This window comes from Streptomyces sp. NBC_00829 (genome assembly GCF_045161795.1).
Classification (GTDB): Bacteria; Actinomycetota; Actinomycetes; order Streptomycetales; family Streptomycetaceae; genus Streptomyces.
Window position 1 is genome coordinate 1433309 of sequence record NZ_CP108867.1, and the last position, 55697, is coordinate 1489005.

Genomic DNA, 55697 nt, shown 5'->3' on the forward strand with positions numbered 1-55697 from the left:
CGCTCCCGTTCCGGCCTCGTCGAGCAGCCGGGCCGTGCCCTCCGCGCTCGGCGCGCCTTCCGTGACGCGGCCCCGCGCGTCGCAGACCGTGACGACGACCCGGCTGTCCCGGCGAAGCCGCTTGACCTTCCACGAGTCGGACCGGGTCCAGACGAACAACTCACCGCCGTCCACGGCGAACCAGACAGGCGTGGGAACGGCCGTTCCGTCCTTGCGGAAGGTCGTCAGACTGATGTACCTGGCACGCTCGAAGTCTTCGGGAGTCACGCCGCGAGGCTATCCCGCGGTGGCGCATGTCCGCCCCTCACTCCGGCCCGTACGCCTTTGCCGCCTCGGCGAGCTCCGGCAGACGCGTGGCAGCCCGGCGCAGGCGGCGTGCGGCGGCTGGGGCACACGGTGGCGATCACGGACGACGGACCGCATCCTCACCGCCCAGTAGCGCGCCGTCGGCCATTCCGGGCGATACACCTGGCCAACCACTCAGGGCGATACACCTAGTTGTTCAGCAGAAAGTCCCTGGCCATGAACTCACCGAGGGTGACCGCACCTCTGTGACTCTCGATCGGTGACACACGGGAGTCGGTGAACAGGATGTACGTCACACCCGACGCGACCCCGCCCACCTTCGGGTCCGGATTGATGCCGAGGGCCTGGGCAGTGGCATAGGACGCCTCGCCGATGATCCCGCTCGGACCGGTGTCACCCACGACCGCGTACTGCACCTGGTCCTGGTAGACGACAGCGGCGACCGTCCCGCCCATCACACCGGACGTGCGGTAGTCCCAGATCGCGCTCGGGGTCGGCACCACGATGAAGGGCAGCCTCTCGGCGTCGAGCTGCGATCCGTCGGACTCCTGGAAGGCGGTGGCGCTCTGGAACCACGGGTCCGTCGTGGAGTTGCACTTCGACGTCCGCCTGCCGTCGCAGTCGATGTCCATGTCCGCCTTCCAGAACACCGCCCCCTTCTTCTGGCAGACCTTCACGGTCGCCGCGGCGCCCTGGTCCTTGCGGTACGCGCCCTTGGAGATCTGTGCGCAGCTCCTCACCTTGGCCAGCAGGTCCGCGGCACCGACCGAGCCCTCCCGGACGGCCGGGCGCTGCCGGCCGGAACGGGGCTGGGCGCCGGCGGGCAGCACGGCCCCGGCAAGCAGGGCGAAGCCGACGGTCGCCGCGAAGACCGTATGTCGAATGCGCACGGGGAGCCTCTCTGAGTGTGCCCATCTGGCCGAAAGCGTCAGAAAGGCTCCCTACCCGTTCCCGGGCACCGCGCGTCCGGTCAGCGGCCGGACGGGTTACCCGCGGGGCGGACGACCATGGCGGATCCCCCGCCCCTGCGGACCTTCTCGGCCGCCGCCAGCCACCGCCCGTCGGGCAGTCGCTCGATGCCCGTCGCCGCGCCGATCTCCGGGTTCTGCCGGAACGCGTGGCCGATGGCCTCCAACTCGGCGCGGAGCGGGCTGTTCCACAGCGTCGGTTCCAGCTCCGTCGTCGCCTGGTTGCGCTGACTGGCCCGGGGAGCGGCGATCGCGTCGACCAGGGACAGGCCACGGTCCAGCCGCCCCGTCAGCGTCTGCAGCACGGTGGTGATGATAGTCGCGCCGCCCGGGGAGCCGACCGCGAGCACCGGCCGGCCGTGGTCCAGCACGATCGTCGGCGAGATGGACGAGCGCGGGCGCTTGCCCGGTCCCGGCAGATTCGGATCGTGCACCGCCGGGCTCGCGGGGGCGAAGGAGAAGTCGGTCAGCTCGTTGTTGAGCAGGAAGCCGCGTCCCGGCACGGTGATGCCGCTGCCGCCGGTCGACTCGATGGTCAGGGTGTAGGCGACGACGTTGCCCCACTTGTCGGCGGCGGTCAGATGTGTGGTGTTCTCGCCCTCGTACGTGGTGGGGGCGGCGGTGCCCGAAGCGCCGCAGGCCACGGGTTTCTTCGGGTCGCCCGGGGCGAGCGGGCTGGTGAGCACCGCGTCGTCCTTGATCAGGCAGCCGCGGGAGCGGGCGAACCGCTGCGAGAGCAGTTCCCTGACCGGCACGTCCTCGAAGGCCGGGTCACCGACCCAGCGCCCCCGGTCCGCGAAGGCGATCCGGCTCGCCTCGATGAAGCGGTGCAGATACTGCGCCTGTGTGGCTTTCGACAGGTCGGTCGGCTCCAGGATGTTCAGCGCCTCGCCCACGCTCGTGCCGCCCGAGGAGACGGGCGCCATGCCGTACACGTCGAGCCCCCGGTAGGCGACCTTGGTGGGCGCGCGCCGCACGGTCCCGTACGACCGCAGGTCCCCGGTCGTCAGATCGCCGGGCCGTACGATCCGCTTCGCGCCCGGGGCCACCGGCGGCTTCCGTACGGTACGGACGATGTCCCCGGCGATCTCACCCCGGTACAGGGCGCCGACGCCTTCGCGCCCCAGCTCCTTGTACGTACGTGCCAGATCGGGGTTCTTGAACACCGACCCGACCACCGGCAGCTGCCCGCCCGGCAGGAAGAGCTTCGCCGTGTCCGGGAAGTCCGCGAAGCGGGCCTGGTTGGCCTCCGTCTGGGAACGGAAGGTGGCATCGACGGTGAAGCCGTCCTTCGCGAGGCGTTCGGCGGGCCGCAGCAGTTGCCGCAGCGGACGGCTGCCCCAGGCGTCGAGCGCCGTGTCCCAGGTCGCCGGGGTGCCGGGAGTGCCGACACCGAGGCCGCTCGTGACACCCTCCTCGAAGGGGATCGGTTTGCCGTTCTCCAGGAAGAGGGAGGCGTCGGCGGAGCGGGGCGCGGTCTCGCGGCCGTCGATGGTGTGGACCGTACGGGACCTGGCGTCGTAGTAGACGAAGAACCCACCGCCGCCGATGCCTGCGGAGTACGGTTCGGTGACGCCCAGGGCGGCGGCGGTCGCCACCGCCGCGTCCACGGCGTTGCCCCCGCGCCGCAGGACCTCGATCCCGGCGGCCGAGGCGTCCGCGTCGACACTCGCGACCGCGCCGCCGTACCCGGCGGCGACCGGGGTCTTGACCGGCGTTCTGTCTGCCGTGCCCGCCGGCGGGGACTGGGTGGGCGGTGCCGCGGCCCCGAGCGAGACCACAGCCGCCGCGACAGCCAGAACCGACACATTCCGTGCGCCTAAGCGACGCATGCGTACCTCCAGTCAATGGACGTCCGCGCACTGTAACTTCACCGTGCCCGGCCCGTCAGGACCGCCTCGAACAATATTCCGGCAACACCGCTACCATGCGCGCCCATGACTGACGACGTACGCAACATCCTGCTCGGCCTCGTGGCCGCCGGTATCAGCGCCGCACTCGGCTGGCTCGCACGCACCTATCTCTGGCAGCGCGGTCTCCGCCGCAAACAGTCCTTCTTCGGGCTTCCCGGCAACTCCGAATCGCTGCTCGTCGTCAATCGGGAGGCGGGGCGGGACGGCTCCGTGCACCGTTTCGACGTCTTCGCCCTGCTCGAACTCTCCGCGCTGATCAAGGACTGCGGGGCCAACGCGCAGATCGTCTGGCACGACATAGCCCAGCAGGGCTTCGGCGAGCGCACGGAGTTCTGCGTCGGCGGGCCCGTCTCCAATCGCCGGATGGCCGCCCATCTGTATTCGCTGCTGCCCGGGGTGAGGATCAACACCGATCCGGAGCCGGGGCCCGACCAGGGCGCGTTCCAGATCGGGACGGAGCGCTACCGGATGGAGCCGGGCGTCGCGGAGTACGTTCTGCTGGCGCGGCTCACCGCGGGTCAGGACGCACGGCCCGTCTTCCTCTTCTGCGGGCAGCGCGCCATCACCAACCAGGCTGCCACCCGGTATCTCGCCCGCCACCACGGGAAGCTCGCGCGCAAGCACGGCGGGGCGAGCTTCTGTCTGCTGCTGAAGATCGTGAACTCCCAGGCGTACGGGCCCGATGTGGTCGAACTGGTCGCGGATGTGACCCGCGCGGCGCAAACACCGGTGACCGAACGGTCCTCCCCAGGAGATCAGGACGACCCTGCGAACGAGGAAACGCCCAAGGGGCGTTCCGGCCTACGCCGCCGTCAGCGGCAGTGACTTCACCCGGCCACCCGGTCGGTCCCGTTCCGCGGCGAGCCTGCGATGGGCGGCCCGGACGGCAGGGTGGGCGGCATTCCGGTCAGGCGGCATCGAGCGGGCAGCGCCCCGGACCGATGACTCCGTCGGATCCGGTGACCTTCACCTCGTAGCTCTCGCCCTTCGGTTCAGCGTGGGCGAGCGTGCACAGCACCTGGTTCCGGGCAGTCTCCGACAGGCCGTTCACCGCCATGTCGACGACGACGTCCACCCGGCCTTTTGCCGCCTTCACCTGGACGTCCCCCGTTCTTCCTAGCTGGCTGAACTCGAAGGGCGGCAGTTGGGTGGTGAGACCGGCCGCCCGATCCGCCTCGTCGGGGCCGAGGCGGAGGGCCAAGAGTGCCTGGCCAGCGCCATCCGGGCGGAACTGGTGCAGAACGGGCGTCAGTTCACCGGACGGCGAGACGAAGAACAGCAGCGTGCTGTCGCTGCGGCCCGGGACGGTGACGGCCGCGGGCTCGCCCGCTTCGACGACGTCCGTGCCCGGTATCCCGCAGCCGGTCAGCAGCAGTCCCAGCGCGGCGGCAGCCGAGCACGCCCCGCTTCTTCGGCGCGGCTTCACTCGGTGGCCTCCAGGGGGATTTCCACGGTGAACACCGTTCCGCCGCGGGGCCCGCCCGCGGCTCGGACGGTGCCGTTGTGCAGCCGTACGTTCTCCAGGGTGATGGCGAGTCCGAGGCCGCTGCCGGCGGACCGGCGGCGCGCCGCGTCGGCCTTGTAGAAGCGGTCGAAGATGTGCGGGAGCACCTCGGGGTCGATGCCGGGCCCGCTGTCGCACACCTCGGTCACCAGCCAGGTGTCATCCGGGCGTTGTTCGGTACGCAGCCGCACCAGGACGGGCCGTGCACCGTGCCGCAGCGCATTGCCCACCAGGTTGGCGACGACGACGTCGAAGCGGCGCGGATCGAGGCCTGCCCGTATGCCCTCGGGGAGATCCGTTTCCACCTGGTCCTCCCAGCGGCGCTGCTGGAGGGTCTTGCGGATGGCTTCGGCGGCGTCGACCTCGTCGAGGTTGAGCTCGGCCGCCCGGGCGTCGAACCGCGAGATCTCCATCAGGTCCTCGACGAGCGTGGCCAGTTTGCCGGTCTCGGCGCTGATGAGCCGTACGGCCGCGGCCGTGTCGGGGGCGAGCCCTTCCGCGTCCTCGTCGAGCACTTCGGTGACGGCGAGCATCCCGGCGAGCGGGGTGCGCATCTCGTGCGAGACGTCGGAGGCGAAGCGCCGCGCTCTGGCCTCCGCCTGCTGCAGCTCCTGGACGGAGCGTTCCAGCGCCTGGGCGGAAGCGTTGAAGGTCCGTGCGAGGTCGGCGAGTTCATCGGTGCCCCGCACGTCGATCCGGGTGCTGAGCCTGCCCGCGCCCATACTGGTCGCGGCCCGCCCCAGGTCCCGCACGGGCCGCAGGACGCTGCGGGCGGCGAGCAGCGCGGGCACCAGCGCCACGGCGAGGGCCGGGACCGCGCCGTCGCGGGCCGCGGTGAGCATGGCCTGGACATTGGCCTCCTCGGTGGCCAGGGGCATCACCGCGTAGAAGACGATCCCCGCGGACATCCGGGTGCCCGCGTCGGTGAACACGACGGGCATGCCGATGGTGAGCCATGGACGCCCGTTCTTCACGACCCGCTGGAAGGAGCCGCGCGGGCGCTCGTGGGCGGCGCGCCGCAGTTCGGGTGTGATCACGGTGGACGTGAGCCGGTCGGTGGACGACGCCTTGATCGATCCGTACTCCGCGAAGACCGTCCAGGGATGCGGTGTGCCCTTGCGTGCGAGGACCTTGCAGAGCGCTTCGAGCGCCTGGCGGTCCGGCGGCAGCGACTGCCCGATGGGGCGCAGTTCCTCGCGCAGCTGCGAGACCGCGGCGTCCTGGCTCTGCTCCAGTACGGCGGTGCGTGCCTCGCGGTAGGTCAGGGTCGCGGTGGTGACCGCGCTGATGGCGGCGACCAGCAGGAAGGCGGCGACGAGCCGGGTACTGAGGCCGAACCGCGCGGGAAGTCTCACAGGGGTCCGAAGCGGTAGCCGAACCCGCGGACGGTCTGGATGTAGCGGGGGCTGCCCGAAGGGTCCTCGACCTTGTGGCGCAGTCGGCGGACGCAGGCGTCCACGAGCCGTGCGTCCGCGTGGTAGCTGTGCTCCCAGACGTATTCGAGAAGCTGCTGTCTGCTGAAGACCCGTTCGGGCGACGCGGTGAGATGGAGCAGCAGCTTGAGCTCGCTGGGGGCGAGGGGCACTCGTTCGCCGGCCTTGGTCACGGTGAGTCCGGCGCGGTCGATCGCGAGCTCGCCGTGGAGTTCCAGGCCGGGCCGGGTGGTGCTGTCGGTGTGCCGTCGCAGCACCGCGCGTATCCGGGCCTCGATGACCTCGGTGCGGGCGGGTTTGACGATGTAGTCGTCCGCTCCGGCCTCCAGGCCGACCACCACGTCGAAGTCGTCGCCGCGTGCCGTGAGCATGATGATCGGAAGCTGGCTGGTCTCGCGTATGCGGCAGCAGACCTGAACGCCGTTCATGCCGGGCAGCATCAGGTCGAGGAGGACCAGCTCGGGGTGGAACTCCCGCAGGGCCTCCAGTCCGCCCTCGCCGGTCTCCGCGGTGCGCACCTCGTGTCCGCGGCGGCGCAGCCCCAGCTCGACCCCTTCCCGTACGGACGGGTCGTCCTCGATCAGCAGTACGCGTGGCATGGGTTGAGTATCCCTCGGGGGTTTCGGGGGTCAGCGGCGGAGCCGACGGCGTGCGCCGGTCAGAGTTGCGGTGATCCCGGTGAGGCCCAGCGGGCGCGCAAGCAGCAGGACGGAGGCGGCCAGCACCAGGGTGCCCGCGCATGCGGCTGCGATGTCCCCCGCGCCGTCGGCCGCGCGGGCCGCCGCGTATCCGAGCGCACTCGCGGGCAGGCACGCGAGCAGCAGCCGTCCGTGCATCCGCAGCGCGGGCGAGCGCAGCAGTGACTGGCCGACCGGCGTGAGTCTGCGGTGCAGGGCGTACGCGGTGACGGCGAAGCCCGCGAAGAGGGCGACCGAGTAGGCCCCGGCCATTGCGGTCACCGCCCAGCGCGCGGGCAGCATCAGATAGGCGGCGGCGGAGAGACCCGCGTTGAGCCCGGCGATCACCAGGTTGAGGAAGAAGGGGGTGCGGGTGTCGGAGAGCGCGTAGAAGCCGCGGGAGAGCACATACTGCCCGGAGTAGGCGATCAGTCCGGGCGCGAATGCCATCAGCATCCCGGCCATCACCGCCGTGTCGTCCGGTCCGGTCCTGCCGTACTGGAAGACGCTTCCCATCACCCACGGCGCCAGCGCGAAGAGGGCGCCCGCCGCAGGGACCACGATCGCCGCGCTCGCTCCGAGCGCGGACGAGACATGGCGCCGGACGGCCACGAGATCGCCGTCGGCCGCGGACCGGCTCATCCGGGGCATCAGCGCGGTGACCAGGGAGACCGTGACGACGCCCTGCGGAACGGCCCACAGCAGGAAGGCGTTGCTGTACGCGGTGTACCCGGCGCCGCCCGCGACGCCACTCTCCACCGCGTGCTGCCCGGTCGTCGTGGAGAGCCGGGTGACCACCCAGTACGCGAACTGGTTGGTCAGCACAAGCATCATCAGCCAGCCCGCCGACCGCAGGGGCCGGGTGAGCCCGCTGCCGCGCCAGTCGAACCGCGGTCGCCAGCGGAACCGGGCCGCGCGCAGGGAGGGGATCAGCGCAAGAGCCTGGACGACGATGCCGGCGGTGGTGCCCCAGCCGAGCAGCCGGGACTCCGTCGGGCTGAGCGTGTCCGCTCCCCCGACGGCGAAAGCGAGGTAGAGCCCGAACACCGCGATGACGACGAGGTTGTTGAGGACCGGGGTCCACATCATCGCGCCGAACCGGTCGCGGGCGTTGAGCACCTGGCCGAGGAGGGTGAACAGTCCGTAGAACAGGATCTGCGGCAGACAGTAGCGGGCGAGGGCCAGAGTGAGTTCGGCCTGTGCGCCCGTGTAGTCGGTGTAGACGTCCACGATCCATGGCGCGGTGACGACGGCGACCGCTGTGATCACCAGGAGCGCGAGGAAGCACGCGGTCAGCAGCCGGTCGGTGTAGGCGGCTCCGCCGTCCCGGTGTTCCTTGGCGGCCCGGACCAGTTCGGGGACGAAGACCCCGTTGAGTGCGCCGCCGATGAGCAGGATGTAGAGGATGTTGGGGACGGTGTTGGCGACCGCGTAGCCGTCGGCGAGGAGGCCGGTGCCGAGCGCGGCGACGATGACGGCGGAACGTACGAAGCCGGTGGCCCGTGAGACGACCGATCCTGCGGCCATCACCGCGCCGCCGCGCAGCAGCGATGCGGGCCGTGTCGCGGCCCGGGCCGCCGTCGTGGCCGTCATCGGCGGGCCAGATAGGCCTGGAGGGCCCGGTACAGCGCGTGATTGGCGGTGCCGTCCACCGGGGTCTCCCACTCTCCGAGGGTCTCGACGACCTGCCCTCCGGTGCCGAGCTTCCAGCGCAGCAGTCCGAAAGGACGATCATCGGGGTCGAGGGTGGAGGGTACCCCGCGCATGTCGTACTCGTCGGCGCCCAGTTCGTGGGCGTCGCGCATCATCCGCCACTGCAGGGCGTTGCTGGGGCGGACCTCACGGCGGTGGTCGGCGGACGCGCCGGTCTGGTACCAGACCCGACGGCCGGACACGATCATGGTGTGCGCGGCGAGGACCTCGCCATGGTGGCGGGCGAGGTAGAGGCGCATCCGCCCGGGCTGTTCGGCGTTGAGGGCGGCGTACTGCTTCTCGTAGTACGCCAGTGATCTGCCGAGCCGGAAACCGTCGCGCTCCTCGGTGATCCGCAGCAGCCGGTAGAACTCCGGCAGATCGGCGGGCCCGCCGAGCACGGTCTCGACACCGGCCTTCGCCGCCTTGCGGACATTGCGCCGCCACTCCTGATTGAGGCCCGCCCACAGGTCACCGGGCCCGCGGCCCGCCAGCGGCACCCGCAAGACGAGTCGTGGCTGGGCGTCGCCGTCGCCCTCGTCCCCTCCGCAGCGCTTCCATCCGCGGGTGCGCAGCCGGTCCGCGACGGCGGTGCCGAGCGGGTCGACCTCGCTCGCCAGGACGTCGCCGACCTTGCGGCCCGGCCCGAAGGCGCCCTTGAGCCGGTCCGCGTCCCAGCGCCGGTAGGCCGGGGACGGTCCGATCCGTACGCCGAAGGCCCCGGCCTTGCGCAGATGACTCGTCAGAGGACGGAGCCAGCGGTCGATGTCCGGATCGGCCCAGTCGGCCACCGGGCCCTCGGGGAGGTAGGCGAAGTATTTCCGCGTGCCGGGGAATTTCCGGTAGAGCACGAGTGCCGCACCTGCCAATTCACCGGACGTCAGATGCCAGCCGATCCTTTCCGCATGCCACTGGTCCTTCACTTCCGCCCAGGACGGGAACTGCAGAAAACTCGCCCCGGGACGGCCGGCGAGAAACCACTGGTACGCGTCGACGGTGAGCGTGGACACACGCAGATCACGGTCCTGTCCGGCTGCCACGAGCAGTGCGCACACGTCGGTGTCCTCCCCTGTTCGCCCCGTCGTCCTTGCTGCGGGGACGCACCGGATGCTCACAGCGGTCCATGACCGAGGTGCGCGGCGAATGTGATCGGACCATGACCGTTCGCCTGCGGTCTTTGTCACATACGAATTCCGCGGATTCTCCAGGAGTTCTGCAACCTAAGGTCCCCCTGTCGACTCATCCCTTACGGACAGACACTGCCTCGGAGGTTTTTCAGTTGAGCCGTAGCCTTATACGCGACGCCGCGATCGCCACGACCGCGGTCCTGACCGCCGCTCTCACCGCATGCTCCGGCTCAGGCTCCGCAAAGGCGGAGGCAGGAGCCAGCGCGGCGGCGAAGACCGAGATCTCCGTCAATCTCCAGGGCAAGCAGGCCAAGGCGGGCGAGCCGGTCAAGGTGACGCTGGCCCAGGGGAAACTGGCGCAGGTCGCCGTCACCGACTCCAAGGGCGCGAAGCTGGCGGGCAGAGTGGCGGCGGACGGCAGGAGCTGGACATCGGACCGGCCGGCGGCCCCGGGCACCGGCTATGCGATCGAGGCGAAGGACGAGACCGGCGGCACCGCGAAGGCAGGATTCACCACGGCCGGCGCCGACAAGGTCAACAAGCTGACTCTGGCCCCCGGCAAGAACTCGACGGTGGGCATCGCCCAGCCGCTGTCGATCGTGTTCGACCACCCGGTGAAGAACCGGGCGGCGGTGGAGAAGCAGCTCAAGGTCACCACGTCCGCCAACACGGTGGGCTCCTGGGGCTGGATGCAGGACTACAACTCGGGCAAGGACCGGGTCGACTGGCGCCCCAAGGAGTACTGGAAGGCGGGCACCAAGGTCACCCTCCACGCCGATCTGAACGGCATCGACTCGGGCCCGGGCGGCGGCTGGTTCGTGAAGGACTACACGACGGGTTTCACGGTCGGCAAGAGCCAGATCGTCAAGGTCGACCTCGACAACCACCGGCTGAAACTGATGCGGGACGGCCGGGAGGTCAGGGACATCCCGATGTCGGCGGGCACGCCCGGCGGAGAGAAGGCGTCCTGGCGGGGCAAGCTCGTGGTGATGGCGAAGGAGGGCACGATCAACATGCGTTCCGAGACGGTGGGCCTGGGCGACGCCTACGACAAGATGGTCGACGATTCGATGCGGCTGACCTGGTCGGGGATGTACGCGCATGCCGCGCCGTGGAACGGCGACTACTTCGGCAAAGCCAACAAGTCCTCCGGCTGCATCGGTATGAGCGACTCCGACGCCGGATGGGTCTACGGCCAGGTGCAGGTCGGTGACCCGTTCGAGATCACGGGCGACGACGCCAAGGGCACGCAGGCGCTCAACAACGGCTACGGCGAGTGGAATCTGTCCTGGGACACGTGGCAGTCGAAGAGCGCTCTGCGCTGAACGCGCCCGTCCGCCCGGCGGTTGAGATCCCGTCAACCAATCGTTACCCACGCGTAACTTACCCACCAGTTACCTCAGGTAAGCCACCACGGTTACCGTCGGGTCACTTTGCAGTGACTCGAGTGAGGAAAGTGAACCGTGGGACAGCCGCGTAAGGCTCTGCGCACCACCGCCATCGGCACGGTCTCCGCCGCGCTTCTCGCCGGACCGGCCGCCGGAGTGGCCCCCGCCGCCCCTGCGGCCGCTGTGCACGCCCAGGCCCGAGCCGTGGGCATGGACGTACGGTTCGTCGACATCCAGGGCGACGGCGGCACCGTGCTCAAGGCCAATGTCGTCACACCGGCCGGCTCGGACGGCAGCCGCGCCTACCCGGTGGTCGTCCTGCCCACCAGCTGGGGCCTGCCGCAGATCGAATACCTCGCCCAGGCCAAGCAGCTCGCCGACTCCGGCTATGTCGTGGTGAGTTACAACACCCGCGGCTTCTGGCAGTCGGGCGGCACGATCGAGGTGGCCGGACCGGCCGACATCGCCGACGCCTCCCGGGTGATCGACTGGGCGCTGGCGAACACCCCCGCCGACCCGGACAAGGTCGGCATGGCCGGAGTCTCCTACGGCGCGGGCATCTGCCTGCTCGCAGCCGCACACGACAAGCGCGTCAAGACCGTCGCCGCCCTCAGCGGCTGGGCCGACCTCAATGAATCCATCTACGGCGGACGCAGCCAGCATGTCCAGGCCGCCCTGATGCTCATGGGCGCCGGCTATCTCACCGGCAGACCGGGCGACGAACTCCAGCGGGTCATGGGCGACTTCATGAGATCCAACCTCGCCAAGGAGCCCAGCCTGATCGCCTGGGGGAAGAAACGCTCCCCCCTCACCTATCTGGACCGGCTCAACGCCAACGGCACGGCCGTGATGCTCGGCAACGCCTGGGGCGACACGATCTTCCCGCCCAATCAGTATGCGGACTTCTACGAGAAGCTCACCGGCCCCAAGCGTCTCGAATTCCGCCCCGGCGACCATGCGACGGCCGAGATCCCCGGACTGTTCGGGCTGCCCAACGACACCTGGACCAGCGCGCGCCGCTGGCTCGACCACTACCTCAAGGGCGCCGACAACGGAGTCGACCGCGAGGAGCCGGTCCGCATCAAGTCCCGTTCCACGGGCGCGTACGAGAGCTACCCCGACTGGAAGTCGGTGGCGGCGACGGAGCGCAAGATCGGCCTCGACGGCACCAAGAAGATCTACGCCAACATCGACTCGGGCGCCGACGGAGGCGTCATCTTCCTCTCCAGCATCCTGGACCAGTTCGCCCGGCTGCCCCCGATGGCGTCGATCCCGCTGCTGCCGCGCGCCTTCGCCGCCGTCTGGCAGTCCGAGCGCTACGGGTCCGAGCAGCATGTCCGCGGCACCGCCCGGCTGCACACCACGCTCTCCAGCACCAAGGAGAGCGGCACCCTCGTCGCATACCTCTACGACGTGGGCCCGCTCGGCCTCGGAAAGCTGGTCAGCCATGCGCCGTACACGTTCCACGGCAGGACACCCGGCCAGCCGTTCGCCGTCGACCTGGAGTTGTACTCCACCGCCTACGACGTCCCGGCCGGCCACCGTCTCGCCGTGGTCGTCGACACCGTCGACGCGCTCTACATCGAGCACAACCCGTCCGGCGCGCAGCTGACCTTCTCCTCATCCGCAGCCGACCCGTCCTACCTGTCGGTCCCGCTGCGCGAGAAGTGATCACCGGCTGCTGCCGGGCGGGCATGGCCCCTGAGCTACTACCGGCCCGGCAGCAGCGTCCCTGGGTCGGCCGGGACAACATCCACGGCCGCTGTTCGGGGACTGCGGCGCTGTCTTCCGGCCATCCGGACGGCCGACCGGGAGAGCAGCGCGCACATCCCGGTGCGGATCGGCGAGAGCACCATCACCACGGGGATGAACGGCAAATCGTAGTCGAGAATCGGCGCGATGAACTTGTACGTGTGGAGGAACTCCTCGGGGTCACGGCCGGCGGCGAGCATCCCGCCGGACAACAGGACGGCGGCGGGGGCCGCGGCCACCTCGTAACTCATCTGTCGTGTACCGGTGTTGGGCCCCCTCCCCTTCGCGGGAACACGCCGTGTGCCCCCCGCCCCGCTCACACCTCTCGTACACAGCATGGGTCCTGCACCCCCGTCAGTGCTTGAGGATCTTGGAAAGGAAGTCCTTGGCACGGTCGCTCTCCGGATGGGTGAAGAAGTCCTCCGGAGCGCGGTCCTCGATGATGCGGCCGTCCGACATGAAGACGACGCGGTTGGCGGCAGAGCGCGCGAAGCCCATCTCATGGGTGACGACGACCATGGTCATGCCGTCCCTGGCGAGCTGTTGCATGACTTCCAGCACCTCGTTGATCATCTCCGGGTCGAGGGCAGAGGTCGGCTCGTCGAAGAGCATGGCCTTGGGGTCCATGGCGAGCGCCCGGGCGATGGCCACACGCTGCTGCTGACCGCCGGAGAGCTGCGCCGGATACTTGTCCGCCTGCGAGGCGAGGCCGACGCGGTCCAGCAGTTCGCGGGAGCGCCTGTCGGCCTCCGCCCTCTTGCGCCCCCGCACCTTGACCTGGCCGAGCGAGACATTGTCGAGCACTGTTCTGTGGGCGAAGAGGTTGAACGACTGGAAAACCATGCCGACGTCGGCGCGCAGCTTCGCCAGTGGCCGGCCCTCCTCGGGGAGGACCTGTCCGTCGATGGTGATACGGCCGGATTCGATCGTCTCCAGCCTGTTCACCGTCCGGCAGAGCGTGGACTTGCCGGAGCCGGAGGGGCCGATGACCACCACGACCTCTCCGCGCCCGACCGTGAGATTGATGTCCTGAAGGACGTGCAACTGTCCGTAGTACTTGTTCACATCAAGCAGCTCGATCAACGGATCGACGGCCATACGCAGCCCTACCCACTCTCAGCTGTGTCCAGGAAGCGCAAACTATCCAGCCCGCCAAGGGACTTCACACCCGACACGCATAAATGGGGCATAAGCCGTATTAATAATGGCTGAGCGGCCTCGGCCTTGCCCTGGGGGCTCAGCCCGGCCGTTCAACCTCCGCCTTGCCCTGGGGGCTCGGTCCGGCCGCTCAGGCCTCGGCGGCTTCCGCGTAGACCTGGGAGAGCTGGGGCGCTCCATTGACGGCCCACTCCAGGCCCGCCTCCACCACGCTGATCTCCCGGCCCGAGGCGAGCCGCACCACGGGATGGCCGCCCGGCCAGATGTGCCAGACCGCGCCCGGGACCGTACGGACGATCACGGTGCCGAGGTAGAGACCCGCGTCGTTGCCCAGCCAGGGCAGCTCCTCCGGGTCGTCCCGCCAGCGCGGCGGCAACTGGTCGAGAGCGGTCAACGACGCGGGTGAGTCGTCCAGTTCGAGTCCGGACTGCCCTGCTCGGACACGCAGCAGCTCACACTCGGAGAGCAGTTCGGCGACGGCCGCCGCGCGCTCCGGGTCGTCGTCGGCGATCGGGTCCTCAAGCTCCTGCTCTTCGCCGTTTCGCTTGAGCCAGTTGTCCAAGAAAGGGATGTTCATACCGCTCAGCCTCGCATCCCGGCCGCCCGGCGCACCACTGGGCGCGCGTCAAGCGCCATCAGATGTCCAGATCGACAACGACCGGGGCGTGATCCGAGGCGCCCTTGCCCTTGCGCTCCTCGCGGTCGACATAGCTGTCCTTGACCGCCCCGGCGAAGGATTCGTTGCCGTAGACCAGGTCGATGCGCATCCCGCGGTTCTTCGGGAAGCCGAGCTGGCGGTAGTCCCAGTAGGTGAAGGGCTGGTCGTACTTGAGCGGGCGGGGCACCACATCGGCGAGGCCCGCCGTGCGCAGGGCCTCCAGGGCCGCCCGCTCGGTCGGGGTCACATGGGTCGCGCCGACGAACTCGGCCGGATCCCACACGTCGTCGTCGGTGGGCGCGATGTTGAAGTCGCCGAGGACGGCGAAGGGCCTCGGGCCCGCGGCTTCCTCGGCGACCGAGGCCTCCAACGCCTCCAGCCAGCTCAGCTTGTAGGCGTAGTGATCATGGGCGACCTCGCGGCCGTTGGGCACATAGACCGACCAGACCCGGAGCGGACCGCAGGTCGCGGAGATCGCCCTCGGCTCCTGCGCGCCCTCGTAGTCCGGGCCGCCGGGCAGGCCCTTGACCACATCCTCCAGGCCGACCCTGGAGACCAGCGCCACGCCGTTCCACCTGCCGGTGGCGTGGATCGCGGATGCGTATCCGAGCTCGCGCAGCTCGTCGGCGGGGAACTGCTCCTCGGTGCACTTGGTCTCCTGGATGCACAGCACGTCCGTGCCGGTGCTCTCCAGCCAGGCCAGCAGTCGGGGCAGCCGAGCGGTGATCGAGTTGACGTTCCAGGTGGCGATGCGCATGTCCAACAGCCTATCCGCGGGGTCCGACAGTCGTGCTCGCGGCCGTCACACGTCCGCCGCCTCGCCAGACGCCAGCCGGGCGTGGTCCGCGCCGCCGAGATTGCCGATGTGGGTGTCGTAGATCGGCCGGGCGAGATCGGTGAGCAGCGCGTCGTGCACGTCGATGACGCGCTGCGGCTTCACCTCGCGTACGTAGTCGATCACCTCGGAGATCTTGCTCCACGGGGCCTGCACGGGGAGCAGCAGCGTCTCCACGGGGTGGGCGGGCACGGTGAGGGCGTCTCCGGGGTGGAAGACCGAACCGTCGACCAGATAGCCGACGTTGGTGACGCGCGGAAGGTCCGGGTGGATCACGGCGTGCAGCTCGCCATGGGCCTGGATCTGGAAGCCGGCCGCGGAGAAGGCGTCGCCGTGGCCGACGGTGTGGACGCGGCCGGGGAAGGCCGCAGCGATCTTCTCGGCGACGCTCCGCAGAGTGAAGATCTCCGCGCCCGGGTTGGCCTCCATGGCGGCCCGCAGCCGCTCCTCGTCGAAGTGGTCGGGATGCTCATGGGTGACCAGGACGGCGTCCGCGCCGAGAGCGGCGTCCCGCTCGCTGAAGGTGCCGGGATCGATGACGAGCGTCCGCCCGTCCTTCTCCAGCCGGATGCAGGCATGCGTCTTCTTCGTGAGCCTCATACCCCCATCCTGCTACGGCGGCCGGAGCCGGACGGGGAGGACCCGGGGCCTGTTCTGCGCTCGGTCCGGACGGGCCCGGGGACTGTCCCGCGGACACCACCCGGCACAGCCCTACGAGGGCCGGGTCTCCTCCAGAATGACGGCGTGAACGACCCTGAAGGCGGAGTTCGCCGCCGGGACGCCGAGGTACACGGCCGCGTGGATCAGGATCTCCCTGATCTCGGCGGGGGTCAGTCCGTTGCGCAGGGCCGCGCGGGTGTGGAAGGCGAGCTCCTCCAGGTGCCCGCCCGCGACCAGCGCGGTGAGCGTCACCACGCTGCGGATGCGTCGGTCGAGGCCCGCGCGGGTCCAGACCTCGCCCCAGGCGTAGCGGGTGATCAGTTCCTGGAAGTCTCCGGTGAAATCGTCGGCCTCGGCCATCACCCGGTCCACGTGCGCGTCCCCGAGGACTTCGCGGCGCACCCGCATCCCCGCGACGTACGGATCGGGGCGCCCCTGCTGCACGGCCTCCGGCTGGCGGGGCGACGCCGGGGCGAGGCCGTCGCCGGGCACGACCGGCCCGGCGACGGCCTGTGTGCCCGGCTGCGCCGGGAGCGGCGTCATGCCCGTGGTGGAGTCGCCCGGGTGCTGCCAGGCGGCCGAGAAGTGGCGTACGAGCAGATCGGTGACGGCGGCGGGCTGCTCGACGGGCGCGAGGTGGGAGGCACCGGGCACCAGTGCGAGCCGGGCGTCGGGGATGCCTGCGACCAGGGTGCGCGCCTCGGCGGGCCCGGTGACCTGGTCCTCTGAGCCGACCAGGACGAGGGTGGGGACGGAGATCCGGCCGAGCTCGGCGCGTACGTCGAAGGCGGCGAGCGCCTCGCAGGCGGCGATGTAGCAGCCGGGGTCGGTGGTACGCACCATCTGGACGGCCCACTCGACGATCGCGGGCTGGGCCGCGGCGAAGCCGTGCGTGAACCAGCGTTCGGGGGCGCTGCGGGCCATCGGGTCCAGGCCGTTGGTACGGACGACGACTCCCCGCTGACGGAACTCGTCGGCCGTCCCGAACCGGGGCGACGCGGCGACCAGCGCGAGGGAGGCGACCCTGTCCGGACACCTCAGCGCCAGCTCCACGCCGATCGCGCCGCCGATGGAGCAGCCGGCGTAGCCGAAGCGCTGGATGCCCAGCTCGTCCAGGGTCGCGAGCAGCCGGTCGGCGAGCTCGGCGACGGCCGTGGCGGGATGGGCGGGAGCGCCGCCATGGCCCGGCAGGTCGAAGCGGAACACCCGCCACTGCCGCGAGAGGTCGGTGATCTGCCGGTCCCACATGTGCCATGTGGTGCCGAGAGAGGGGCCGAGGATGAGCACGGGGGCTTCGTCCGGACCGTCGATCCGGTATTGCAGGGTCTTCGGGGGCGTCTGCGTCTCACTCACCCGCTCCACGGTAATGACTGGAAGTAACGCCTCCGGTCAGGGGGTCGCCGTCGAGACGACATAGACCATGGGGCGGGATCTATGGGTCAGGTCGACGGTGATGTCCTGGGAGGGCCGGGGGTCCTTCTGGGTGTGACTGGTGCCCGCCCATTCGCCCTCCCCCGCGCCGAAGTCCCAGCCGACCGTCTCGGCGTCGCGGTCGTTGATGGTGACGGCACCGACGTCGAGCTCCGCGCGGCCGGTGCCGACGCCTGTGAGGAACCGGTCGAGCCCGGCCGACGTGGTGCGGAACTGCACGTACAGCCGGCTGGTCTTCCAGTTGCTCGTCTCGTAGTACGCGACATCCGTGGACTTCGCGGGGATCGGGACCTCGAAGACACGGCGCTTCATCTGCGAGGGCCAGGTCTCCCTCAGCCCGGTCGCCGACGACTCGGACTCCTTGTCCCGGCCGCTGCGGCGGCTCTGCTCGGCGGAGATCACGAGATAGCCCGCCGGGATGCCCACCAGCAGCACGATGATGATCGCCGTCAGCCAGCGCCGGCGGACCATGTGGCGGTGGTCCTCGGGCGGAGGGGCGCTCTCGTCGGGCGAGGTGGACTGGCGGGGCACGGTCATGACTACGGTTCCTGGGTGGGGCGGGTGGTGCTGGAGTTGCGGATGGCCTGGGCATAGCGCTCGTACCGCTCATGGCGCTCGACCCGGCGCCGATTGGCACGCCGGAAGCGGCGGGCCACGAGCCGGGCGAGATCGGCCGCACCGACCATACCCGCCTCGGGGCCGAGCTGGGCCTTGACGATCCGCGCCTCGGGGCGGTAGCCGCGGCCCGTGAGATGCCTGCGGAAGGCGTCCCGGGCAGGGCCGATGAGCAGGTCGTCGGCCGCGCTGACGCCGCCGCCGACGACGAAGCAGGAGGGGTCCAGAGCCGCGGCGAGATTGGCGATACCGATGCCGAGCCACTGGCCGATGTCCTGGAAGAGCTCGACGCACATCGCGTCGCCCTCACGGGCGAGCTCGGTGATCAGCGGTCCGGTGATCTCGGGGATGTTGCCGCCGACACGCTCGATGAGGCTGTGTGCGACGGGCGAGTCCGCGGCGGCGAGCTCGCGGGCCTCGCGCACCAGCGCGTTGCCGGAGCTGTACTGCTCCCAGCAGCCCCGGTTGCCGCAGGGGCAGCGGTGTCCCCCGGGCACGACCTGCATATGGCCGAACTCACCGGCGACTCCGTACTTGCCTCGCTTGACCTGGCCGTCCTCCAGGATCGCCCCGCCGATGCCGGTGCCGAGGGTGATCATGACCAAGTGGTCCTCGCCGCGGCCGGCGCCGAAGCGCCACTCGGCCCACGCGGCGGTGTTGGCGTCGTTGTCGACCAGGACGGGGACGGCGAGCCGGGCGGACAGCGCGTCGCGCAGCGGCTCGTTGCGCCAGGCGAGATGGGGCGCGAAGAGCACCTTGGAGCGGTCGGCGTCGACCCAGCCGGCCGCGCCGATGCCCACCGCGTGGACGTCGTGCCGGTCCGAGAGGTCGAGGACCAGCTCACAGATGGTGTCCTCGACGACCTTGGGGCTCTTGGACTTGTCCGGTGTCTCGGTGCGGATCTTCTCCAGGATGATGCCGTCGGCGTCCACGACGCCCGCCATCACCTTCGTACCGCCGATGTCGATGCCGACGGTCGGGACGCGGGGCGCGGTGAGGTGGGAGCGCCGCTCGCGGGTGCCGACGGTTTTGAGGACGGTGGCGCGGGCGGAGCCTCGGTAGGCGAAGTCGCGGTACGTGCTCATGTCCCTGCGGGGTGTCGGGGGCCGGGTGCGTCACGGCCCGGGGTGGGCGGTACCCACCGGGCCCGATTCTGCCATCCGGCGGGTCGGGACGGGGCGTCCCGCCGCTCGGGAGCGGCTCCCCTGCCCGCCTCTTCCCCGTGGTGACATGTGCCGGTCCGCCGCGCGCGGCTCCGGCCCGGATCCCCGCTCCTCAATCGCCCCAGGGGCTTGAACGGCCGGCCCGTCCGGCGATCGAGGGCACGCCCGAAGGGCGTTCGCCGGTCCGGGGGCCTGTTCCCGGACCGGCTCGGGAACAGGCCGCCGCGAGCCCTACGGGGTCGAGGGCTTGTCGACCGGGTGACCCCCCAGGTGCGTGGGCACCGGCGCCCGCTCCAGCTCGTGCCGCAGGTCCTCCAGCTCGCTGCCGCCCGCCATCTGCCGGGTGAGCTCGTCCAGGGTGACCGAGTCCTTCGTGTGACTGGCGGACATGGTGCCGCGCTTGAGCAGGATGAAGCGGTCGCCGACCAGATAGGCATGGTGCGGGTTGTGGGTGATCAGCACGACACCCAGACCGGCATCGCGTGCTGCGGCCACATACTTCAGCACCACGCCCGACTGCTTCACGCCCAGCGCGGCGGTCGGCTCGTCCAGGACCAGGACCTTGGCCCCGAAGTAGACGGCCCGGGCGATGGCCACGCACTGGCGCTCACCGCCCGAGAGCGTCCCGATGGGCTGGTCGACATCGCGCAGATCGATGCCCATGCGCAGCAGCTCGGACCTGGTGGTGTCGCGCATCGTGTCGACGTCGAGGCGCTTGAAGGGGCCCGCGCCCTTGGTCGGCTCGGAGCCGAGGAAGAAGTTCCGCCAGACCGGCATCAGCGGTACGACGGCGAGGTCCTGGTAGACGGTGGCGATACCCCGGTCCAGGGCCTCGCGCGGGCTGGCGAGGTTCGCCTCCTCCCCGTCGATGAGGAAGGCGCCCGCGTCGTGCCGGTGCAATCCAGCGATGATCTTGATGAGCGTCGACTTGCCGGCGCCGTTGTCACCGAGCACACAGGAGATCTCCCCGGCGTGCACCTCCAGCGAGACGCCTTCCAGGGCGCGGATGTTGCCGTAGTACTTACTGACGTTGTCGAGCTCGACGAGGGCCGTCATTTGCTTGCCTCCGCGCGCTTGCGGACCCATGCGTTGAGCAGGGTGGCCAGAAGGAGCATCGCTCCGAGGAAGAACTTGAACCAGTCCGGGTTCCACTCCGCGTACACGATGCCCTTGCTGGTCATGCCGAAGATGAAGGCGCCGACCGCCGAGCCGATCGCGGAGCCGTATCCGCCGGTGATCAGACAGCCGCCGATGACGGCCGCGATGATGTACGTCAGCTCGTTGCCGACGCCCTCGCCGGACTGGACCACGTCGAACGAGAACAGCAGATGCTGGCCGGAGACCCAGGCGGCGAAGGCGACACCCATGTACAGCCCGATCTTGGTCCTGTTGACCGGGACACCGACCGCGCGGGCCGCGTCCGCTCCTCCGCCCACCGCGAAGATCCAGTTGCCGAACCGGGTCCGCAGCAGGACCCAGGTGGCGAGGGCCACCAGGGCGAACCACCACAGGATGGTCACCTTCAGGGTGACGTCACCGATGGTGAACTGGGAGGCGAAGAGCCTCTTCGCCGAGGCGAAGCCCTCCATGTCGGCGATGGACTTCGTGGAGACCGTGCCGCTGATCAGCTTGGTGAAGCCGAGGTTGAGGCCGGTCAGCATCAGGAACGTGCCGAGCGTGATGATGAAGCTGGGCAGTTTCGTACGGGTCAGCATGAAGCCGTTGAAGACGCCGACGGCGAGCGTGACCACGAGGGATACGAAGACGCCGACCCAGACGTTCACCGTCATCTGGTAGCTGATCATCGAGGAGATCAGCGCGGAGCTGGTCACCAGGACACCGGCCGAGAGGTCGAACTCCCCGCCGATCATCAGCAGCGCCACCGGCACGGCCATGATGCCGAGCGTGGATGCCGCGTACAGGACGGTGGAGAAGCTGGACGCCTGGAGGAAGGAGTCCGCGACGATCGAGAAGAAGATGAAGACGGCCACGGCGCCGACGACCGAGCCCAGTTCGGGCCGGCCCATCAGCTTGCGCAGGGGTGAGGTGCGCAACAGCCGCTCGTCGCTCCCGGCGGGCTGCTTGTCGGGCTGTCGGGTTCCGGCAGGTGGTGCGGTCGCACTCATCGTGTCCCCCGCTCTGTGTAGTCCTGCAGGGCGGCGGCATCCGTCCTGGTGATGATCTGCGGCCCGGTGAGAACGGGCCGCCCGCCGCCGAGCGCGCGTCCCCCGGTCCTTGCCCTAGCCACGAGGCCGTGCCCTTCTTGCCGTGCTCGCCGTGCTTCCCGGGGCGGCCGGGGCGGCCGGGGCGCGTAGTGACGCGCCCCAGCTGCCCAAGTATGAGTCACCGCAGGTCGAAGGCACGGCACGGGGTTCGCCGCGTATGTCATCGGGTTCCGTCGGCGGTGAGCTTCTCCAGCGCCGGAACGTCCTTCTCGGTGACGAGCGCGGGACCGGTCAGGATCGGCTTGCCTCCGCCGATCACATTGCCGTTGACCTTGTTGAGCCACAGCTCGTCGATGGCGAGGTAGCCCTGGAGGTACGGCTGCTGATCGACGGCGAAGCCGATCTGCTTGGCCTTGAGCTGCTTGACCACTTCGGCGTTGAGGTCGAACGTGTCGATCTCGGCGCTGGAGCCCGCGCCTTCCTTGGCCTTGACGGAGGCCGCGGCGAACGGCGCGCCGAGGGTGACGACGGCGTCGATGTCCTTGGCACTCTGGAGCTTCGCCTCGATGGAGGAGGTGGAGCCCGGCATGTTGGTGCCCTCGACGTTGAGGTTCTCGACCGTGCCCTTGAAGGTCTTCTTCACACCGGCACAGCGGGCTTCGAGCGAGACGTTGCCCTGCTCGTGGATGACGCAGACGGCCTTCTTCTTGCCGCGCTTGTTCAGCTCCTCGCCGACGGCCTCGCCGGCCACCGACTCGTCCTGGCCGATGTGGCTGAGCGCACCGACCTCCTTGGCGAACTCGGCGCCGGAGTTGATCGTGACGACGGGTATGCCGGCCGCGACTGCCTTCTTGACGACGTCCTTGAGGGCTTCCGGCTTGGCCAGCGTCACGACGATGCCGTCGACCTTCTGGTCGATGTAGGTCTGGACGAGTTCGGCCTGCTCCTTGCCCTCCTTGTTGGCGGCGTAGAGGAACTCGACGTTGTCCTTGCGGGCAGCGACCTTGGCACCGCTCTGAACGATGTCCCAGAAGGTGTCGCCCTCGCCGGAGTGCGTCACCATCGCGATCTTGAGGCGTCCGGTGGCGGCGGGAACTCCGCCACCGCCGTCCGTGGAGGGGCTGTCCTTGGCCTCCTTGCCGCCGGAGCTGCTGCATCCGGCGAGGACGACCAGGGCACTTGCGGCGAGCAGGGCTGCTGCCTTGCGGGTGGTTCGCATGCGTGGGTCCGCCTTCTCTCCCGACCGCCCGGTTGCGGCTGGGTGAGTTTTTACGGTGGTCGCGGGACTCCGTCAAGACTTTGTCCGAACATTCTTACGCGACTGACATTCTTACGTGACCCGACGGAGCGCGCCGGAGCATGGCGAATCGGGCCCACGACGGTCGCGGGCCGGAAGCGCTCACGGGCTACGGACGGACGAGCAGCTGGAACTCGAACGCGTAGCGCGAGGCGCGGTAGATGTGCGAGCCGAACTCGACTGCCCGGCCGGTGTCGTCGAACGTGGTGCGCTCCATGGTCAGCACGGGTGCGCCGGCCGCCTCGGTGAGCAGCTCGGCCTCGGCCTCGGTGGCGGCCCGCGCCCCGACCGACTGCCGGGCACTGTGCAGGGTGATCCCCGCGGACCGCATCATCCGGTACAGGCCGGTGGCCTCCAGCCGCTCGGTGTCGCAGTCGAGCAGACCCGCGGGCAGATGGTTGCGCAGCTGGGCCATGGGCTCGCCATGGGCGTACCGCAGCCGCTCGATCAGCTGGACGCTGCTGCCCTCCGCCACCCCGAGAGCCGCCGCGACCTCGGCGCCCGCGGGCTCGACGGCATTGCGCAGTACGACGGTTGCCGGGCGCTGGCCGGCCGCCTCCAGGTCGTCGTAGAGGCTGCTGAGCTCCAGCGGCCGTTTGACCTGGCTGTGCACGACCTGGGTGCCGACGCCGCGGCGGCGCACCAGCAGTCCCTTGTCGACGAGGGACTGGATGGCCTGGCGGACGGTCGGGCGGGACAGCCCGAGTCTGCCGGCGAGTTCGATCTCGTTGCCGAGGAGACTGCCAGGCGTGAGCGTTCCCTGCTCGATGGCCGCTTCCAGCTGTTGCGACAGCTGGAAGTAGAGCGGAACCGGACTGGTGCGGTCCACACTCAGTTGGAGGGACAGGGACGGCTCCGTCTCGTTTCTGGGCTGCTTGGGCACGGGCAGAGCGTAGTCGCAGGTGATGTTGACGGGAAGACGTGAGGTTTGATTGTCAGGACAAAGTCTTGACATAGCGGCAGGCTCGCCGCCACCTTTGGGCCATGCGCATCGGACTTATCGGAACGGGACGTATCGGCACTTTCCACGCGGGCGTGCTCAGCCGCCATCGCGACGTGGGTGCCCTGGTCGTGGCGGACACCGACGCCGCCCGGGCGGTGGAGGTGGCCGAACGCACCGGGGCCACCGCCGCGCCCAGCACGGACGAGATCTTCACGTGGGGCGTGGACGCGGTGGTGATCGCCTCGGCCACCTCGGCACACGCCGACCTCATCGCCCGGGCAGCCCGCGCCGGGCTGCCCACCTTCTGCGAGAAACCGATCGCCCTGGATCTGCCGGGCACACTGGGCGCGCTACGCGAGGTCGAATCCGCGGGCACCGAGCTCCAGCTCGGTTTCATGCGCCGGTTCGACGCGGGCTACACCGCGGCGCGTGACCTGGTGCGGTCGGGGCGGCTGGGCAGGCTGCACACCGTGCGGGCGATGACGTCCGACCCGGCACCGCCGCCGGCCGCCTATCTGCCGCTCTCCGGCGGCCTGTACCGGGACTGCCTGGTCCACGACTTCGACATCCTGCGCTGGGTGACCGGCCGCGAAGTGGTCGAGGTGTACGCGACGGGCTCGGACGCCGGACCCTCGATGTTCCGCGACGCGGGGGACGTCGACACGGCGGCGGCGGTGCTGACACTGGACGACGGCACGCTGGTCACGGCGACGGCGACCCGGTGCAACGGCGCCGGATACGACGTACGGATGGAGCTCGCCGGCGAGCTCGACCAGGTCGCCGTCGGCCTGGACGACCGCACGCCGATCACCTCCACCGAGCCGCAGGGCCCACCGCCGGCCCCCAAGCCGTGGCCGGGGTTCCTGGAACGCTTCGCCCCGGCGTACGAGGCGGAGCTGGACACCTTCGTCCGGCTGGTGCAGGGCGAGGCCGAGAACCCGTGCGACGGGCGCGAGGCGCTGACGGCCCTGCGGATCGCGGAGGCGTGCGAGCTGTCCCGGCGGGAGCACCGGCCGGTACGGCTGGAGGAGATCCCGGCGGACTGAGCGACGCCTCTCGGCCCGGGAGCCCGGGGCCGTCCCCCGCATGCGGGGGACGGCCCCGGGCTCCGGTCCTCACCCGCCGGCAGGTGGGCCCTCGACGCCCGCCCGGTCCTCACCGGCCGGGGCAGACGGTCACCCGCCGGTCCGGGCAGCGCTCCAGCGGGTCCTCCGGGCGTGTGTCGTGCTCAGGGCCTGTCGTGCTCAGGAGGGTTGAGCAGCCAGCACGGTGCCCTGTGCGACGGCGCAGAGCGTCTCGTTGCCGTCCGCGCCGACGGTGAACAGATCACAGCGGACCACTGCCTGACGGCGGCCGGAATGGGCCACCGACGCGCGGGCCACCAGCGTCAGGCCGGTCGCCGGCCGGATGTACTGCACGGAGAAGCCGGCGGTCAGGACGGCCGGGCCGAGTGTCGTCCCGGCCGCGAAGGTGAGGGAGTTGTCGGCGGCGTAGGCGAGGACTCCCCCGTGCAGAAAGCCGTTCTGCTGGCGCAACTCCTCACGGATGTCCACTTCGAGGACGGCCCGGCCGTCACCGAAGGATGTGATCCGCGCGCCGACGAGCCTGCTGAACGGCTGGCTGTCGAGGGCCTTGCGTGCCATGTCGAGGTCGAGTCGTTGCACGGGTCGGCTCCTTGCGCGCGGCGGTCGGTCCAGATGCTTCAGGCAGGTCGGTCGCTTCGGCGGGCATCGGGTGATCGTGCGGCTACCATCGCACCGGCAGCCGTCGCACACCACGGATCAGCATCCCCGGCAGCCAGTCGAGCGGACCCCCGGACGGATCGAGGGCGAGGTCGGGGCAGCGTTCGAGCAGGGCACGGATCGCCGTACGGGCTTCCAGCCGGGCCAGCGGCGCTCCGAGACAGAAGTGGATGCCGTGCCCGAAGGCGAGATGGCCCCGGGTGTCGCGCTTGATGTCGAAGGTGTCGGGCGCGGGATAGCGGGAGGGGTCCCGGTCGCCCGCGGCAAGACCGACCAGCACGGTCGCCCCCACCGGTATCACCCGGTCGCCGGCCGGTACGGGCTGCGCCGCAAAACGTACGGTGCCGGTCTCCACCGGCCCGTCGTAGCGCAGCATCTCCTCGACCGCGCCGTCCAGGAGCGAGAAGTCGGCCCGCAGCGCGGCCAGTTGATCGGGGTGGGTGAGCAGGGCCCGAACCCCGTTGGAGATCAGATTGACGGTCGTCTCATGGCCTGCGATCAGCAGCAGATAGGCGAGGGCGCGCAGTTCGGGGGCCGAGAGCCGGTCGTCGTCCTCGGCGCGGGCGCGGATGAGGGCGGAGAGCAGATCGTCGGTGGGGCCCGCACAGCGCTTGTCCTCGATGAGTTCGTCGAGATACCGGGCCAGTGTGTGGATGGCGTCCACCTCGGCTTGCGGGCCGCTGGGGGCGACGACCTCGTTGGACCAGGTGCGGAATCTGTCCCGGTCGGCGGCCGGGACGCCCAGCAGTTCGCAGATGACGATGATCGGCAGCGGGAAAGCCAGCGCGTCGACCAGGTCCCCTCGTCCGTGCGATGGCATCGCGTCCAGCAGTTCGTCGGTGATCTGCTGGACACGCGGGCGCAGAGCCTCCACCCGGCGCCCGGTGAACTCCCGTGCCACCAGTCTGCGCAGCCTGGTGTGGTCCGGAGGATCCACCACCAGCAGATTCGGGCCGATGACCTGCTCGTCGAGCATCATCGCGCCCACGACTGACGGCGATTTCGACAGCCGTGGGTCGACGAGCGCGGCCCGCGCCGCCTCATGCCCCACGATCAGCCAGAACGGATCGCCGCCCGCGACGCGCACTTCGTGCACGGGGCCCGACTCGCGCAACCGCGCGTAGTACGGATAGGGGTTCGCGGTGAAGTCTGGTCCGTAGTCTCCCAGATCAACGGTCGTCATCACGTCAGCCTACGTCCGCCCGTCCTCGTCGAGCAGGCCGGCGTCGTGCGCCAACAGCGCGATCTGGACACGGTTGTTGAGGGGCCAGGATGCGCGAGACGTGTGTCTTCACCGTCGGCACACCCAGGTAGCGGGTCGCCGCGATCTCGGCGTTGCAACGGCCCCGGCCCACGGCTACCGCCACCTCCCGCTCGCGTGGACCGTACGGGCGAGCAGGGCGAGGAGCATCAGCAGATCACCCGAGGAGGGGGCCGTGAACCCGCCGCCCCGGGTCAGCAGCACCACGCCGAGGACGCAGAGTCCGGCCGCCGCCAGAAGGAAGGGGGCTGGTACACCTAGTAGCTGCCGTACTCGGGGCGGCCCGCCAGTTCGTAGGTGTTGATGCTCACGCCCGCACCCGTCGTGCGGGCCCCGGCGTGCTTGAAGGCGGTCGGAACCGCACCCTCCGCGAAGAGGCGGCGGCCCTTGCCGAGGACGACCGGAAAGGTGAGCACATGGAGCGTGTCGATCAGGTCGTGCTCCATGAGGGCCTGGGCGAGCCTGCCGCTGCCGTGCACCTGGAGCTCACCGTCCGTGCGCTGCTTGATCGCGGTGACCTCCTCGGCCAGGTCGCCGCGGATAATGGTGGTCCCCGCCCATTCGGCGTTGTCGAGCGTGGTCGACACGACGTACTTCGGCAGGGAGTTGAGCCGGGACGCGATGGGGTCGGCGGGATCGGTCATCTTGGGCCAGTAGCCGGCGAAGATCTCGTACGTGCGACGGCCCAGCAGGAAGGCGCCCACGCCGTCGAAGACCTCCGTCATGAACCGGCCGAAATCCTCGTCGCCGTAGGGCACGGACCAGCCCCCGAGATCGAAACCCCCACTGGGGTCCTCGGAGGGGCCACCGGGGGCCTGCATCACGCCGTCGAGGGTGACAAAGGAGGTGAGGGAGAGCTTTCCCATGGGAAGTGCCTGCTTTCGGGAGTGTGGTGTTCTCGGTCATCAGCTCGGACCGCGCCCGGGCCGAGAACTCATCGGTCGTACGCGAGCGCGGGCAGGGAATCGGGCGGGTGGCTGCGCTAACCCGCGTCGGTGGAGAAGAGTCCGCCGGTCGGGCCCTGCTTGTCGCCGCCCCGGGCCTTCCTGAGGGCGTTGGCGAGTCCCTCGATCGTCAGCGACTGGAGGATGACCTGACCGTTGCCCTCCAGGGTGGCGAGAGAGAGTCCCTCGCCTCCGAAGACCGCGTTCATCAGCCCCTGACGGTCGAGGCCCCCGACGCGCTGGACGCCGTACCGGATGCCCTCCTCGAAGGCCACGATGCAGCCGGTGTCGACCTCGATGCGTCCGCCGAAATCGGCGGGGTTGAGGTCGATGAAGTTCCCCGCGCCGCAGATGACGACCGTGCCGCGTCCGGTGAACTTCTCCAGGATGAAGCCCTCGCCGCCGCTGCGGCCCGTCCTTCCGCCCTGGAAGGCGATGCCGAAGTCGACGGTGGACTCGGCGGCGACGAAGGCGTCCTTCTCCGCCAGCCAGGCGCGGGTTCCGTCGAGTTCGAGGGCGCGCATCTCACCGGGCAGCACGCCCGCGAAGCCGACGGTGCCCTCGCCGCCGGTGGAGGCGAAGTACTGAAAGGCGAACGATTCACCGGCGAGGGCCCGCTGCCCGGCCTGTTTGGCCGTGCCCATGGCCTGGCGCAGCATCCCGCTCATACCGCCCGAGCCCGGGCCGCCCGAGGGCTGCCCGGCTGTGCCGGAGGCGGGTCCGGGGCCCGAGAGCCGGGTCTCCATCGTCACGTTGGACGTCTTGAAGAGGAACTTTCCCGCCTCGCAGTAGACGGTCTGGCCCGGCTGGAGCGAGACGACCGCCATCTGCATGGCGTTGCCGACGATCTCTTGCTGAAGGGTCACACCGGGATTCAACGTCCGTTTGCCGTCGGCGCCGAGGAAGCAGGGCCGCTTTCCTTGAGGCCGTAGCCACCTCCGGGCGGTGTGTCCTCAATCGCCGGTGGGCCGGTCCGGCCCACCGGCGATGGGGCCGCGGGGATCGGGCGCAGCCTCCGGACCGGGTCAGGCACCCAGTTCATGGTGGCGCGCCCGCAGCCGCGCCGTCCCCTCCCCCGTCAGCGACCCGAACACCCGCAGCCGCGAAATCCCGCCGTCCGGGTAGATGTCCACCCGTACGTGCGTGCCCACCGCCGGAGCGTCCAGCACGAAGCGGTGGTTCGTGTCAGGCTGCAGCCGGGTCCGCGGCAGGACTTCCGCCCACTCCCCCCTCTCCCCGTCGCGGAGCGAAACCGCCGCCCAGCCCGCGCTGTTGCCCTTGAGGTACGCCGTATCGATCGCCACCGCGCGGATCTCGGACTGCTCCACCAGCCGGTAGCGGATCCAGTCGTTGCCCTTGTCCCGGCGGCGGCGGGTTTCCCAGCCGTCGTCCATCTTGCGGGAGCGGCCGGGCTGGATGGTGTTCGTGGCCGGGGAGTAGAAGCGGTCGGACGCGTCCTCGACCTGGCCGCCGTTCTCCAGCGCCACGAGGTCGAAGGTGCCCAGTACACCGAGCCACTCCGGGTCGGGCGCGACTTCGCCGTAGACGCGCAGGCGGGCGATGCCCCCGTCGGGGTGCTGGTTGACCCGCAGATGCGTGAAGCGCTGCCCGGCGTCGACGGCGAAGCCGTTCGCCGCGTGGCCTCCGACGGCCGTGCGGGGGACGAGCGTCGCCCACGTCACGTCGTCGGCGAGGAGTTCCTCGGGCGAGGGGGACCCGGCGAGCGACGTGGCCTGGACCGAGACCGCCCGCGGGTAGTTGCCCCGGAAGTGGGCGGTGTCGACGACGATGCCGCGTACGACACCGGGCGCCCCGAGACGTACCAGCGCCCAGTCGTGGTCGTCGTCCGTCGGGTGCGGCCGAGCGGCGCTGACACCGCGGCGACGGCGGGTCTCCCAGCCGTCCATGATCTTGCCCTTGTGGCCGAAGTGCTCCGGGTCGAACTCCGCGGCCTGCGGCTTCAGCATGTTCTCGCGCTCGGCGAAGAACTCGTCGTTGGCGGCGATCACGCCCGCGCCCAGCCGCCGGTCGGCGAGGTCGGCGTGGTGGGTGAAGGGGAAGTCGGCCGTGCGGTAGTCGGCGTACGGGTCGCCGCCGCCGAACGGGTCGGCGTCACCGGTGAACGAGGGAATGGACACGATCAGTTGTTCCTTTCGAGCAGCCGGCCGGTCGGCTCGGCCAGGACGCCGTTCTCCGCGATGCGTACGCCGCGCAGCCACGTCGACCTGACGACTCCGTACAGGGTCTTGCCCGCGTAGGCCGTCACCTGGTTGCGGTGGTGGAGTTCGGCCGGGTCGACGGTGAAGGTGTCGTCGGGTGCGAGGACCGCGAAGTCTGCGTCGCGGCCCGCCTCGATCGCGCCCTTCTGGCCGAGTCCGGCGAGCCGGGCGGGTGCCGCGGCCATCCACCGGACGACGTCGTCGAGGGTGTGGCCGCGCTTGCGCGCCTCGGTCCAGACGGCGGGGAGGCCGAGCTGGAGGGAGGAGATACCGCCCCAGGCGGAGGCGAAGTCCGGGGTCTTCAGATCGGTGGTGCAGGGTGAGTGGTCGGAGACGATGCAGTCGATGGTTCCGTCGGCCAGGCCGCCCCAGAGGGCGTCCTGGTTCTCCGCCTCGCGGATCGGCGGGCAGCACTTGAACTCCGTTGCCCCGTCGGGCACTTCCTCGGCAGTGAGGGTGAGGAAGTGGGGGCAGGACTCGACAGTGATCCTGACGCCCTCGCGCCTGGCGGCGGCGATCAGCGGCAGCGCGTCGGAGGAGGACAGATGCAGGACGTGGACCCGGGCGTCGAGGCGCCTGGCGTGCGCGATCAGCCCCTCGATCGCGGTGTTCTCGGCGTCACGCGGACGGGAGGCGAGGAAGTCGGCGTACGTGGGGCCGGGCTCGTGGGGCGCGGCGGCCAGGTGGTTCGGGTCCTCGGCGTGCACGATCAGGAGTCCGCCGAAACCGGCGATCTCTGCCATGGACCGGGCGAGCCGCTCCTGGTCGAGCTCGGGGAACTCCTCGACGCCGGACGGCGACAGAAAGCATTTGAAGCCGAAGACTCCGGCGTCGTGCAGCGGCCGCAGATCCCTCACATTGGAGGGAATGGCCCCGCCCCAGAAGCCGACGTCGATGTGCGCCTTGCCGCGGGCCACATCCTGCTTGGTGGCGAGGTTGCCGGTCGTGGTGGTCGGCGGGAGGGAGTTGAGGGGCATGTCGAGCAGGGTGGTGATGCCTCCGGCCGCGGCGGCGCGGGTGGCGGTCCAGAAGCCTTCCCACTCGGTGCGCCCGGGGTCGTTCACATGGACATGGGTGTCGACGAGGCCGGGGAGCAGCACATCGTCCCCGCAGTCCTCCAGCCCGGCGCCGGCCGGCACCACGGCGTCGTACGGCAGCACCGCGGCGATCTTCCCGGCGGCGACGGCCACCGATGCGGCGCGCGTCCCCTCCGGGGTGATCACGCGCGTCGAGCGCAGTACCAGGTTCACGTCCACATCGGACACCCGTGCCCCTCTCTTCTGTTCCGTTCTCTTCTGATCCGTACAGCGACTGCTCTTCTTTCCGTACAGCGACCGCGGACAGCGGATCCCTACCGCGGATCCGCACCGGACCCCAGCCGCGGACCCCTGCCGCAAAATTCAACGAACTGTTGAAGGAGTCTTCACTTCACAGTCCGGCCCGTCAAGGCCCTCCCGCCCCACTCGGGACACTGGATATTTCCACAAAGCGAAACTGAAATTTCGATGCGCAGAAGGTAGATTTGACTGAAGACACTCTCAGGAGTTCCCCGCAGGTGACTGCCGACACGGGGACAAACGACCCCTGACCGGCAAGGACTCCTTGGCGAGAGCGAGGTGCCGGGTACCGGCGCCCGGTAGGCTGCTCACCTGCCTGCCTGCCCGAAAGGACCGTTGACGTGCCGACGTCCAGCGCCAGCACCACCGACGCCGCCAAGACCGCGAACAGCGGCGGCGTGCAGTCCCTGGAGCGCGCCTTCGACCTGCTCGAGAGAATGGCCGACGCCGGCGGCGAGGTCGGGCTCAGCGAACTCTCCGTCAGCAGCGGGCTGCCGCTTCCGACGATCCACCGGCTGATGCGCACGCTGGTGGCCTGCGGTTACGTACGCCAGCAGCCCAACCGCCGCTATGCGCTCGGCCCCCGGCTCATCCGCCTGGGCGAATCCGCCTCACGGCTGCTGGGAACCTGGGCCCGCCCGTATCTCGCCCGCCTGGTCGAGGAGACCGGCGAGACGGCGAACATGGCACTGCTCGACGGCGACGAGATCGTGTACGTCGCACAGGTGCCCTCCAAGCACTCCATGCGCATGTTCACCGAGGTCGGCCGACGGGTGCTGCCGCACTCGACGGGGGTGGGCAAGGCACTGCTCGCGCACATCCCGCCGGAAGAGGTACGGGCGCTGCTGGCCAGGACCGGGATGCCGGCGGCCACCGAGAAGACGATCACGACGCCCGAGGGCTTCCTGGACGCGCTGGAGCAGGTACGGCGTGCCGGCTACGCGGTCGACGACAACGAGCAGGAGATCGGGGTTCGCTGCCTCGCGGTGTCGGTGCCCAACTCCCCGACGGCGGCGGCCGTTTCGATCTCGGGACCCGCGGGCCGGGTCACCGAGGAGGCCACGGAGAAGATCGTCCCGATCCTCCAGGAGGTCGCCCGCGACCTCTCGACCGCACTGGCCAGCACCGCCGCGCAGGGCTGATCACCCGAGCGGACCACACCGCGGAACGCCCTGCGCCGGAGGCTCCACGCCGTCGGCGCAGGGCGTTCCGCGTCCTGCGGGCACGGACTCAGGGCCGGCCCGCCTCCAGCAGCACCCGCGCCGCCTCCCTGGCCTGAGCCGCCGGCCCGCTGCTCCCGGAGATCGCGGCCGTCGTGATCGCACCCTCCACCAGCAGCATCAGCGGGTCCGCGACCCGGGCGGGAAAGCCCTCGGCCGCCACCAGGCCCGCGAGGTAGCGCCCGAGAGCAGCCACATGATCGCGTGCCGCCGCGGCGACGGATTCCGATGTGGCACCCAACTCCCCGAAGGAGTTGACGAAGGCGCAGCCCCGGAAGTCGGGCTCCCCGAACCATGACTCCAGCCAGTCGAAGACCGCGAGGATCCTGCCCTCCCCCGGGGGCCGCGCGTCGACGTGGGCCGCGAGCGAGGCCCGCCAGCGCTCGTCGCGCCGGCGCAGATAGGCCTCCACCAGGCACCCCTTGGAGGGGAACAGCTGATAAAGGCGCTTGAGGGACACCCCCGACGCGGTCCGGATCTCATCCATCCCGACCGTTTGCAGGCCGCGCCCGTACAGAAGCGTCTCGGCCGCGTCCAGGACGCGGATCTCCAGTTCTGACGTTTCCATGCAACCCCTCGCCTTGCGTGAGAATCATCGTTCTCCTACGCTACTGCACATCGGGGAGAACGCACGTTCTCCCGACTCTCGAAGGGAAAACCATGTCTTCCAAGAGGCCCCCGTTCCCACCGTTCACCGCCGAAACCGCCCAGCAGAAGGTGAGGGCCGCCGAGGACGCCTGGAACAGCCGGGATCCCGAGCGGGTCTCGCTCGGCTACACCGAGGACTCCGAGTGGCGCAACCGGGACGTGTTCCTCACCGGGCGCCCGGCGATCGTGGAGTTCCTGAGCGACAAGTGGAATCGCGAGCTGGACTACCGGCTCCGCAAGGAGTTGTGGGCCTTCACCGACAACCGCATCGCCGTCCGCTTCGAGTACGAGTGGCGCAACGCCGAGGACCAGTGGTTCCGCAGCTACGGCAACGAGAACTGGGAGTTCGACGAGAGCGGTCTGATGCGGCGCCGGTACGCGAGCATCAACGACCTCGCGATAGCCGCGGACGAGCGCCGTATCTCCCTGTGACGCGCGGGGCCGCACGCTGACGAGGGTGCTCAGCCGCCGTAGGGCGGGCCCACCAGCCGCCCGTCCGCCATCGTCACCGTCCGGTCCGCCCGTTCCAGGTGAGCGCGGTCGTGCGTGACCAGCAGCGTCGCCGTGGACCGTTCCCGGGTCAAGGTGACAAGCAGGTCGAGCACGGCCGCGCCCCGTTCGTGGTCGAGCGCGCTCGTCGGCTCGTCCACCAGCAGGACCGCCGGTTCGTTCATCAGCGCGCGGGCGATGTTCACACGCTGGCGCTGCCCGCCCGAGAGCTGGTGCGGGCGGCGGTGGGCACGGTCGGCGAGGCCGACGGCGTCGAGCAGTTCCAGAGCGCGGTCCCGTGCCGTACGCGGCTGCCGCCCCGACATATGGGCCATCAGCTGCAATTGCTCGGCCGCCGTCAGCGACGGCAGCAGGTTGGGCTGCTGGAAGACGATGCCGATCCGCTCGCGCCGCAGTACCGCCTGGTCCGCCCGGCTCAGGCCACCCGTGTCCGTACCGCCGACGACGACGCTCCCCCGCTCCGGTGTGACCAGCGTCGCCGCCACCGCGAGCAGACTCGACTTCCCGGAGCCGGACGGGCCGACGACGGCGGTGAGCGAGCCCGCCGGGGCTTCGAGCGAGACGGCGTCCAGCGCGGTCAGCCGTCCGTCGCCGTCCGGGTAGGTCAAGGTGATGCCGTCGAGCACCAGTTTCGCGGAGGTCCTGGCGGACGTCGTGGCACAGGTCTCGTCAGAAGTACGGGCAAGGGTCACCGGGCGCTCCCCAGGGCGGTCAGAGGGTCGACGGCGGTGATCCGCCGGATGGACAGGGCCGCGCCGGCGGCGCCGAGGGCGATCATCACGGCGGCGGGCAGCAGCACGGTCGGCGCGTCGAGGACGAACGGCACCTTCCCGCCCCCGATCAGCACGCCGACCGCGGCGGCCAGCCCCGCACCCACCAGGGTCCCGGCGGCCAGCACGGCGACCGCCTGCCCCAGCGCGTCCTTCAGCAGATAGGGGGTGGAGGCGCCGAGCGCCTTCAGCACGGCGATGTCCGCGCTGCGCTGGATCGTCCAGACCGTGAAGAAAGCCCCGATGACCAGGGCGCTGATCGCGAAGAGGAAGCCGCGCATCAGCTGGAGCGATCCGTTCTCGGCCTGGTAGGAACCGATCGCCGTCAGCGCGTCGTCGACGCCGAGCGTTCTGGTCCCGGCGGCGCGGTCGCCGGCCGCGAGATCGGCACCGCCGGACGTCGTGAGCGCGATGACGGTGGCCTGCTCCTCAGTGGGCGTGCCGGTGGCCCGCTCTGCGGCCGCCGTACCGCCTCCGCCGATCCGCTGCCAGTCGTCGAGCGCGGTCCACACGACCGGCGTGTGGCTGTACGAGGCGTCGCCCGCAATCGCCGCGACCCGCGCCTGAAGGCCGCCCATCCTCAGCCCGTCACCCACACCGACGCGCAGCTGCTTCGCCGCTTGCCGGGAGAGCACCGCCCGGCCGGGCGACAACGCCGGCGGCGCCAGGTCCGAGCCGGGCTCGACACCGAACGACGAGACCGCGGCGGTACGGTCCCCGGCCACGGCGCCGAGCGTACGTATGGCGACCGGGTGGGCTCCGGTGACACCGGGCTGCCGGGCCCATACCTCCCACTGACTCCCGGTCACGGACGAACCGGTGAACGACACCGACTGTCCGCCGGGCGGGAGCGCGAAGGCGATGTGGTCGGCGGCAAGTCCGGTGACGGCCGAGGTGTTCTCCCGGCCGAGCCCGGCGGTCAGCCCTGACAGCAGCCCGACCAGCAGCGTGATCAGCACGACGACCGTGCCCATCAGGGCGAACCGCCCTCTGGCGAACCGTAGATCTCTCCATGCGACGAACATGCCTCCACGGTGATGCGCGGGAGCCGCCCCGGACATCGCCCGGCGGTGCGTCCTCACATCAACCTTTTGATTGACCTCATGCCGCAACCACCCGCTTACGCTGGAGCGGCCATGGATTCCCGCCCCCTCACCCCGGTCCTGCGTGTGCTGCGCCTGTGTCTGCACGCGCTGCTGGCCGGGCTGCTCGCCCTTGCCGCCGTACAGGCCGTGGCGGACGGAGCCCCGCATGCCCACGCCGTCGTCGCGGGCGCCGCCTTGATGGCCGCCGTCTACGCCGCCGGTGTCCTCAGCCCCGCCGTCCGCCGCTCACCCCGTGCCGCCGCGCTCTGGCTCGCGGCCCTCGGCGCGGCCTGGCTGGCGCTGCTGGCCCTCTCCCCCTACGGGCTGTGGGCCGCGTTCCCGCTCTACTTCCTCCAACTGCATCTGCTTCCGGTGCGCCGGGGTCTGCCCGCGGTCGCGGCGACCGCGTGCGCCGCCATCGGGAGCTTTCTGCTGCACGGCCAGAAGATCAGCCCCGGGGCGTTCATCGGGCCCCTGCTCGGAGGGGCCGTCGCCGTCGCGACCGTCCTCGGCTACCAGGCCCTGTACCGGGAGAGCGAGGCCCGGCGCGAGCTCATCGACGAGTTGGTCTCGACCCGGGCCGAACTGGCCGAAGCGGAGCGCACGGCGGGCACCCTCGCCGAGCGCGAACGGCTCGCGCGCGAGATCCACGACACCCTCGCCCAGGGGCTCTCCAGCATCCAACTGCTGCTGCGGGCCGCCGAACGAACCCTGCCCGAGGACGATCCGGCCACCGCCCATGTGCGCCGGGCGCGGCTGGCGGCGCAGGACAACCTCGCCGAGGCCAGGCGTTTCGTCCGCGCCCTGACGCCGCCCGATCTGGAGCACGGCTCGCTGGCCGGAGCCCTGGAGCGGCTGTGCGGCGGCGCGCCGGGGCCGACCGTCCAGTTCGGCATCAGCGGTACGCCCGTCGAGCTGCCCACCCCGTACGAAGTCGCCCTGCTGCGTACCGCGCAGTCGGCGCTCGCCAACACGGTGTGCCATGCCGCCGCGGGCCGCGCGGAGATCACGCTGAGCTTCATGGCCACGTCCGTCTCGCTCGACGTGGTCGACGACGGCCGGGGCTTCGACCCCACCTCCGCGCCGAGCGGCGACGGCGGGTTCGGGCTGCCCGCGATGCGCTCCCGGGCCCGCTCGCTCGGCGGGACCCTGAGTGTGGAGTCGGCGCCGGGCCAGGGCACGGCCGTCGCTCTGACCCTGCCGCTTCCCGCGCGGGTCACCGCATGAGTTCCCCGATCCGGCTGCTGCTCGCCGACGACCATCCCGTCGTACGGGCGGGGCTGCGCGCGGTCCTGGACACCGAACCCGACTTCGCCGTCGTCGCGGAGGCGGCGACGGCCGAACTGGCCGTACGACGGTCCGCGGCGGGTGGCGTCGACGTGGTCCTGATGGACCTCCGCTTCGGCCCCGGAATGCACGGCTCGGAGGCGACGGCGGCCATCAGCGCCCTGTCCGACGGGCCCCGGGTCCTGGTCCTCACCACGTACGACACGGACGCGGACATCCTGGCGGCGGTGGAGGCGGGGGCGGCGGGCTATCTGCTGAAGGACGCGCCGCCGGAAGAACTGGCCGCCGCGGTACGTACCGCGGCGGCCGGGCAGTCGGCACTGGCCCCGGCGGTGGCGCACCGCCTGATGGACCGGATGCGGACACCGTCGGAGGCGCTGACGAAACGTGAGCTGGAGGTGCTCCAGCTGGTCGGTGACGGCCTGTCGAATCTACGGATCAGCAAGGAGCTGTTCTTGAGCCAGGCGACGGTGAAGTCCCATCTGGTCCACATTTACGCGAAGTTGGGCGTGGACTCCCGCACGTCAGCGGTGGCGACGGCGAGATCCCGCCGCCTGATCCGCGACTAGGGTCTTTCGTTCGGAGGAGCCCGGCAAGATCCAAACGAGAGGCTCCAGGGCCTCCCCCGCCACTCTCAACGTATAGCGCACGGGGGGGCTTGCGGCAAGACCCGGGTCGTACCGCAGAATCGCTGGCCGAGGCCCGAACCTGCGGAAATAGGAGATTCACGAAGTGCGTCTGTTTTTGTCGATCTATGGGTCCTGCGGGGACGTCGAGCCGGTGGTGGAACTCGCGCTGCGGTTGCGGGAATTCGGCGCCGGTGTGCGGGTGTGCGCCGCGCCGGACTTCGCGGGCGCGACCTCGGATCGGAGCTGGTGACATGAACCCCCTGACCACCAGCGCGTTCGACCTTCCCGACCTTCTCTCCCCCAAGGCCGCCCCGATGCTGATCGACGGTGACGAGCAGCACTTCGCGGCCATCGCGGAGAGCCTTGAGCAGGCGATCGCCGAACTGTCCGACCGCCTCGATGCCGAGCGCAAGGCGCCCGGCGGTATTGGACGGGAGGCGATGGAGCGGGACATGGAGATCCACCGGCTGACCGGTCGTCTGCGCGCCTTGCGTCGCTTCGGTTTGGACCTGTGCCTCGGACACATCGTCGGCGCGGACAACCCCGAGCCCGTGTACATAGGACGGCTTGGCCTCACCGACAGCGCGGGTCGTCGACTGCTGATCGACTGGCGCTCGCCCGCGGCCGAGCCGTTCTTCGCGGCCACCCACGCCAACCCGATGGGACTGGCAAGCCGCCGCAGGTATCGCTGGACCCGCGGCCGGATCAGCGACTACTGGGACGAAGTGTTCGCCGCTGACGGGCTTGAAGGGCACGCCGCGCTCGACGACCACTCTGCCTTCATCGCCAGCCTGGGCAGCAACCGGTCTGCCCGGATGCGAGACGTGCTCGCCACCATCCAGGCCGACCAGGACGCCGTCATCCGGGCGGGATCCCGCGGCGCTCTCGTCGTCGACGGCGGTCCGGGCACGGGGAAGACCGTCGTCGCTCTGCACCGCTCCGCCTACCTCCTCTACTCCGACCCTCGCCTCGGCCACCGTCGGGGCGGTGTGCTGTTCGTCGGTCCGCACCAGCCCTACCTGGCCTACGTCGCCGATGTCCTCCCCAGCCTCGGAGAGGAGGGCGTGCGGACCTGCACCCTGCGGGACCTCGTCGCCGAGGGAGCGGGAGCGGCGATCGAGACCGACCCGGACGTAGCCCTCCTGAAGTCGTCCGCGACCATGGTGAAGGCGATCGAGACGGCCGTCAGGTTCTACGAGGAGGCGCCCGCCCAGGGGATGACGGTCACGACCTCCTGGTCCGACATCTGGCTGAGCGCCGACGACTGGGCCGAGGCGTTCGAAGCACCAGAACCGGGTACTCCGCACAACGAAGCGCGCGACCAGATCTGGGAGCAGTTGCTCACGATCCTGATGGACAAGCACGACGGCGACGTCCCGCCCGACCTGTTCCGGATGTCGCTGCTGAACAACAAAGAGCTGGTCAGTGCCCTCAACCGCGCGTGGCCGCTGCTCGAAGCGCCTGACCTCGTCGGAGACCTGTGGTCGGTACCCGCCTACCTGCGGATGTGCGCTCCCTGGCTCGCCCCCGACCACGTCTCGAAGCTGCAGCGCGAGGACGCCCAGGCCTGGACGGTGTCCGACCTGCCGCTCCTGGACGCGGCACGGCAGCGGCTCGGCGACCCGGAGGCGTCACTGCGTAAGCGTCGGCACAACGCCTCAGTCGCCGCCCAACGCGACCGCATGGCCAGCGTCATCGGCGACCTGCTCGAGGCCGATGACGACGGCGAGGGCGCGGTGACGATGCTGAGGGGACAGGACCTGCGGAACAGCCTGATCGACGAGACCGCACTGCCAGGCGCCAACCGGGAACCTCTCGCCGGCCCGTTCGCGCACATCGTCGTGGACGAGGCTCAAGAACTGACCTACGCGGAGTGGCACATGCTGCTGCTCCGCTGTCCGTCTCGGAGCTTCACCATTGTCGGGGACCGCGCCCAGGCCAGGCACGGGTTCACAGAGTCGTGGCAGGAACGGCTCGAGCGGATCGGGCTGGACCGGATCAGCGTGGCCTCCCTGAGCATCAACTACCGGACGCCTGAAGAGGTCATGGCGGAGGCCGAGCTGGTCATCCGAACCGTGCTCCCGGACGCCAATGTGCCGACCTCCGTCCGCAGCGGCGACGTCCCCGTCGTGCACGGATCTGTTTCGGATCTGGACTCGATCCTCGACACCTGGCTCGTTGCGCATGCCGACGGGATCGCCTGCGTCATCGGCGATCCCACGTTCCGGGCGACGCCCCGCGTCCGGTCGCTGACCCCGGAGCTGTCGAAGGGGCTCGAGTTCGACCTGGTCGTCCTCATCGACCCAGAGGCGTTCGGCACGGATATCGAAGGAGCGGTCGACCGCTATGTCGCGATGACCCGGGCGACCCGGCAGCTCGTCATCCTCACGAGCTCCTGACGTCGGCCAGGACAACGTGGCCGGTCGCCCGCCCGACGATCATGAGGGCAGCCGCCGAAGGAGTCACCCGGGCTTCGCGGTCCGCGCCGGGCCGAGTCAGGCGCCGAAGACGAACCGGGTGCAGGGAGGCCGACGACCCGGGCGAGCGGGAGCAGGCTCCCGGGCGACTGCCCGGCCTGCCGGGTGCCGGGGTGGGCAGGCCGCAACCGGCAGGCGGAGACTGATCGATGGGATCCGGTGGCGGGTGCGGACCCGGCGCCGTGGCGCGACCTCCCCACCGAGTACGGGCCCTGACGGACCGTCTGCGGTCTGCCCCCTCAGACCTTCCGGGGCGGAACCTCCCCGAAGAGATCCACCGCGTTCCGCACCCCCATCAACGCCGGTCCCAACGCACTCACCGACCCGATCGCCCCCGCGATCAACAGCAGCGACTTGCGCATCCGCGGAATCTCCGGATCGCCCGCCGACACCATCGCCGCCAGCACGGCCAGTTCGTCCTCGGCTATGCCCCGGTCGGGAAACTCCGCGGGATGGCCCGCGAGTTCGCGGCGGAGCCGGGAGACCGCGGCTCTCAGCTCCGTCGCCCTCGGGTCCTCGCCGCTCTCTGTCACCCGCGTCTGCCCCACGCTCCGCAACAAAGCTCCGCCCCTCGCACACCTTTGTGTTGCTTGTGCCGATTGTGCTGCCCGTGCTGCCCGTTCCGTTGTACGACCCGTGATGCCACGGTCACCAACCGTGGACTGCGGGCCAGTTAACGCCATCCGGACCGGTGCGCGCCACTCCGCGGACCGAATTCAGGACGTCGGCTGTACGGGATCGATGGCACCGCGCCAGACGGTCACGTCGAGGGTGATGAAGCGGCTGGGGTCGGAGTCCGGCGCCTTGCCCTGGTAGGTCACCACGCCGACGTTGCCCGACTCGGTCAGGACACAGAACTTGGCGCCCTTCGAGAGGTTGTCGGTCTCCAGCCTGCTGGCGTACCGGGTTTCGGTGCGGCACGTGGCCAGATCGCCGTTCTGACCGGTGCGCAGCAGGATCAGCTTCGCGTTCTCGACATTGATCCAGCCAAGGTCCCAGTCGTACGAGACATCGGCGTTGGAGGAGTCCTCGGGGAGCGGCTTGACCGGTTCGTCGCCGAGGGTGATGTGGTAGTCGTCCACGACGTTGAGTCCGGCGTAGGTCTTGGGCGTCGGGTCGGCCACCGGCTCGTTGGGCTTGCTGGACTGCTCCTGACCGGGGGTGTCGGACGACGGTGTGCTCTGGGCCCGCGGGGTGGAGTTCTGCGGGCCCTGGCCCTTGTCCTGGCTCTGCGACTCGTTGCTCTTGTCCTTGTCGTCGCCGGACAGGGCGAGGTAGGCACCACCGCCCGCCGCCCCACCGAGCACCAGTGTGGCAACGGCGGCGACGGCCAGATTGCGTCCCGTCTTCTTCTTGGCCGGAGCCTGCATGCCGACGGTCTGGTACGGCTGTACCGGCTGGTGGTGGTAGGGCACCTGGGTCGGGGCGGCCTGCGGGTGGGGATAGCCGTAGGCCGGCGCCTGCGGCGGCGGCCCGAAGCCGGGAGGGGGCGTCGCGGGGGCGGCGTGCGCGGTCGGCGTGGGAACGGCGGCCGGAGGCACGGGAGCCTGGCCCTGCATCGCAGCGGCGGCGGGCGCCGTCGGGGGCTGCGCCGGAGCGGCGGTCGCGGGCGCGGCGGCCTGCTGAGCGACCGGCGGCACCGCCGGCGGCGTCACGGCCGGCGGCGTCACGGCCGGAGCGGGAGCGGGAGCGGGAGCGGGAGCGGCCTTGCGTGTGGTGATCTCCGCGGCGACCGCGCCCGGCAGCCACTCCTCGGGACGACGCAGCACCGTTTCGCCGTTGGCGGCCTGGCAGATGGCGAGCAGGTCCGCGACCGACGGCCGCGCCTCGGGGTCCTTGGCGAAGCAGCGGGTAACCAGCTCCCGTAGCTGGTCGGGAAGTTCGGCGAGGTCCGGCTCCTCGTGCACGATCCGGTAGAGCACACCGTGCGAGGTGCCCTCGCCGAAGGCCGCGTGTCCGGTGGCCGCGTACGCCGCGACCTGGCCGAGCGCGAAGATGTCGGTGGCCGGGGTGACGTGGCTGCCGGCCGCCTGCTCCGGCGCCATGAACGACGGTGTGCCGATGGTGACGCCGCTGCTGGTGAGCGAGGTGGCGTCGGCGGCCCGCGCGATGCCGAAGTCGATGACGCGCGGGCCGTCAGCGGCGAGCAGCACATTCGCGGGCTTGAGGTCGCGGTGGACGATGCCCGCGCCATGAATGATCTGCAGCGCCTCGGCGATCCCCGCGACGAGCAGCAGTACGGTCTCGACGGGCAGTTTGCCGTGCTCGGCGACCGCGTCGGCGAGGGAGGGCCCGGGGACGTACGCGGTGGCGAGCCAGGGCTGTTCGGCCTCGGGATCGGCGTCGATGACCGGCGCGGTGAACAGTCCCTGGACACGCTGCGCCGCCTGGACCTCCTGGGCGAAGCGGCGGCGGAACTCGGCGTCCTGGCCGAAGTCGGGCCGGATCACCTTGATGGCGACGGGCCGCCCTCCGGGCGTGTACGACAGATAGACCTTGCCCATACCGCCGGCGCCGAGACGCGCGGCGAGCCGGTATCCGGCGACGTGCCGCGGATCCTCTTCACCCAGTGGCTGGAAGACCGTTCCCTGATGTGCGCGCCCACTCATCGACTCTTGTCCCCCATGGCGAACTTCAGTATCGGAGCTGGCACCCTATCGAAGGCCACACTCCGCTCTCCACGTCGGACGAGCGGCATGCCCCGGACGGTTGCGGTGCCTCGCCTACGGTCCGTCAGTGACGCGCCGTTGGAACGCATATGAGGTAGAGATTCCTCATGGCACAAGCGCAGCGGGCACGTGATGAACGGCGAACAGCGCCGCCGCAGGAGAAGGGGCCGGTCGTCGCCGGCCTGCTGCTGGCGGCGGGGGGCGGGCGCCGGCTCGGCGGGCGCCCGAAGGCGCTGCTGAGGCACCGGGGCCGCCCGCTGGTCGAGTACGCGGTGAGCGTCCTGCGCGAGGGCGGCTGCGGTCCGGTGCATGTGGTGCTGGGGGCGGCGTCCGACCGGGTCCGGAAGGAGGCCGAGCTCTCCGGCTGTGTCCTGGTCGACAACCCGGGATGGCAGGAGGGCATGGGTTCCTCGTTGCGCATCGGTCTGGAGTCCCTGTCCGGGACGGCCGCGGACGCCGCGCTCGTCTCTCTGGTGGACCAGCCGGGGATCGGCCCGCAGGCGGTGGCCCGCGTCCGGGCCGCGTACCGCTCACGGGAGTCGCTGGTGGCGGCCGCGTACGGAGGCGAGCGCGGCCATCCGGTGCTGTTCGGCGCGCTCCGCTGGAAGGACATCGCGGCGAGCGCGGTGGGCGACCGCGGGGCGCGCGCCTACCTCCGGGAGCACGCGTCCTCGCTCACGCTGGTCGAGTGCGGCGATGTGGCCGAGGCGTACGACATCGACACCGCGGAGGATCTGTCGCACCTTGAGTGAACGGCGTGGCACTCAGAGCCATGGTCTGTCGACCCGGAGAATCTCGATATCAACAAACCATTGAACTTCCACCATGAGGAAACTACTATCCACAGGTCAGAAGCGCCCGACACCACGAAGCGCCCGCGACCGTACCTCGGCTCCTGCGGCACCGAGTGCCGTATCCCTATGCCCCGGCAGCCGTCAGGCGTCGCCCGCTGAAGGAAGTGACAGCTCATGTCCGCACCAGCGCCGTCCCCGCTGGCCATCGTCGAAGCCGAGCCCCTGCCCCGGCAGGAAGAGGTCCTCACGCATGCGGCCCTCGCCTTCGTGGCCGAGCTGCACCGGCGGTTCACACCGCGGCGTGACGAACTGCTCGCCCGCCGCGCCGAGCGCCGCGCCGAGATCGCCCGCACCTGCGCGCTGGACTTCCTCCCGGAGACGGCCGCGATCCGCGCGGACGACTCCTGGAAGGTCGCCCCGGCCCCCGCGGCCCTCAACGACCGCCGTGTGGAGATCACCGGCCCCACCGACCGCAAGATGACCATCAACGCCCTGAACTCGGGCGCGAAGGTCTGGCTCGCCGACTTCGAGGACGCCTCGGCCCCCACCTGGGAGAACGTCGTCCTGGGCCAGCTGAATCTGATCGACGCCTATGAGCGCCGTATCGACTTCACCGACCTGGCGTCCGGCAAGTCGTACGCCCTGAAGTCCGCGGACGAGCTCGCGACGGTCGTGATGCGCCCGCGCGGCTGGCACCTCGAAGAGCGCCATCTGCAGCTCGACGGCCACCCGGCGCCCGGTGCCCTGGTCGACTTCGGCCTGTACTTCTTCCACAACGCCAGGCGTCTGATCGAGCTCGGCCGGGGCCCGTACTTCTACCTCCCGAAGACGGAGTCACACCTGGAGGCCCGCCTCTGGAACGACATCTTCGTCTTCGCGCAGGAGTACGTCGGCATCCCGCAGGGCACCGTCCGCGCGACCGTCCTGATCGAGACGATCACCGCGGCGTACGAGATGGACGAGATCCTCTACGAACTGCGCGACCACGCGGCGGGGCTGAACGCGGGCCGCTGGGACTACCTCTTCTCCATCGTCAAGAACTTCCGTGACGGCGGCGCAAAGTTCGTGCTCCCGGACCGCAACGCGGTGACGATGACCGCGCCCTTCATGCGCGCGTACACCGAACTCCTGGTCCGCACATGCCACAAGCGCGGCGCGCACGCCATCGGCGGCATGGCCGCCTTCATCCCCTCCCGCCGCGACGCCGAGGTCAACAAGGTCGCCTTCGAGAAGGTGAAGGCCGACAAGGACCGCGAGGCGGGCGACGGCTTCGACGGCTCCTGGGTCGCCCACCCGGACCTCGTGCCGATCGCGATGGCCTCCTTCGACGCGGTACTCGGAGAGAAGCCCAACCAGAAGGACCGCCTGCGCGAGGACGTTTCGGTCGCGGCGGGCGATCTGATCGCCATCGACTCCCTGGACGCCAAGCCCACGTACGACGGCCTGCGCAACGCCGTCCAGGTCGGCATCCGCTACATCGAGGCGTGGCTTCGGGGCCTGGGCGCGGTCGCCATCTTCAACCTGATGGAGGACGCGGCCACCGCCGAGATCTCCCGCTCCCAGATCTGGCAGTGGATCAACGCGGGCGTGGTCTTCGAGAACGGCGAACTCGCCACTCCGGAGCTGGCCCGCAGGGTCGCGGCCGAGGAACTGGCGGCGATCCGGGCCGAACTCGGCGAGGAGGCGTTCGCGGCCGGCAACTGGCAGCAGGCGCACGATCTGCTGCTGAAGGTGGCGCTGGACGAGGACTACGAGGACTTCCTGACGCTGTCGGCGTACGAGCAGCTGAGCGGCTGATTTTTGTCGGCACTCCGCCCCTGGTACGCACGGCACCGGGGGCGCGAAGCCGTTCCTTGCTCTGTTCGCCGGGGGTGAGGGTGCGGGTGGTGCCGGGCCCGACGGCAAGGGGTCGCGGTTGGGCGTCGGGTCGCACCCACTGCCCACCGGGGCAGCCATCTAACCGACAACCACCACCGTCCGCTGCGCCGAGAAGTCCCCCCACTTCCCGTCGGGGAGCTTGGCCCGCAGTTTGATGGTGTAGCGGGTGCCCGGCTTGTCCGTGACCACCATCGTGTACGTCGCCGTGCCGGTGGGCGGTGCGGCGCCCCAGACGATGGTCGTGGCCAACTTCCCGTTGAGATACAGCTCGTGCTCCTCGACCGGCCCTCCCGTCGCCGGCGGGGTCCAGCTCAGCGCGATGGTGCCCTTGCGTGCCGTGGCCCTCAGACCGGTGGGCGCTGTGCTGGGGCCCTGTCCGGACGCGGACGCAGTGGTGAGGTCAACGGGATTGCTGTCGGGCGAGGAGTTCTCGGCGGCATCGCGGGCCCGGACGGTGAAGGTGTAGACGGTGCCGGGGCGCATGCCGGTGACATGCGCGGTGGTCTCGGTGCCGGGGACGCTGTGGATGCGGGAGTCCTCCTGGTAGATGTCGTACGAGGTGACCCCGGTGTTGTCCGAGGCCCGCGCCCAGGACAGCGTGACCGATCGGCCCCCGTCGGCCTTGCCCCGGAGCCGTGCCGGCCGCGTGGGAGGCTTCTTGTCCTCCGGCGTGGGGGCCGGAGTGGTGACCGCCGTCGCGGGGCTGGGCTTCGAGAGATTTCCTGCGGCGTCACGCGCCCGCACGGTGAAGCTGTACGCCGTTCTCGGGCTCAAACGGTCTATGTCCACCATGTGTTTGGCACCCGGCAGCGTCTTGACCCTGACGCCCCTCTGGAACACCTCGTATCCGGTGACCGCCGTATTGTCGGTGGACTGCTCCCACATGACGTGGACGGAAGTGGCGCTGCCCGCCTGCGCGCTCACACCGGAGGGGGTGCTCGGGCTGGTGGTGTCCTTGTTTTCCACGGCGCAGGCGGCGAGGACAAGTGTGGCCGCGCAGACCAACGCGGGGAGTGTGGGGGGACGTTGCACGGTCGGACCTCCGCGACGACGGCAATGGTCCAGACCTATATGCCACAGGCGGTGGCCGCCCACAAGGGGGGTGCGCCCGCCCCGCCGCCCGGGAAGCCGTCGCCCACCCTCGCACCCGCGTTCGTCGGGCTTCGGGAACGGGTCAGCGTTCCCGCAGAGGCATTCAGATCACACTCGTCCGGCATATCCGGCACGTTTCACACGTCCGGCATATCCCATACCTCCGTCTCATCCTGCTCGACCGTTTTCGTAAGCCGTTCGAAGTTGGAGCCGATTAGGGCCGATCGACGTCGTATCACCAGCAATGTTCCCCGGTTGGCCGACGTGAGCCTTAGGGCTTTCTTAGGGCTTCTTGAAGAAGCCCTGCCGACCCCCCATCCGCGCCGACGTCACCCATACGCTCTCGCCAGCCCCCCACGATCCCGGTGGGCGCGGGTGCGCCTGCCGGGGTCTCCTTAGTTGGACCGACTTCTCTCTTCGAGGTGCCGTACGCATGAGTTCTCGCCGAGCCCCCCGACCCGAATCCCACTCCCACGCCCGCCCCAAGGGCGGACTGCGGGCGCGCAATGTCGTCCTGGCGCTGGGCGCGATCACCGTCGTGACGGGCGTCGGAGTCACGCTTGCCACAGCCGACGGCAGCCACGGCGGCGCGAACGACCGGGTGAAGACGAACGCTGCCGCCGATGTCCCCGAGCCGGTGGTGGTCGAGGATGCGGCGGGCAGCGCCAGCCCCCTTGCCACCCCCTCGGCGAGCCCGAGCGTGACCGCCTCCCCCAGCCCGAGCGTCAAGCCCTCCGCCAAGCCGAAGCCGAAGGCGACCCCTTCCGCCGCCCCGAGGAAGCAGACGAAGAGGGACACCAGCGGTTCGGGCGGCGATGTCCGGCCGACGAGGAAGCCCACCGGCTCCGGCGGGTCCTCCAACGGTGCCGAGGCGCAGGTTCTCGCGCTCGTCAACGAGGAGCGCGCGGCGGCCGGGTGCTCGCCGCTGACCTTGAACCCAAGGCTCGTCAAGGCGGCGGACGACTATAGCGACGTCATGGCCAACGCCGGTGTGATGTCCCACACGGGACCCGACGGCTCCACCATGACCAGCCGGGTGGAGGCCGCCGGTTACACGTGGTCCACGCTGGGCGAGAACATAGCCCAAGGGCAGCAGGACGCGGCCTCGGTCATGGACGCGTGGATGCACAGCCCCGGCCACAAGGCCAACATCCTCAACTGCAGCTTCAAGGAGATCGGCGTCGGCGTGCACTTCGGGGACGGCGGCCCCTGGTGGACGCAGGACTTCGGAGCCGGACGCTGAGGTCCGCGGGACCTACCGCAACGGCCTGCCGTTCTCGGCCACCAGAGCGAACGTCACCTGCACCCGCGCCCCTCCCATCGGGGCGCGGGTGATCCGCAGCTCCCCTTCGGCCGCCCGGGCCGCACGGGCCACGATGTCAAGGCCCAGGCCGGTCGAGCCGCCGACGCTGACCCCGCGGGTGAGCGCGGCCTGCGGGTCGGCGACTCCGGGGCCCGCGTCGTCCACCGTCAGCAGAACCTGCCGGTCGGTGCGTTCGACGCGTACCGCGAAGGCCGTGCCCTGCGGGGTGTGCCGGAAGACGTTGCCGATCAGGGCGTCGACGACGGCGGCGAGGTCGTCCTCGGGGAAACGGACGGGCGTCGGCCGCGGCGTGAAGGAGCGCTCGCACAGCCGGTCCTGCTGGCCCGCGAGAACCGACCAGAAGTCGAGCCGCATCGCGACCACCTCGGTCACTTCGCACGGCCTCGATGGCACCGCTCCGGCCCCCTGGCCGGCTGCCAGCGGAGTGCGGGCGGCCGTGATGATCGAGTCGAGTTCGCTCTCCAGCTGTGCGACGGCGTTCGTGACCCGCTGGGCTCCTTGTGAGCCGCCCATCAGGTCCGCCTCCAGGTAGAGCGCGGTCAGCGGGGTCCTGAGCCGGTGCGAGAGGTCCGCGACCATCTCACGCTCGATGGCCAGCAGCTCCACCACCCGGTCGGCCATGGTGTTGAACGCGACACCGGCCTCCTGCAGTTCAGGTGGGCCGTCCGGTTCCACCCGTACTCCCAGGTCCCCCGACCCCAGCGCGAGCGCGGCCCGCTTGAGACTGCGGGAGGAGCGCACCACGCGGGCCCCCAGGCGGTCCGCGACCAGGACCGAGCCGCCCACCAGACCCAGCGCGAGCAGCGCCATCACACCCCACGAGGTCCACACGCCCCGGGTCAGATCCGCGCCGGGCACATACGCCTCGACGACCGCCACCCGGTCCCGGGCGAGGACGACGGGCTGGAGGTAGACCCAGCCCTCGGCGGTGTCCATGGCCAGCGTCTCGCGCTTTTGAACCGCGCGCTCCAGCGCCTGTGACGGTGCGTGCAGGGTGCCGACGAGTCCTCCCTCGGGGAGGCGCACGGCAAGCTGATCGCCCGAGCTGAGTCCGGATACCGCCTGCTGGACGTCCGCCGGCTTCGTGGTGAGGGCGAGTACGGGCGAGAGTGCCGCAGCCCGCTGCTCGGCGGCGGTGGTCGCACGGTCCCGGGCCTGATCTCGTACGAGCAGGGCGAGCGGGATGAGGAAGGACAGCGCGACCATCAGTGTGGCGGCCAGGGCGATTCCCGCGAGGGCTCGTCTCATGGGGCGGTGACCAATTTGATACCGATTCCACGCACTGTGTGCAGATAGCGCGGATCTGCTGGCTTTTCACCCAGTTTCCTGCGCAACGCGGAAAGATGGACGTCCACGGTCTGGTCCTCGAGATACGGCTGCTGCCACACCTCGGCGAGGATGCGTTTGCGCGATATGACCTGGTCGGCGTTTGCCGCGAGGTAGGCCAGCAGGTCGAACTCCCGGCGGGTCAGTGACAGCTCGCGGTCGGCGAGATGCGCGGTGCGGGCCAGCGGATCGATCCTGAGATCGGCGACCTGCACGACCGCCTGCCGGTCCGCGTCGGCGGGCCCCGACCGCCGCAGCACCGCGGCCAGCCGGGCGGCGAGCTGCCCTCCGGAGAAGGGCTTGACCATGTAGTCGTCGGCTCCGGCGTTGAGCAGCCGGATGATCTCCGTGTCGTCGTCGCGCGCGGTGGCGACGAGCACCGGAACCCGTGAAATGCCCCGGATCATCCGCAGTACGTCAAGACCGTCCAGATCGGGCAGCCCGAGGTCGAGAACGACGATGTCGGGTGGGCCCTGGCTGACCTCGCGCAGCGCTTCGAAACCCTGGTGGGCGGTCTTGACCGCATAGCCGTGCGCGGTGAGGACCTCGATCAGCGCGGCACGGATCACAGGGTCGTCCTCGACGACAAGTACGGAGGCCATGAGCAGGCACGTTAGCCGGTCCGTCACTATGGTGTCGTGCCCCGCTTCCTGCGCTACCTGCTCATCTGGCTGTCGTGCACGGCGGCCAGTGTGACGGCCGTCATCATCACGGTCCACTTCGTGGTGGGATCGACCAGGCCGACCGCCCCGGTGGCGCAGTCGGCTCCGAAGGACTTCGCCGCCTCGGCGCGGCCCTCGGCGTCCCAGAGCCCGTCGCCGACCCCCACGCCGAGCCCGAGCGCGTCGCGCAGCCCGGAGCCGACGCCTTCCAAGAAGACCCAGAAGCCCCGTGCGACGCCGACTCCCGAGGCCCGCCCGACCTCTCGCCCGGTCGAGCAGTCGGCGCCGGCGAACCAGGGCTGCGAGGACGGCGGCGCGGGGGTGCAGACCATCCCCTCCGAGGGCGGGAGGGTGACGGTGCGCTACGGAAGCGGCGGGGTGTGCCTCATCTCGGCGGTGCCCAGCCAGGGCTTCACGGTGAGCACCACGCAGAGCGCGCCGGACACGCTGACGGTGAAGTTCGCGGCGAGCCGGCACGAATCCGAGGTCACGGCGACGACGGTCCCGGTGGACCGGGCGAGCGTGCGCGAGACGTCGTTCTGACTTCCCGGTCCGGGCGGACACGCGCCCCTCGCCCGGCCCGCCCGGCAGCCGGCCCGTCGTGGCCCTGGTCACCGCGTCCCGGTCTCCGGGCGATGCGGCGATGAGTTGTGGCCCTGGGGCGATGAGTTTTGGCCCCGGAGCCGGTCATCCCTGCATGACCACCTCTTCGTACCCCTTCCCCGACCTCCGCCCCGCCGCCGCTGGTGTGGCCCGGTTGCTCGACGGCATCGGCGACGAGCGGCTCCCGGATCCGACACCCTGCCCCAAGTACGCAGTACGGGAGCTGCTCGGCCATGTCGTCGGGCTGACCACCGCGTTCCGGGACGCCGGGCGCAAGGACCTCGGGCCGACGACGGCGACCGCCGCCGGCACCGTGCTGCCCGTCCTGGAGGACGACTGGCGCACCGGGCTCCCGCGTCGGCTCGACGAGCTGGTGGAGGTGTGGTCCGCTCCCGAGGCGTGGGACGGCGACACCCAGGCCGGCGGCGTCACCTTCCCGGCCACGATCGCGGGCCGCGTCGCCCTGAACGAGCTGGTGATCCACGGCTGGGACCTGGCCCGGGCCACCGGGCAGGCCTACAGCCCCGACCAGGCGAGCCTGGAGGTGTCGTACGAGGTGGTGAAGCCCACAGGGGAGGACGAGGGGCGGAACAGCATCTTCGGCCCCGTGGTCGAGGTGCCCGACGGCGCGTCCCTGCTCGACCGGGTCATCGGCCTCAGCGGCCGCAGGCCCGACTGGCGGCCGGGGGACTGACCGGGCACTGCGGGCCGCCGCCAGAGGCACGATGCCGCGCGGACCGCCCTTCGGGCGCCGTCACACGATCACGTCCTGGACGTCGTGATCGAGCAGGCGGAGCGGTTCAGTAACCTCATGGCGTGGCCGGGGCGCCGACCCCGGGAGGGGGAACGCCATGAGGCCGGTCATGAAACCCGTGCTCGCAGCGCTGCTCGCGCTGGTGCTGCTGACGCTCGCCGCCTGTGCGGGCGCGGAGCCCAAGGGGCGTTGGGCAGTCGGGCTGGACGACCCGGCGAAGAAGGACGTCGCCATGCAGATCGTCTCCAGCGCGGAGAACTCCTCGCTGGACTGGAAGGCCCAGTACACGTACATCGAGGACATCGGCGACGGCCGCGGCTACACCGCCGGCGTCATCGGCTTCTGCTCCGGCACCGGCGATCTGCTCAGTGTTGTCGAGCGCTACACGAAGGCCGAGCCGGGCAATGCGCTGGCGGCCTTCCTGCCGGCGCTGCGCGCGGTCAAGGGCAGCGACTCGCACGATGGGCTGGGGCGTCCCTTCACGGACGCGTGGGCGCGGGCCGCCGCCTCGGACCCGGCCCTGCGGGCGGCGCAGGACGCCGAGCGGGACCGGTCCTACTTCACTCCGGCGGTGAGGCAGGCCCGGCGTGACGGGCTCGGCGCGCTGGGCCAGTTCATCTATTTCGACGCCTATGTGATGCACGGGTCGGGCGACACCGCCGGCTCGGTGGGCTTCCGCAGTCTGCGCGAGACGGCCCTGCGCGCCGCGAAGCCACCCGCCCAGGGAGGCGACGAGAAAGCGTATCTCAACGCGTTCCTCGATGCCCGCGTCGACGCGATCGGCCGCGAGCCCTCGCACTCGGACACCAGCCGCATCGAGACGGCGCAGCGCGTCTTCGTGCGGCAGGGCAGGTTCGGCCTGGAGACGCCGCTGAGCTGGAAGGTCTACGGCGACAGCTACCGCATCGGCACGGAGCGGGAAGCCGGCTAGCGCCGCGCCGGACGCCGCGGAGCTCTCGCCATGGGTGACCGTCGCGACCATCGCGATTCCGCGACAGACATCGGCGGTGAGGAGAACCTGACCGCGGCGGACGGCACATCGGTCACGCCCTGGCGCAGCCGCGAGTCACCGGCCGATCGGTGAGATCCAGCGGGTCCGCGAGGAGGTGTACCGCCGCTCCTCGATCGAGCGGCACCGCCTCAACAGGCAGCCGCAGACCTGAGCCGACGAGCAGCGCAGACCTCCTCGGCTGAGGTCTTCGCGGCGTCCGCGAGCCCCAACTCCGGTACGCGGAAGGGGTGTACGTCCCACCCGGTGCCTGATAGGAAAGCTTCCTAACAGAGCACGGAACGACGAACTCCCTATGGAGGCAAGGTGCCCACCCCCCACGTACGCGCCGCACGTCAGCTCAGGTTCGCCCCCCGCGTACTCCTCGGCGTGACGCTGGTCGCCGTCCCGGCCACCGCGGTCGCGGCCACGCATCCCCAGCCCACCGGCCAGGCCGCCGCCCCCGCGGCCGCCGCCGTCGGACTCGACGACCGGGCGAAGAAGGAGATCGCCATGCAGATCGTCTCCAGCGCGGAGAACTCCTCGCTGGACTGGAAGGCCCAGTACACGTACATCGAGGACATCGGCGACGAGCGCGGCTACACCGCCGGCATCATCGGCTTCTGTTCCGGAACCGGCGACATGCTGGACCTGGTCGAGCTCTACACGCAGCGCAAGCCGGGCAACGTGCTGGCCAAGTACCTGCCCGCACTGCGCACGGTCGACGGCAGCGACTCCCACGAGGGCCTCGACCCGAACTTCACCGAGGACTGGGAGAAGGCCGCCAAGGACTCCGAGTTCAAGAAGGCCCAGAACGACGAGCGCGACCGGGTCTACTTCAACCCGTCGGTCAGTCGCGGCAAACAGGACGGCATAGGCGTCCTCGGCCAGTTCATCTACTACGACGCCATCGTGATGCACGGCGACGGCGGCGACAGCACCAGCTTCAGCAACATCCGCAAGCGGGCGCTCGCCAAGGCCAAGACCCCGGCCCAGGGCGGTAACGAGAAGACCTATCTCAACGCCTTCCTCGACGCCCGCGTCTGGGCGATGAAGCAGGAGGCGGCGCACGAGGACACCAGCCGGGTCGACACGGCCCAGCGGGTCTTCGTCAAGAAGAACAACTTCGGCCTCGACACGCCGCTGGACTGGAAGGTCTACGGAGAGAGCTTCCACATCGGCTGAGCCTCGCCCCCAGGAGGGCCCCCAAGGGCCGGATGTCCGCGAACACCGCGGATGCCCGGCCCTCAGGGGCCCGCAGGGCCGCTCAGTGGAGCGCGACCGCCTCCGAACCGGCCGTCGCCGCCGCGGAGGTTACCGAACTCTCCTTCTTCCCCAGGTGGTTGAAGGCGAGGTTGAGGACGATCGCCACGATGCACCCGGTGGAGATGCCCGAGTCGAGGACGACGAGCGCGTCCTTGGGGAAGGCGTGGTAGAACTCCGGCGCGGCGATGGGGATCAGACCGATCCCCAGGGCCGCAGCGACGATCAGCGCGTTCTCGCCCTTCTCCAGGGCGGCCGTGGCCAGGGTCTGGATACCGCTGGCGGCCACCGAGCCGAACAGTACGATGCCCGCTCCGCCGAGGACCGGCAGCGGGACGAGCGCGATCACGGACGCGGCGACCGGGCAGAGTCCCAGCAGGATCAGGATGCCGCCGCCCGCGGCGACGACGAACCGGCTGCGTACCTTCGTCATCGCCACGAGACCGATGTTCTGCGCGAAGGCGCTGCACATGAAGCCGTTGAACAGTGGGCTGACGGCACTGCCGAGGGTGTCGGCGCGCAGACCGCCCTCGATGACCCGCTCGTCCGCCGGCCTGTCGACGATCCTGCCGAGTGCAAGCATGTCGGCGGTGGACTCGGTCATGCAGACCAGCATCACGACGCACATCGACACGATCGCGGCGATCTCGAACTGCGGGGCTCCGAAGTGGAACGGCGTCGGGAAGCCGACCACGTCGGCGTTCTTGATGGCGTCGAAGTGGGCCATGCCCAGCGGTACGGCGACGACCGTGCCGACGACGAGCCCGAGCAGGATGGCGATCTGCTGGAGGAAGCCGCGCAGCAGTTTGCGCAGGGCGAGCACGACGACCAGGGTGAGAGCGGCCATCGATATGTTCTTCATCGAGCCGTAGTCGGAGGCGGTGGCGTTGCCGCCCTGGGACCAGCGGAAGGCGACCGGCAGCAGCGAGACGCCGATGAGGGTGATCACGGTGCCCGTGACGACGGGCGGGAAGAACCGGACGAGCTTCGAGAAGTACGGCGTGAGGACGAAGCCCAGCACGCTCGCGACGATGATCGCGCCGAAGATGACGGTGATGCCGTCGGCTCCCCGGTCCCTGCCTATGGCGACCATCGGGGTCACACCGGCGAAGGACACTCCGTTGACGAACGGGAGCCTCGCGCCGACCTTCCAGAAGCCGAGGGTCTGAAGGAGGGTGGCGATGCCGGCCGTGAAGAGGCTCGCACCCATCAGGAACGCGGTGTCCTGGGCGCCGAGACCCACGGCGGGCCCCACGATCATGGGCGGGGCCACCACACCCGCGTACATGGCGGCCACATGCTGAAGGCCGCTGGTGAGCATTTTCAGTGGGGGCAGGGTCTCATCGACAGGATGCTTCCCCTCCGTCGCTGTCTCTGCGTCGTTCGGAAACATGGGCTGTGCGGCCACGGGCGGTTCCTCCGGTCGGTTACGCGTCGGCGATGACGCGGGTGTCAGGGAGGTGGTGCGAAGTGGTGAGCGGTGACAGAGGTGCTTCTGGGGTGTGAAGACACGAGTCACCGTCCCGGGGGTCGCGGCACCGATGGGCGGTGCCGCGACCCCCGGTCGCGGCTGCCGTGGGCCCCGCTCGGGTCCACGGCCTCCGGTCGAGGGCCGTCCCCCTCGACCGGATTCCTGGTGGGTCAGTCCTGCGCGGCGATCCGCGCCAGGCGCCGTGCCTCGTCCCGCGCGGAGCGGGCGATGGCGTCCTCGTCCACCGTGGTCAGGTGGTTGTCCTCGACGACGGTCCTGCCGTTGACGAGGGAGAGGGTGACGGGTGCTGCCGCGCCGAAGACGAGCGCGATCACCGGATCGGCGATGGAGGAGTGGGCGATCGTGTCCAGCTTCCACAGCACGAGGTCGGCGAGCTTGCCCGCTTCGATGGAGCCGATCTCCTCGGCGCGGCCGAGGACCTGGGCTCCGCCGTAGGTGCCCAGTCGCAGGGCCTGGCGGGCGTTGAGCGCCGCCTCGCGATGGGCGCCGAGGCGGTTGATCAGGAGCGCGTTGCGCAGTTCGGTGTGCAGTTCGCCGGACTCGTTGGAGGCGGTGCCGTCGACGCCGAGGCCGACGGGGACGCCCGCCTTCAGCATGTCGGGGACGCGGGCGATACCGGCGGCCAGGCGTGCGTTGGAGGACGGACAGTGTGCGACGCCGGTACCGGTACGGGCAAAGGCGGCGATGTCGGTGTCGTTCATATGGACGCAGTGGGCCATCCACACGTCCTGGCCGAGCCAGCCGGTCGACTCGAAGTAGTCGGTGGGGCCCATCCCGAAGAGTTCCTTGCAGAACCCCTCCTCCTCCATGGTCTCCGAGCCATGGGTGTGCAGCCGTACGCCCTTGCGGCGCGCCAGTTCGGCGCCCTGCTTGAGCAGTTCGGTGGAGACGGAGAAAGGCGAGCAGGGTGCGACGGCGATCTGCGTCATCGCGTCGAAGGAGGCGTCGTGGTACTTGTCGATGGTCGCCTCGGTGGCGGCCAGCGCGCCGTCGAGGGACTCGACGGCGAAGTCCGGCGGCAGGCCGCCGTCCGACGTG

The 55697-nt window shown here is 70.3% G+C and carries 54 protein-coding genes and 3 pseudogenes (2 of these 57 running past the window's edge); 18 read left to right on the plus strand and 39 right to left on the minus strand.

Going from position 1 to position 55697, the window contains the following annotated elements; genetic code table 11:
• The 3 genes from OG293_RS06190 to ggt all read right to left on the minus strand — a co-directional run.
• Positions 1 to 267: the 5' portion of a PPOX class F420-dependent oxidoreductase gene (locus OG293_RS06190; protein WP_405997747.1), read on the minus strand. It extends 114 nt beyond the left edge of the window; 267 of the gene's 381 nt are visible here — the first part of the coding sequence; its start codon is at positions 265 to 267; its stop codon lies beyond the left edge, outside the window.
• A gap of 227 nt (positions 268 to 494) precedes the next feature.
• Complete coding sequence (locus OG293_RS06195; protein WP_405997748.1) at positions 495 to 1196, minus strand: glycoside hydrolase family 75 protein; 702 nt, start codon at positions 1194 to 1196, stop codon at positions 495 to 497.
• A gap of 80 nt (positions 1197 to 1276) precedes the next feature.
• On the minus strand, positions 1277 to 3106 hold the full coding sequence (gene ggt, locus OG293_RS06200; protein ID WP_405997749.1) for a gamma-glutamyltransferase: 1830 nt from the start codon (positions 3104 to 3106) through the stop codon (positions 1277 to 1279).
• Between the two features lie 105 nt (positions 3107 to 3211).
• Here ggt and OG293_RS06205 point away from each other — a divergent pair, with 105 nt between their 5' ends.
• Complete coding sequence (locus OG293_RS06205) at positions 3212 to 4012, plus strand: hypothetical protein (RefSeq protein WP_405997750.1); 801 nt, start codon at positions 3212 to 3214, stop codon at positions 4010 to 4012.
• Positions 4013 to 4094: 82 nt separating this feature from the next.
• Here OG293_RS06205 and OG293_RS06210 read toward each other — a convergent pair whose 3' ends face one another.
• Genes OG293_RS06210 through OG293_RS06230 form a run of 5 tightly spaced genes read right to left on the minus strand, consistent with a single transcriptional unit; the run spans position 4095 to position 9503 of the window.
• Positions 4095 to 4613: a hypothetical protein gene (locus tag OG293_RS06210; RefSeq protein WP_405997751.1), complete on the minus strand. Its 519-nt coding sequence runs from the start codon at positions 4611 to 4613 to the stop codon at positions 4095 to 4097.
• The gene (locus tag OG293_RS06215) at positions 4610 to 6046 is read right to left on the minus strand and encodes an ATP-binding protein (protein WP_405997752.1); all 1437 of its coding nucleotides are present in this window, start codon (positions 6044 to 6046) and stop codon (positions 4610 to 4612) included. Before OG293_RS06215 ends, OG293_RS06210 begins: the two co-directional genes overlap by 4 nt.
• Entirely contained in the window at positions 6043 to 6723 is a 681-nt protein-coding gene (locus tag OG293_RS06220; protein WP_405997753.1) for a response regulator, read from the minus strand. The genes OG293_RS06215 and OG293_RS06220 overlap by 4 nt, the downstream gene beginning before the upstream one ends.
• A gap of 30 nt (positions 6724 to 6753) precedes the next feature.
• Positions 6754 to 8394, minus strand: coding sequence for a murein biosynthesis integral membrane protein MurJ (gene murJ, locus OG293_RS06225; protein ID WP_405997754.1), 1641 nt, complete (start codon positions 8392 to 8394; stop codon positions 6754 to 6756).
• Positions 8391 to 9503, minus strand: a complete 1113-nt coding sequence (locus OG293_RS06230) for a lipid II:glycine glycyltransferase FemX (RefSeq protein ID WP_406003517.1) — start codon at positions 9501 to 9503, stop codon at positions 8391 to 8393. Before OG293_RS06230 ends, murJ begins: the two co-directional genes overlap by 4 nt.
• 269 nt (positions 9504 to 9772) lie before the next feature.
• Here OG293_RS06230 and OG293_RS06235 point away from each other — a divergent pair, with 269 nt between their 5' ends.
• Both OG293_RS06235 and OG293_RS06240 read left to right on the plus strand, forming a co-directional pair.
• Positions 9773 to 10945, plus strand: coding sequence for an Ig-like domain-containing protein (locus tag OG293_RS06235; RefSeq protein WP_405997755.1), 1173 nt, complete (start codon positions 9773 to 9775; stop codon positions 10943 to 10945).
• 138 nt (positions 10946 to 11083) lie between these two features.
• Positions 11084 to 12679 carry an alpha/beta fold hydrolase gene (locus OG293_RS06240; RefSeq protein ID WP_405997756.1) on the plus strand — a complete coding sequence of 532 codons (1596 nt, stop codon included), beginning with the start codon at positions 11084 to 11086 and terminating at the stop codon, positions 12677 to 12679.
• Between the two features lie 38 nt (positions 12680 to 12717).
• On the opposite strand, the pseudogene OG293_RS06245 reads toward OG293_RS06240, so the two are convergent.
• The 12 genes and pseudogenes from OG293_RS06245 to OG293_RS06300 form a co-directional block, all read right to left on the minus strand.
• Positions 12718 to 12936, minus strand: a pseudogene (locus tag OG293_RS06245) (amino acid ABC transporter permease); the annotation flags it as partial.
• Positions 12937 to 13114: 178 nt separating this feature from the next.
• Complete coding sequence (locus tag OG293_RS06250) at positions 13115 to 13858, minus strand: amino acid ABC transporter ATP-binding protein (RefSeq protein ID WP_405997757.1); 744 nt, start codon at positions 13856 to 13858, stop codon at positions 13115 to 13117.
• Between the two features lie 190 nt (positions 13859 to 14048).
• Positions 14049 to 14495 (minus strand): DUF6278 family protein, encoded by a 447-nt coding sequence (locus tag OG293_RS06255; protein WP_405997758.1) that lies wholly within the window; start codon positions 14493 to 14495, stop codon positions 14049 to 14051.
• 58 nt (positions 14496 to 14553) lie between these two features.
• Positions 14554 to 15333, minus strand: coding sequence for an exodeoxyribonuclease III (locus tag OG293_RS06260; RefSeq protein WP_405997759.1), 780 nt, complete (start codon positions 15331 to 15333; stop codon positions 14554 to 14556).
• A 45-nt stretch (positions 15334 to 15378) separates the two neighbouring features.
• The gene (locus tag OG293_RS06265) at positions 15379 to 16011 is read right to left on the minus strand and encodes an MBL fold metallo-hydrolase (RefSeq protein ID WP_405997760.1); all 633 of its coding nucleotides are present in this window, start codon (positions 16009 to 16011) and stop codon (positions 15379 to 15381) included.
• 111 nt (positions 16012 to 16122) lie between these two features.
• Complete coding sequence (locus OG293_RS06270; protein ID WP_405997761.1) at positions 16123 to 17424, minus strand: alpha/beta fold hydrolase; 1302 nt, start codon at positions 17422 to 17424, stop codon at positions 16123 to 16125.
• A gap of 36 nt (positions 17425 to 17460) precedes the next feature.
• Positions 17461 to 18039, minus strand: coding sequence for a hypothetical protein (locus OG293_RS06275; protein WP_405997762.1), 579 nt, complete (start codon positions 18037 to 18039; stop codon positions 17461 to 17463).
• A gap of 2 nt (positions 18040 to 18041) precedes the next feature.
• Positions 18042 to 19202: an ROK family glucokinase gene (locus OG293_RS06280; protein WP_405997763.1), complete on the minus strand. Its 1161-nt coding sequence runs from the start codon at positions 19200 to 19202 to the stop codon at positions 18042 to 18044.
• A 309-nt stretch (positions 19203 to 19511) separates the two neighbouring features.
• On the minus strand, positions 19512 to 20336 hold the full coding sequence (locus OG293_RS06285) for an ATP-binding cassette domain-containing protein (protein WP_405997764.1): 825 nt from the start codon (positions 20334 to 20336) through the stop codon (positions 19512 to 19514).
• Positions 20333 to 21406, minus strand: coding sequence for an ABC transporter permease (locus OG293_RS06290; protein WP_405997765.1), 1074 nt, complete (start codon positions 21404 to 21406; stop codon positions 20333 to 20335). The genes OG293_RS06285 and OG293_RS06290 overlap by 4 nt, the downstream gene beginning before the upstream one ends.
• A gap of 259 nt (positions 21407 to 21665) precedes the next feature.
• Positions 21666 to 22664, minus strand: a complete 999-nt coding sequence (locus tag OG293_RS06295) for a sugar ABC transporter substrate-binding protein (RefSeq protein ID WP_405997766.1) — start codon at positions 22662 to 22664, stop codon at positions 21666 to 21668.
• A gap of 187 nt (positions 22665 to 22851) precedes the next feature.
• Positions 22852 to 23571 carry a GntR family transcriptional regulator gene (locus tag OG293_RS06300; protein ID WP_406003518.1) on the minus strand — a complete coding sequence of 240 codons (720 nt, stop codon included), beginning with the start codon at positions 23569 to 23571 and terminating at the stop codon, positions 22852 to 22854.
• A 155-nt stretch (positions 23572 to 23726) separates the two neighbouring features.
• Between OG293_RS06300 and OG293_RS06305 the strand changes: the two genes are divergently transcribed.
• A complete protein-coding gene (locus tag OG293_RS06305) occupies positions 23727 to 24731 on the plus strand; it encodes a Gfo/Idh/MocA family oxidoreductase (RefSeq protein WP_405997767.1) in 1005 nt (334 codons plus the stop codon).
• A gap of 198 nt (positions 24732 to 24929) precedes the next feature.
• On the opposite strand, the gene OG293_RS06310 is transcribed toward OG293_RS06305, so the two are convergent.
• From OG293_RS06310 to allB, 8 genes and pseudogenes are all read right to left on the minus strand, one after another.
• The gene (locus OG293_RS06310) at positions 24930 to 25328 is read right to left on the minus strand and encodes a PaaI family thioesterase (protein WP_406003519.1); all 399 of its coding nucleotides are present in this window, start codon (positions 25326 to 25328) and stop codon (positions 24930 to 24932) included.
• Between the two features lie 103 nt (positions 25329 to 25431).
• Positions 25432 to 26610, minus strand: coding sequence for a cytochrome P450 (locus OG293_RS06315; protein ID WP_405997768.1), 1179 nt, complete (start codon positions 26608 to 26610; stop codon positions 25432 to 25434).
• A gap of 9 nt (positions 26611 to 26619) precedes the next feature.
• Positions 26620 to 26806, minus strand: a pseudogene (locus OG293_RS06320) (response regulator transcription factor); the annotation flags it as partial.
• Positions 26806 to 26925: pseudogene (locus OG293_RS06325) on the minus strand (EamA family transporter); the annotation flags it as partial. The pseudogenes OG293_RS06320 and OG293_RS06325, both read right to left, overlap by 1 nt.
• Positions 26926 to 26945: 20 nt before the next feature.
• Entirely contained in the window at positions 26946 to 27554 is a 609-nt protein-coding gene (locus OG293_RS06330) for a dihydrofolate reductase family protein (protein ID WP_405997769.1), read from the minus strand.
• Positions 27555 to 27670: 116 nt separating this feature from the next.
• Entirely contained in the window at positions 27671 to 28498 is an 828-nt protein-coding gene (locus OG293_RS06335) for an AIM24 family protein (protein ID WP_405997770.1), read from the minus strand.
• Positions 28499 to 28657: 159 nt separating this feature from the next.
• On the minus strand, positions 28658 to 29773 hold the full coding sequence (alc, locus tag OG293_RS06340) for an allantoicase (RefSeq protein ID WP_406003520.1): 1116 nt from the start codon (positions 29771 to 29773) through the stop codon (positions 28658 to 28660).
• A complete protein-coding gene (gene allB / locus OG293_RS06345) occupies positions 29773 to 31116 on the minus strand; it encodes an allantoinase AllB (RefSeq protein ID WP_405997771.1) in 1344 nt (447 codons plus the stop codon). The genes alc and allB overlap by 1 nt, the downstream gene beginning before the upstream one ends.
• Before the next feature lie 413 nt (positions 31117 to 31529).
• Between allB and OG293_RS06350 the strand changes: the two genes are divergently transcribed.
• Complete coding sequence (locus OG293_RS06350; RefSeq protein ID WP_405997772.1) at positions 31530 to 32330, plus strand: IclR family transcriptional regulator; 801 nt, start codon at positions 31530 to 31532, stop codon at positions 32328 to 32330.
• 88 nt (positions 32331 to 32418) lie between these two features.
• On the opposite strand, the gene OG293_RS06355 is transcribed toward OG293_RS06350, so the two are convergent.
• The gene (locus OG293_RS06355; protein WP_405997773.1) at positions 32419 to 32976 is read right to left on the minus strand and encodes a TetR/AcrR family transcriptional regulator; all 558 of its coding nucleotides are present in this window, start codon (positions 32974 to 32976) and stop codon (positions 32419 to 32421) included.
• Positions 32977 to 33068: 92 nt separating this feature from the next.
• Here OG293_RS06355 and OG293_RS06360 point away from each other — a divergent pair, with 92 nt between their 5' ends.
• Positions 33069 to 33488 carry a DUF1348 family protein gene (locus OG293_RS06360; protein WP_405997774.1) on the plus strand — a complete coding sequence of 140 codons (420 nt, stop codon included), beginning with the start codon at positions 33069 to 33071 and terminating at the stop codon, positions 33486 to 33488.
• A gap of 29 nt (positions 33489 to 33517) precedes the next feature.
• Here OG293_RS06360 and OG293_RS06365 read toward each other — a convergent pair whose 3' ends face one another.
• Together OG293_RS06365 and OG293_RS06370 are read right to left on the minus strand one after the other, a co-directional pair.
• Positions 33518 to 34195 (minus strand): ABC transporter ATP-binding protein, encoded by a 678-nt coding sequence (locus OG293_RS06365; protein ID WP_406003521.1) that lies wholly within the window; start codon positions 34193 to 34195, stop codon positions 33518 to 33520.
• Between the two features lie 59 nt (positions 34196 to 34254).
• Positions 34255 to 35361, minus strand: coding sequence for an ABC transporter permease (locus OG293_RS06370; protein ID WP_405997775.1), 1107 nt, complete (start codon positions 35359 to 35361; stop codon positions 34255 to 34257).
• A 111-nt stretch (positions 35362 to 35472) separates the two neighbouring features.
• On the opposite strand from OG293_RS06370, the gene OG293_RS06375 reads away from it, so the two are divergent.
• The 4 genes from OG293_RS06375 (at position 35473) to helR (ending at position 39736) form a co-directional block, all read left to right on the plus strand.
• Positions 35473 to 36648, plus strand: a complete 1176-nt coding sequence (locus OG293_RS06375; RefSeq protein WP_405997776.1) for a sensor histidine kinase — start codon at positions 35473 to 35475, stop codon at positions 36646 to 36648.
• Entirely contained in the window at positions 36645 to 37277 is a 633-nt protein-coding gene (locus tag OG293_RS06380; protein ID WP_405997777.1) for a response regulator, read from the plus strand. Before OG293_RS06375 ends, OG293_RS06380 begins: the two co-directional genes overlap by 4 nt.
• Before the next feature lie 163 nt (positions 37278 to 37440).
• Positions 37441 to 37587, plus strand: coding sequence for a hypothetical protein (locus tag OG293_RS06385; protein WP_405997778.1), 147 nt, complete (start codon positions 37441 to 37443; stop codon positions 37585 to 37587).
• A gap of 1 nt (position 37588) precedes the next feature.
• The gene (gene helR, locus OG293_RS06390) at positions 37589 to 39736 is read left to right on the plus strand and encodes an RNA polymerase recycling motor ATPase HelR (RefSeq protein ID WP_405997779.1); all 2148 of its coding nucleotides are present in this window, start codon (positions 37589 to 37591) and stop codon (positions 39734 to 39736) included.
• Between the two features lie 317 nt (positions 39737 to 40053).
• Here the strand turns inward: helR and OG293_RS06395 are convergent, their stop codons facing one another.
• Together OG293_RS06395 and OG293_RS06400 are read right to left on the minus strand one after the other, a co-directional pair.
• Positions 40054 to 40374 (minus strand): DUF5955 family protein, encoded by a 321-nt coding sequence (locus tag OG293_RS06395; protein ID WP_405997780.1) that lies wholly within the window; start codon positions 40372 to 40374, stop codon positions 40054 to 40056.
• A gap of 156 nt (positions 40375 to 40530) precedes the next feature.
• Positions 40531 to 42423, minus strand: coding sequence for a serine/threonine-protein kinase (locus tag OG293_RS06400; protein ID WP_405997781.1), 1893 nt, complete (start codon positions 42421 to 42423; stop codon positions 40531 to 40533).
• Positions 42424 to 42590: 167 nt separating this feature from the next.
• On the opposite strand from OG293_RS06400, the gene OG293_RS06405 reads away from it, so the two are divergent.
• Both OG293_RS06405 and aceB read left to right on the plus strand, forming a co-directional pair.
• Positions 42591 to 43235 carry an NTP transferase domain-containing protein gene (locus OG293_RS06405; RefSeq protein ID WP_405997782.1) on the plus strand — a complete coding sequence of 215 codons (645 nt, stop codon included), beginning with the start codon at positions 42591 to 42593 and terminating at the stop codon, positions 43233 to 43235.
• Positions 43236 to 43451: 216 nt separating this feature from the next.
• Positions 43452 to 45074 carry a malate synthase A gene (gene aceB, locus OG293_RS06410; RefSeq protein ID WP_405997783.1) on the plus strand — a complete coding sequence of 541 codons (1623 nt, stop codon included), beginning with the start codon at positions 43452 to 43454 and terminating at the stop codon, positions 45072 to 45074.
• Positions 45075 to 45233: 159 nt separating this feature from the next.
• On the opposite strand, the gene OG293_RS06415 is transcribed toward aceB, so the two are convergent.
• Complete coding sequence (locus OG293_RS06415) at positions 45234 to 46187, minus strand: fibronectin type III domain-containing protein (protein ID WP_405997784.1); 954 nt, start codon at positions 46185 to 46187, stop codon at positions 45234 to 45236.
• Positions 46188 to 46680: 493 nt separating this feature from the next.
• Here OG293_RS06415 and OG293_RS06420 point away from each other — a divergent pair, with 493 nt between their 5' ends.
• Positions 46681 to 47490, plus strand: coding sequence for a CAP domain-containing protein (locus tag OG293_RS06420; protein WP_405997785.1), 810 nt, complete (start codon positions 46681 to 46683; stop codon positions 47488 to 47490).
• A gap of 12 nt (positions 47491 to 47502) precedes the next feature.
• Here the strand turns inward: OG293_RS06420 and OG293_RS06425 are convergent, their stop codons facing one another.
• Genes OG293_RS06425 through OG293_RS06435 form a run of 3 tightly spaced genes read right to left on the minus strand, consistent with a single transcriptional unit; the run spans position 47503 to position 49891 of the window.
• Positions 47503 to 48819, minus strand: coding sequence for a sensor histidine kinase (locus OG293_RS06425; protein WP_405997786.1), 1317 nt, complete (start codon positions 48817 to 48819; stop codon positions 47503 to 47505).
• A complete protein-coding gene (locus OG293_RS06430) occupies positions 48816 to 49499 on the minus strand; it encodes a response regulator transcription factor (protein ID WP_405997787.1) in 684 nt (227 codons plus the stop codon). The genes OG293_RS06425 and OG293_RS06430 overlap by 4 nt, the downstream gene beginning before the upstream one ends.
• A 53-nt stretch (positions 49500 to 49552) precedes the next feature.
• Entirely contained in the window at positions 49553 to 49891 is a 339-nt protein-coding gene (locus OG293_RS06435; protein WP_405997788.1) for a hypothetical protein, read from the minus strand.
• On the opposite strand from OG293_RS06435, the gene OG293_RS06440 reads away from it, so the two are divergent.
• The 5 genes from OG293_RS06440 (at position 49881) to OG293_RS06460 (ending at position 53089) form a co-directional block, all read left to right on the plus strand.
• The gene (locus OG293_RS06440; RefSeq protein ID WP_405997789.1) at positions 49881 to 50102 is read left to right on the plus strand and encodes a hypothetical protein; all 222 of its coding nucleotides are present in this window, start codon (positions 49881 to 49883) and stop codon (positions 50100 to 50102) included. The genes OG293_RS06435 and OG293_RS06440 overlap by 11 nt on opposite strands.
• Positions 50103 to 50256: 154 nt before the next feature.
• Entirely contained in the window at positions 50257 to 50856 is a 600-nt protein-coding gene (locus tag OG293_RS06445) for a TIGR03086 family metal-binding protein (RefSeq protein ID WP_405997790.1), read from the plus strand.
• Between the two features lie 169 nt (positions 50857 to 51025).
• Positions 51026 to 51847: a chitosanase gene (locus OG293_RS06450; RefSeq protein WP_405997791.1), complete on the plus strand. Its 822-nt coding sequence runs from the start codon at positions 51026 to 51028 to the stop codon at positions 51845 to 51847.
• Between the two features lie 30 nt (positions 51848 to 51877).
• Complete coding sequence (locus OG293_RS06455; RefSeq protein WP_405997792.1) at positions 51878 to 52000, plus strand: hypothetical protein; 123 nt, start codon at positions 51878 to 51880, stop codon at positions 51998 to 52000.
• Positions 52001 to 52231: 231 nt separating this feature from the next.
• A complete protein-coding gene (locus tag OG293_RS06460) occupies positions 52232 to 53089 on the plus strand; it encodes a chitosanase (RefSeq protein ID WP_405997793.1) in 858 nt (285 codons plus the stop codon).
• Between the two features lie 82 nt (positions 53090 to 53171).
• Here OG293_RS06460 and OG293_RS06465 read toward each other — a convergent pair whose 3' ends face one another.
• A complete protein-coding gene (locus OG293_RS06465; RefSeq protein WP_406003522.1) occupies positions 53172 to 54560 on the minus strand; it encodes a nucleobase:cation symporter-2 family protein in 1389 nt (462 codons plus the stop codon).
• 248 nt (positions 54561 to 54808) lie between these two features.
• Positions 54809 to 55697 carry the 3' portion of an 8-oxoguanine deaminase gene (locus tag OG293_RS06470; RefSeq protein WP_405997794.1) on the minus strand. It continues 488 nt past the right edge of the window, so the window shows 889 of its 1377 coding nt (coding positions 489-1377); the start codon falls outside the window, past its right edge; it ends in the stop codon at positions 54809 to 54811.

What these genes read in the sequence shown, in the direction of transcription:
- OG293_RS06430 (WP_405997787.1), bottom strand. Translation starts at nt 49,499, where the DNA reads ATGGCCTCCGTACTTGTCGTCGAGGACGACCCTGTGATCCGTGCCGCG.
- OG293_RS06295 (WP_405997766.1), bottom strand. Translation starts at nt 22,664, where the DNA reads ATGCGAACCACCCGCAAGGCAGCAGCCCTGCTCGCCGCAAGTGCCCTG.
- OG293_RS06205 (WP_405997750.1), top strand. Translation starts at nt 3,212, where the DNA reads ATGACTGACGACGTACGCAACATCCTGCTCGGCCTCGTGGCCGCCGGT.
- OG293_RS06455 (WP_405997792.1), top strand. Translation starts at nt 51,878, where the DNA reads ATGGGTGACCGTCGCGACCATCGCGATTCCGCGACAGACATCGGCGGT.
- OG293_RS06465 (WP_406003522.1), bottom strand. Translation starts at nt 54,560, where the DNA reads ATGTTTCCGAACGACGCAGAGACAGCGACGGAGGGGAAGCATCCTGTC.
- aceB (WP_405997783.1), top strand. Translation starts at nt 43,452, where the DNA reads ATGTCCGCACCAGCGCCGTCCCCGCTGGCCATCGTCGAAGCCGAGCCC.
- OG293_RS06450 (WP_405997791.1), top strand. Translation starts at nt 51,026, where the DNA reads ATGAAACCCGTGCTCGCAGCGCTGCTCGCGCTGGTGCTGCTGACGCTC.
- OG293_RS06330 (WP_405997769.1), bottom strand. Translation starts at nt 27,554, where the DNA reads ATGGGAAAGCTCTCCCTCACCTCCTTTGTCACCCTCGACGGCGTGATG.
- OG293_RS06275 (WP_405997762.1), bottom strand. Translation starts at nt 18,039, where the DNA reads ATGACCGTGCCCCGCCAGTCCACCTCGCCCGACGAGAGCGCCCCTCCG.
- OG293_RS06375 (WP_405997776.1), top strand. Translation starts at nt 35,473, where the DNA reads ATGGATTCCCGCCCCCTCACCCCGGTCCTGCGTGTGCTGCGCCTGTGT.
- OG293_RS06255 (WP_405997758.1), bottom strand. Translation starts at nt 14,495, where the DNA reads ATGAACATCCCTTTCTTGGACAACTGGCTCAAGCGAAACGGCGAAGAG.
- OG293_RS06220 (WP_405997753.1), bottom strand. Translation starts at nt 6,723, where the DNA reads ATGCCACGCGTACTGCTGATCGAGGACGACCCGTCCGTACGGGAAGGG.
- OG293_RS06405 (WP_405997782.1), top strand. Translation starts at nt 42,591, where the DNA reads ATGGCACAAGCGCAGCGGGCACGTGATGAACGGCGAACAGCGCCGCCG.
- OG293_RS06310 (WP_406003519.1), bottom strand. Translation starts at nt 25,328, where the DNA reads ATGGCACGCAAGGCCCTCGACAGCCAGCCGTTCAGCAGGCTCGTCGGC.
- OG293_RS06315 (WP_405997768.1), bottom strand. Translation starts at nt 26,610, where the DNA reads ATGACGACCGTTGATCTGGGAGACTACGGACCAGACTTCACCGCGAAC.
- OG293_RS06380 (WP_405997777.1), top strand. Translation starts at nt 36,645, where the DNA reads ATGAGTTCCCCGATCCGGCTGCTGCTCGCCGACGACCATCCCGTCGTA.
- OG293_RS06280 (WP_405997763.1), bottom strand. Translation starts at nt 19,202, where the DNA reads ATGAGCACGTACCGCGACTTCGCCTACCGAGGCTCCGCCCGCGCCACC.
- ggt (WP_405997749.1), bottom strand. Translation starts at nt 3,106, where the DNA reads ATGCGTCGCTTAGGCGCACGGAATGTGTCGGTTCTGGCTGTCGCGGCG.
- OG293_RS06445 (WP_405997790.1), top strand. Translation starts at nt 50,257, where the DNA reads ATGACCACCTCTTCGTACCCCTTCCCCGACCTCCGCCCCGCCGCCGCT.
- OG293_RS06290 (WP_405997765.1), bottom strand. Translation starts at nt 21,406, where the DNA reads ATGAGTGCGACCGCACCACCTGCCGGAACCCGACAGCCCGACAAGCAG.
- OG293_RS06420 (WP_405997785.1), top strand. Translation starts at nt 46,681, where the DNA reads ATGAGTTCTCGCCGAGCCCCCCGACCCGAATCCCACTCCCACGCCCGC.
- OG293_RS06425 (WP_405997786.1), bottom strand. Translation starts at nt 48,819, where the DNA reads ATGAGACGAGCCCTCGCGGGAATCGCCCTGGCCGCCACACTGATGGTC.
- OG293_RS06250 (WP_405997757.1), bottom strand. Translation starts at nt 13,858, where the DNA reads ATGGCCGTCGATCCGTTGATCGAGCTGCTTGATGTGAACAAGTACTAC.
- murJ (WP_405997754.1), bottom strand. Translation starts at nt 8,394, where the DNA reads ATGACGGCCACGACGGCGGCCCGGGCCGCGACACGGCCCGCATCGCTG.
- OG293_RS06370 (WP_405997775.1), bottom strand. Translation starts at nt 35,361, where the DNA reads ATGTTCGTCGCATGGAGAGATCTACGGTTCGCCAGAGGGCGGTTCGCC.
- OG293_RS06435 (WP_405997788.1), bottom strand. Translation starts at nt 49,891, where the DNA reads ATGGTCTGCACCCCCGCGCCGCCGTCCTCGCAGCCCTGGTTCGCCGGC.
- OG293_RS06305 (WP_405997767.1), top strand. Translation starts at nt 23,727, where the DNA reads ATGCGCATCGGACTTATCGGAACGGGACGTATCGGCACTTTCCACGCG.
- OG293_RS06400 (WP_405997781.1), bottom strand. Translation starts at nt 42,423, where the DNA reads ATGAGTGGGCGCGCACATCAGGGAACGGTCTTCCAGCCACTGGGTGAA.
- OG293_RS06260 (WP_405997759.1), bottom strand. Translation starts at nt 15,333, where the DNA reads ATGCGCATCGCCACCTGGAACGTCAACTCGATCACCGCTCGGCTGCCC.
- OG293_RS06355 (WP_405997773.1), bottom strand. Translation starts at nt 32,976, where the DNA reads ATGGAAACGTCAGAACTGGAGATCCGCGTCCTGGACGCGGCCGAGACG.
- helR (WP_405997779.1), top strand. Translation starts at nt 37,589, where the DNA reads ATGAACCCCCTGACCACCAGCGCGTTCGACCTTCCCGACCTTCTCTCC.
- OG293_RS06285 (WP_405997764.1), bottom strand. Translation starts at nt 20,336, where the DNA reads ATGACGGCCCTCGTCGAGCTCGACAACGTCAGTAAGTACTACGGCAAC.
- OG293_RS06265 (WP_405997760.1), bottom strand. Translation starts at nt 16,011, where the DNA reads ATGAGGCTCACGAAGAAGACGCATGCCTGCATCCGGCTGGAGAAGGAC.
- OG293_RS06360 (WP_405997774.1), top strand. Translation starts at nt 33,069, where the DNA reads ATGTCTTCCAAGAGGCCCCCGTTCCCACCGTTCACCGCCGAAACCGCC.